The 56345-nt window shown below is 57.4% G+C and carries 55 protein-coding genes, 1 tRNA gene and 2 pseudogenes (2 of these 58 running past the window's edge); 22 read left to right on the forward strand and 36 right to left on the reverse strand.

Translation table 11 applies throughout. From position 1 onward, the window contains the following. Both AC0V6W_RS00845 and AC0V6W_RS00850 read left to right on the forward strand, forming a co-directional pair. Positions 1 to 530, forward strand: the 3' portion of a protein-coding gene (locus AC0V6W_RS00845; RefSeq protein WP_486151416.1) for a TadE/TadG family type IV pilus assembly protein. Its footprint begins 82 nt before the window's first position; the window shows 530 of its 612 coding nt (coding positions 83-612); its start codon lies off the left edge, out of view; its stop codon occupies positions 528 to 530. After that, entirely contained in the window at positions 527 to 1219 is a 693-nt protein-coding gene (locus AC0V6W_RS00850) for a TadE/TadG family type IV pilus assembly protein (protein ID WP_486146241.1), read from the forward strand. The genes AC0V6W_RS00845 and AC0V6W_RS00850 overlap by 4 nt, the downstream gene beginning before the upstream one ends. Before the next feature lie 86 nt (positions 1220 to 1305). Here AC0V6W_RS00850 and AC0V6W_RS00855 read toward each other — a convergent pair whose 3' ends face one another. From AC0V6W_RS00855 to AC0V6W_RS00865, 3 genes are all read right to left on the reverse strand, one after another. Further along, positions 1306 to 2706 (reverse strand): pyruvate dehydrogenase complex E1 component subunit beta, encoded by a 1401-nt coding sequence (locus AC0V6W_RS00855; RefSeq protein WP_486146243.1) that lies wholly within the window; start codon positions 2704 to 2706, stop codon positions 1306 to 1308. A 3-nt stretch (positions 2707 to 2709) separates the two neighbouring features. Further along, positions 2710 to 3840, reverse strand: coding sequence for a pyruvate dehydrogenase (acetyl-transferring) E1 component subunit alpha (pdhA, locus tag AC0V6W_RS00860; RefSeq protein ID WP_486146245.1), 1131 nt, complete (start codon positions 3838 to 3840; stop codon positions 2710 to 2712). Positions 3841 to 3936: 96 nt separating this feature from the next. Continuing rightward, positions 3937 to 4236 (reverse strand): FtsB family cell division protein, encoded by a 300-nt coding sequence (locus tag AC0V6W_RS00865; RefSeq protein ID WP_486146247.1) that lies wholly within the window; start codon positions 4234 to 4236, stop codon positions 3937 to 3939. A 181-nt stretch (positions 4237 to 4417) separates the two neighbouring features. On the opposite strand from AC0V6W_RS00865, the gene AC0V6W_RS00870 reads away from it, so the two are divergent. Further along, positions 4418 to 5314: a mechanosensitive ion channel family protein gene (locus AC0V6W_RS00870; protein ID WP_486146249.1), complete on the forward strand. Its 897-nt coding sequence runs from the start codon at positions 4418 to 4420 to the stop codon at positions 5312 to 5314. A 54-nt stretch (positions 5315 to 5368) separates the two neighbouring features. Then, positions 5369 to 6286, forward strand: coding sequence for a haloalkane dehalogenase (locus AC0V6W_RS00875; RefSeq protein ID WP_486146251.1), 918 nt, complete (start codon positions 5369 to 5371; stop codon positions 6284 to 6286). Between the two features lie 364 nt (positions 6287 to 6650). On the opposite strand, the gene AC0V6W_RS00880 is transcribed toward AC0V6W_RS00875, so the two are convergent. From AC0V6W_RS00880 to grxC, 4 genes are all read right to left on the reverse strand, one after another. Continuing rightward, positions 6651 to 6724, reverse strand: a tRNA-Arg gene (locus tag AC0V6W_RS00880). Positions 6725 to 6806: 82 nt separating this feature from the next. Continuing rightward, a complete protein-coding gene (locus AC0V6W_RS00885) occupies positions 6807 to 7349 on the reverse strand; it encodes a DUF1178 family protein (protein WP_486146253.1) in 543 nt (180 codons plus the stop codon). 8 nt (positions 7350 to 7357) lie between these two features. Beyond that, positions 7358 to 8194 (reverse strand): carbon-nitrogen hydrolase family protein, encoded by an 837-nt coding sequence (locus AC0V6W_RS00890; RefSeq protein ID WP_486146255.1) that lies wholly within the window; start codon positions 8192 to 8194, stop codon positions 7358 to 7360. Next, positions 8195 to 8458 (reverse strand): glutaredoxin 3, encoded by a 264-nt coding sequence (gene grxC / locus AC0V6W_RS00895; RefSeq protein ID WP_486146257.1) that lies wholly within the window; start codon positions 8456 to 8458, stop codon positions 8195 to 8197. It abuts the gene before it with no gap. Positions 8459 to 8660: 202 nt separating this feature from the next. On the opposite strand from grxC, the pseudogene AC0V6W_RS00900 reads away from it, so the two are divergent. Continuing rightward, positions 8661 to 9135: pseudogene (locus AC0V6W_RS00900) on the forward strand (Hsp20 family protein). A gap of 398 nt (positions 9136 to 9533) precedes the next feature. Here AC0V6W_RS00900 and pyrG read toward each other — a convergent pair. The 3 genes from pyrG to tpiA form a co-directional block, all read right to left on the reverse strand. Next, entirely contained in the window at positions 9534 to 11171 is a 1638-nt protein-coding gene (gene pyrG / locus AC0V6W_RS00905) for a CTP synthase (protein WP_486146259.1), read from the reverse strand. A 95-nt stretch (positions 11172 to 11266) separates the two neighbouring features. Next, positions 11267 to 11689, reverse strand: coding sequence for a preprotein translocase subunit SecG (secG, locus tag AC0V6W_RS00910; RefSeq protein WP_486146261.1), 423 nt, complete (start codon positions 11687 to 11689; stop codon positions 11267 to 11269). Between the two features lie 109 nt (positions 11690 to 11798). Then, positions 11799 to 12572, reverse strand: coding sequence for a triose-phosphate isomerase (tpiA, locus tag AC0V6W_RS00915; RefSeq protein ID WP_486146263.1), 774 nt, complete (start codon positions 12570 to 12572; stop codon positions 11799 to 11801). Positions 12573 to 12799: 227 nt separating this feature from the next. On the opposite strand from tpiA, the gene AC0V6W_RS00920 reads away from it, so the two are divergent. From AC0V6W_RS00920 to lexA, 13 genes and pseudogenes are all read left to right on the forward strand, one after another. Beyond that, positions 12800 to 14734 carry a peptidylprolyl isomerase gene (locus AC0V6W_RS00920; RefSeq protein WP_486146265.1) on the forward strand — a complete coding sequence of 645 codons (1935 nt, stop codon included), beginning with the start codon at positions 12800 to 12802 and terminating at the stop codon, positions 14732 to 14734. Positions 14735 to 14746: 12 nt separating this feature from the next. Then, entirely contained in the window at positions 14747 to 16288 is a 1542-nt protein-coding gene (gene trpE, locus AC0V6W_RS00925; protein ID WP_486146267.1) for an anthranilate synthase component I, read from the forward strand. An 8-nt stretch (positions 16289 to 16296) separates the two neighbouring features. Beyond that, complete coding sequence (locus tag AC0V6W_RS00930) at positions 16297 to 17169, forward strand: phosphodiester glycosidase family protein (RefSeq protein ID WP_486146269.1); 873 nt, start codon at positions 16297 to 16299, stop codon at positions 17167 to 17169. Next, complete coding sequence (gene pip / locus AC0V6W_RS00935; RefSeq protein ID WP_486146271.1) at positions 17166 to 18122, forward strand: prolyl aminopeptidase; 957 nt, start codon at positions 17166 to 17168, stop codon at positions 18120 to 18122. Before AC0V6W_RS00930 ends, pip begins: the two co-directional genes overlap by 4 nt. 6 nt (positions 18123 to 18128) lie before the next feature. Beyond that, positions 18129 to 18530: a ribosomal maturation YjgA family protein gene (locus AC0V6W_RS00940; RefSeq protein WP_486146273.1), complete on the forward strand. Its 402-nt coding sequence runs from the start codon at positions 18129 to 18131 to the stop codon at positions 18528 to 18530. Between the two features lie 33 nt (positions 18531 to 18563). Then, complete coding sequence (locus AC0V6W_RS00945; protein ID WP_486146275.1) at positions 18564 to 19175, forward strand: anthranilate synthase component II; 612 nt, start codon at positions 18564 to 18566, stop codon at positions 19173 to 19175. After that, complete coding sequence (trpD, locus tag AC0V6W_RS00950) at positions 19172 to 20164, forward strand: anthranilate phosphoribosyltransferase (protein WP_486146277.1); 993 nt, start codon at positions 19172 to 19174, stop codon at positions 20162 to 20164. The genes AC0V6W_RS00945 and trpD overlap by 4 nt, the downstream gene beginning before the upstream one ends. Beyond that, entirely contained in the window at positions 20161 to 20952 is a 792-nt protein-coding gene (gene trpC / locus AC0V6W_RS00955) for an indole-3-glycerol phosphate synthase TrpC (protein WP_486146279.1), read from the forward strand. The genes trpD and trpC overlap by 4 nt, the downstream gene beginning before the upstream one ends. A gap of 187 nt (positions 20953 to 21139) precedes the next feature. Then, a complete protein-coding gene (moaC, locus tag AC0V6W_RS00960; RefSeq protein WP_486146281.1) occupies positions 21140 to 21613 on the forward strand; it encodes a cyclic pyranopterin monophosphate synthase MoaC in 474 nt (157 codons plus the stop codon). A gap of 44 nt (positions 21614 to 21657) precedes the next feature. Then, positions 21658 to 22034: pseudogene (locus tag AC0V6W_RS00965) on the forward strand (molybdopterin molybdotransferase MoeA); the annotation flags it as partial. Further along, positions 22035 to 22643: a molybdopterin molybdotransferase MoeA gene (locus AC0V6W_RS00970; RefSeq protein WP_486151418.1), complete on the forward strand. Its 609-nt coding sequence runs from the start codon at positions 22035 to 22037 to the stop codon at positions 22641 to 22643. A gap of 14 nt (positions 22644 to 22657) precedes the next feature. Then, on the forward strand, positions 22658 to 22795 hold the full coding sequence (locus AC0V6W_RS00975) for a hypothetical protein (protein ID WP_486146283.1): 138 nt from the start codon (positions 22658 to 22660) through the stop codon (positions 22793 to 22795). 217 nt (positions 22796 to 23012) lie between these two features. Continuing rightward, positions 23013 to 23726 (forward strand): transcriptional repressor LexA, encoded by a 714-nt coding sequence (gene lexA, locus AC0V6W_RS00980; protein ID WP_486146285.1) that lies wholly within the window; start codon positions 23013 to 23015, stop codon positions 23724 to 23726. 83 nt (positions 23727 to 23809) lie between these two features. On the opposite strand, the gene AC0V6W_RS00985 is transcribed toward lexA, so the two are convergent. Beyond that, the gene (locus tag AC0V6W_RS00985) at positions 23810 to 26080 is read right to left on the reverse strand and encodes a ComEC/Rec2 family competence protein (RefSeq protein ID WP_486146287.1); all 2271 of its coding nucleotides are present in this window, start codon (positions 26078 to 26080) and stop codon (positions 23810 to 23812) included. A 68-nt stretch (positions 26081 to 26148) separates the two neighbouring features. Between AC0V6W_RS00985 and gltX the strand changes: the two genes are divergently transcribed. Together gltX and AC0V6W_RS00995 are read left to right on the forward strand one after the other, a co-directional pair. Further along, complete coding sequence (gene gltX / locus AC0V6W_RS00990) at positions 26149 to 27552, forward strand: glutamate--tRNA ligase (RefSeq protein ID WP_486146289.1); 1404 nt, start codon at positions 26149 to 26151, stop codon at positions 27550 to 27552. A 40-nt stretch (positions 27553 to 27592) separates the two neighbouring features. Then, positions 27593 to 28879 (forward strand): citrate synthase, encoded by a 1287-nt coding sequence (locus tag AC0V6W_RS00995; protein ID WP_486146291.1) that lies wholly within the window; start codon positions 27593 to 27595, stop codon positions 28877 to 28879. Between the two features lie 17 nt (positions 28880 to 28896). Here AC0V6W_RS00995 and AC0V6W_RS01000 read toward each other — a convergent pair whose 3' ends face one another. The 3 genes from AC0V6W_RS01000 to AC0V6W_RS01010 all read right to left on the reverse strand — a co-directional run bounded on the left by AC0V6W_RS01000 (position 28897) and on the right by AC0V6W_RS01010 (position 31716). Beyond that, on the reverse strand, positions 28897 to 30288 hold the full coding sequence (locus AC0V6W_RS01000) for a sensor histidine kinase (RefSeq protein WP_486146293.1): 1392 nt from the start codon (positions 30286 to 30288) through the stop codon (positions 28897 to 28899). 11 nt (positions 30289 to 30299) lie between these two features. Further along, on the reverse strand, positions 30300 to 31250 hold the full coding sequence (locus AC0V6W_RS01005) for a hypothetical protein (RefSeq protein ID WP_486146295.1): 951 nt from the start codon (positions 31248 to 31250) through the stop codon (positions 30300 to 30302). Positions 31251 to 31404: 154 nt separating this feature from the next. Further along, positions 31405 to 31716 carry an Hpt domain-containing protein gene (locus tag AC0V6W_RS01010; protein ID WP_486146297.1) on the reverse strand — a complete coding sequence of 104 codons (312 nt, stop codon included), beginning with the start codon at positions 31714 to 31716 and terminating at the stop codon, positions 31405 to 31407. 160 nt (positions 31717 to 31876) lie between these two features. On the opposite strand from AC0V6W_RS01010, the gene AC0V6W_RS01015 reads away from it, so the two are divergent. Further along, a complete protein-coding gene (locus AC0V6W_RS01015) occupies positions 31877 to 34390 on the forward strand; it encodes an ATPase (protein WP_486146299.1) in 2514 nt (837 codons plus the stop codon). A 2-nt stretch (positions 34391 to 34392) separates the two neighbouring features. On the opposite strand, the gene AC0V6W_RS01020 is transcribed toward AC0V6W_RS01015, so the two are convergent. The 22 genes from AC0V6W_RS01020 to AC0V6W_RS01125 all read right to left on the reverse strand — a co-directional run bounded on the left by AC0V6W_RS01020 (position 34393) and on the right by AC0V6W_RS01125 (position 55375). Further along, positions 34393 to 34683, reverse strand: a complete 291-nt coding sequence (locus AC0V6W_RS01020) for a DUF1467 family protein (protein ID WP_486146301.1) — start codon at positions 34681 to 34683, stop codon at positions 34393 to 34395. A gap of 6 nt (positions 34684 to 34689) precedes the next feature. Then, positions 34690 to 36348 (reverse strand): ribonuclease J, encoded by a 1659-nt coding sequence (locus AC0V6W_RS01025; protein ID WP_486146303.1) that lies wholly within the window; start codon positions 36346 to 36348, stop codon positions 34690 to 34692. Between the two features lie 32 nt (positions 36349 to 36380). Continuing rightward, positions 36381 to 37157 (reverse strand): type III pantothenate kinase, encoded by a 777-nt coding sequence (locus AC0V6W_RS01030; protein WP_486146305.1) that lies wholly within the window; start codon positions 37155 to 37157, stop codon positions 36381 to 36383. Next, entirely contained in the window at positions 37157 to 37900 is a 744-nt protein-coding gene (locus AC0V6W_RS01035) for a biotin--[acetyl-CoA-carboxylase] ligase (RefSeq protein ID WP_486146307.1), read from the reverse strand. The genes AC0V6W_RS01030 and AC0V6W_RS01035 overlap by 1 nt, the downstream gene beginning before the upstream one ends. Next, positions 37897 to 39378, reverse strand: coding sequence for an NADH-quinone oxidoreductase subunit NuoN (nuoN, locus tag AC0V6W_RS01040; RefSeq protein ID WP_486146309.1), 1482 nt, complete (start codon positions 39376 to 39378; stop codon positions 37897 to 37899). The genes AC0V6W_RS01035 and nuoN overlap by 4 nt, the downstream gene beginning before the upstream one ends. Next, positions 39378 to 40925 (reverse strand): NADH-quinone oxidoreductase subunit M, encoded by a 1548-nt coding sequence (locus AC0V6W_RS01045; protein WP_486146311.1) that lies wholly within the window; start codon positions 40923 to 40925, stop codon positions 39378 to 39380. Before AC0V6W_RS01045 ends, nuoN begins: the two co-directional genes overlap by 1 nt. A 16-nt stretch (positions 40926 to 40941) precedes the next feature. Continuing rightward, a complete protein-coding gene (gene nuoL, locus AC0V6W_RS01050) occupies positions 40942 to 42933 on the reverse strand; it encodes an NADH-quinone oxidoreductase subunit L (protein WP_486146313.1) in 1992 nt (663 codons plus the stop codon). Between the two features lie 5 nt (positions 42934 to 42938). After that, positions 42939 to 43253, reverse strand: a complete 315-nt coding sequence (gene nuoK, locus AC0V6W_RS01055) for an NADH-quinone oxidoreductase subunit NuoK (protein WP_486146315.1) — start codon at positions 43251 to 43253, stop codon at positions 42939 to 42941. Further along, a complete protein-coding gene (locus AC0V6W_RS01060; RefSeq protein ID WP_486151420.1) occupies positions 43250 to 43876 on the reverse strand; it encodes an NADH-quinone oxidoreductase subunit J in 627 nt (208 codons plus the stop codon). Before AC0V6W_RS01060 ends, nuoK begins: the two co-directional genes overlap by 4 nt. Before the next feature lie 146 nt (positions 43877 to 44022). Next, complete coding sequence (nuoI, locus tag AC0V6W_RS01065; protein WP_486146317.1) at positions 44023 to 44511, reverse strand: NADH-quinone oxidoreductase subunit NuoI; 489 nt, start codon at positions 44509 to 44511, stop codon at positions 44023 to 44025. Further along, positions 44508 to 44996 carry a hypothetical protein gene (locus AC0V6W_RS01070; RefSeq protein WP_486146319.1) on the reverse strand — a complete coding sequence of 163 codons (489 nt, stop codon included), beginning with the start codon at positions 44994 to 44996 and terminating at the stop codon, positions 44508 to 44510. The genes nuoI and AC0V6W_RS01070 overlap by 4 nt, the downstream gene beginning before the upstream one ends. Next, entirely contained in the window at positions 44993 to 46039 is a 1047-nt protein-coding gene (gene nuoH, locus AC0V6W_RS01075; protein WP_486146321.1) for an NADH-quinone oxidoreductase subunit NuoH, read from the reverse strand. Before nuoH ends, AC0V6W_RS01070 begins: the two co-directional genes overlap by 4 nt. 82 nt (positions 46040 to 46121) lie before the next feature. After that, positions 46122 to 48137, reverse strand: a complete 2016-nt coding sequence (gene nuoG, locus AC0V6W_RS01080; protein ID WP_486146323.1) for an NADH-quinone oxidoreductase subunit NuoG — start codon at positions 48135 to 48137, stop codon at positions 46122 to 46124. 162 nt (positions 48138 to 48299) lie between these two features. Beyond that, positions 48300 to 49595, reverse strand: coding sequence for an NADH-quinone oxidoreductase subunit NuoF (gene nuoF, locus AC0V6W_RS01085; RefSeq protein ID WP_486146325.1), 1296 nt, complete (start codon positions 49593 to 49595; stop codon positions 48300 to 48302). Further along, complete coding sequence (locus AC0V6W_RS01090; RefSeq protein ID WP_486146327.1) at positions 49582 to 49767, reverse strand: hypothetical protein; 186 nt, start codon at positions 49765 to 49767, stop codon at positions 49582 to 49584. Before AC0V6W_RS01090 ends, nuoF begins: the two co-directional genes overlap by 14 nt. Beyond that, positions 49767 to 50435, reverse strand: a complete 669-nt coding sequence (locus tag AC0V6W_RS01095) for a complex I 24 kDa subunit family protein (RefSeq protein WP_486146329.1) — start codon at positions 50433 to 50435, stop codon at positions 49767 to 49769. Before AC0V6W_RS01095 ends, AC0V6W_RS01090 begins: the two co-directional genes overlap by 1 nt. Then, positions 50435 to 50908 carry a hypothetical protein gene (locus AC0V6W_RS01100; RefSeq protein ID WP_486146331.1) on the reverse strand — a complete coding sequence of 158 codons (474 nt, stop codon included), beginning with the start codon at positions 50906 to 50908 and terminating at the stop codon, positions 50435 to 50437. Before AC0V6W_RS01100 ends, AC0V6W_RS01095 begins: the two co-directional genes overlap by 1 nt. Further along, positions 50905 to 52116 (reverse strand): NADH-quinone oxidoreductase subunit D, encoded by a 1212-nt coding sequence (locus tag AC0V6W_RS01105; protein WP_486146333.1) that lies wholly within the window; start codon positions 52114 to 52116, stop codon positions 50905 to 50907. The genes AC0V6W_RS01100 and AC0V6W_RS01105 overlap by 4 nt, the downstream gene beginning before the upstream one ends. Next, positions 52116 to 52820, reverse strand: a complete 705-nt coding sequence (locus AC0V6W_RS01110) for an NADH-quinone oxidoreductase subunit C (protein ID WP_486146335.1) — start codon at positions 52818 to 52820, stop codon at positions 52116 to 52118. Before AC0V6W_RS01110 ends, AC0V6W_RS01105 begins: the two co-directional genes overlap by 1 nt. A gap of 2 nt (positions 52821 to 52822) precedes the next feature. Then, positions 52823 to 53416: a NuoB/complex I 20 kDa subunit family protein gene (locus tag AC0V6W_RS01115; protein WP_486146337.1), complete on the reverse strand. Its 594-nt coding sequence runs from the start codon at positions 53414 to 53416 to the stop codon at positions 52823 to 52825. Then, the gene (locus AC0V6W_RS01120) at positions 53413 to 53787 is read right to left on the reverse strand and encodes an NADH-quinone oxidoreductase subunit A (RefSeq protein WP_486146339.1); all 375 of its coding nucleotides are present in this window, start codon (positions 53785 to 53787) and stop codon (positions 53413 to 53415) included. Before AC0V6W_RS01120 ends, AC0V6W_RS01115 begins: the two co-directional genes overlap by 4 nt. A gap of 157 nt (positions 53788 to 53944) precedes the next feature. Continuing rightward, on the reverse strand, positions 53945 to 55375 hold the full coding sequence (locus tag AC0V6W_RS01125; RefSeq protein ID WP_486146341.1) for a coniferyl aldehyde dehydrogenase: 1431 nt from the start codon (positions 55373 to 55375) through the stop codon (positions 53945 to 53947). Positions 55376 to 55528: 153 nt separating this feature from the next. On the opposite strand from AC0V6W_RS01125, the gene AC0V6W_RS01130 reads away from it, so the two are divergent. Further along, positions 55529 to 56345, forward strand: partial view of a thiolase family protein gene (locus AC0V6W_RS01130; protein ID WP_486146343.1) — the 5' portion only. 380 nt of this gene lie beyond the right edge of the window; only the first 817 of its 1197 coding nucleotides appear in the window; it begins with the start codon at positions 55529 to 55531; its stop codon lies beyond the right edge, outside the window.

Below are 56345 nucleotides of genomic sequence, written 5' to 3' on the forward strand. Positions count from 1 at the left end.
TGGTGGCCCCGATCCTGTGCGTCCTGATCATGGGCATCTTTGATATGGCGCACACGCAATACACCTCATCTTTGGTGAACGGTGCGATGCAGAAAGCGGGCCGGAACCTCACGCTTGAATCGGCTGGTAGCCAAGAAGGCTCAATCGACCAGGCTGTGATCGATCAGGTGAAAGCGGTTACGCCTTCGACTGCCGACGTTCAGCTTCGCAAATTGTCGCATTTTGACTTTCGCGATATTGGTGAAGCCGAAGAATTTACCGACACAAACGGCGATGGCACTTGCAATGATGGCGAGCCGTTTATCGATGCCAATGATAACGGAACCTGGGATCCAAACCGCGGTGCCGAAGGGATCGGCGGCGCGCGTGATGCTGTGCTTTACACCGCCGTGGTGACCTATCCGCGGCTGTTCCCGATGGCGGGACTGATCGGCCTTCCTGAAGATGTCGAACTGTCCGCATCCACGGTGCTGCGAAACCAGCCTTATGATGAGCAACAGCAGCGAGACTTTGTGGAGAATTGCTCATGACCACATTCGCCGCCAAAATGCGCAAAAAATTCGCCGCACGCGCGACCAATGCAAAGGCTTTGGCCAAAGACAATTCGGGCCTTGCTCTGATTGAGTTTGCCTACACCATGCCAATCATTCTTGCGCTGGGTATGTTGGGTGCTGAAACGGCCAATTACGTCGTCACGCATATGAAGATCAGCCAGGTCGCGATGCAGGTTGCCGATAGTGCATCTCGCGCTGGCGAACAGGGCGCGCTGGCTCAGCAGCAATTGTTCGAAGATGATATCAATGACGTGTTTATCGGCGCTGAAAAGCTCGGGGGGCGAATTGATATCATGGCGCAAGGGCGGATCATTCTTTCCAGCCTTCAGCAAAACTCAGACGGCGGTCAGGAAATCCGCTGGCAGCGATGCCGAGGCGCAAAGAACCACACCTCTTCCTATGGTGATGCAGGCGATGGTGCGACCGGAACGAGCTTCCCTGGAATGGGCGAATCCGGATCAGAAATCACGGCAGCGCCTGGCACAGCTGTGATGTTTGTGGAACTTTCGTACACTTACGAAGCGCTGACGCCGTTCGATTTCCTTGATGGACGCGAAATCGATTACACAGCGGCATTCAACGTGCGCAACAATCGCGATCTGACAGGGGTGTTCAACACAAACCCGCCCGAGCCAGTGGCCAATTGCGCCAATTTCACGACTTAAGCCTTTCAAACAACACCTTGCGAGCGCGCATTGCCCCCCTTTGCGCGCTCGCATTTTTCGCACGGTCCGCTGGCCCGCGGCTCAGCTTATGAATAGCAGACCTTTTTGGCTGCGCTGACAATCCGGCTTGGGTCAATCAGCGCCAGCTTTTCCAGATTGGCCGCATAAGGCAGCGGCACATCCTCATTGCACACCCGCAAAACTGGCGCGTCGAGATCGTCGAACCCTTGCTCCATGCAAACCGAGATGATCTCGCTGGCAATGGAGCATGTCGGCCAGCCTTCCTCAGCAACGATAAGACGGTTGGTTTTGGCAAGGCTGGTGAGCACCGTTTGCGTGTCAAGCGGGCGCAAAGTGCGCAGATCGATGACTTCGGCATTGATGCCCTCACCCGCTAGCTCCTCTGCCGCTTCGAGCGCCATGCCAACACCGATGGAATAGCTGACAATCGTAACGTCAGCCCCTTCGCGCATGATCCGCGCTTTACCGATGGGCAGGACATGATCGTCCAGATCAGGCACATCAAAACTGCGCCCGTAAACCAACTCGTTTTCAAGGAAGACCACCGGGTCTTCGGTGCGGATGGCCGCTTTCATAAGGCCTTTGGCATCTGCGCTATCATAAGGCGCGATAACGATCAGGCCCGGAACGCTCGCATACCACGGCCCATAGTTTTGCGAATGCTGCGCGCCCACACGGCTGGCCGCGCCATTAGGCCCGCGAAACACGATCGGGCACCGCATCTGACCGCCCGACATGTAATTGGTCTTGGCGGCTGAATTGATGATGTGGTCAATCGCCTGCATGGCAAAGTTGAACGTCATGAACTCCACAATCGGACGTAGGCCGCCCATGGCAGCCCCTGCACCAATCCCGGCAAAGCCATATTCGGTGATCGGCGTGTCGATCACGCGTTTGGGTCCAAATTCATCAAGCAGGCCCTGAGTGACCTTGTACGCACCCTGATATTCGGCCACTTCCTCACCCATCACGAAAACGCGCGGGTCGCGGCGCATTTCTTCGGCCATGCCGTCGCGCAAAGCTTCACGCACCGATGTAGACGTGAACGGGGTGCCTTCGGGAATGGCGGGATCGGCCTTTGGCGATGGTGCCTTGGGCGCTGAGATACCGCCAGGTTCCTCGCGTCCCACATCTTTGCCTTCGCCGGGTGCAGCGTCTTGCTTGGCCGGCGCGGGGGCCGGCGCGGGTGCAGGTGCGGGTTCCGAAGAAGACGATGCCTCCTCCCCTTCCCCTTCGAGCATGGCGATCACAGTGCCGACGGCCACGTTTTCCGTGCCTTCTGCGATCATGATTTTGCCCAGAACACCATCATCGATGGCTTCAAATTCCATCGTGGCTTTGTCCGTCTCAATTTCAGCAATGATATCGCCCGGCGCAATCGTGTCGCCTTCGGATTTCAGCCATTTGGCCAAAGTGCCTTCTTCCATAGTGGGGGAAAGCGCGGGCATTTTCAGTTCAATTCCCATGGCTCAATACTCCTCCACCAGGACATCGGTGTAGAGTTCGGACGGCTCCGGCTCGGGCGAGCTTTCGGCAAAATCAGCCGCTTCGGCGACGCGCGCACGGATTGCCTTATCGATGGACTTCAGGTCCGCTTCGTCATGGCCGTCTTCGATTAAAGTCTTTTTCAAACCCTCAATCGGATCATGCTGATCGCGCTGTTCCTGCACTTCGTCGCGGGTGCGGTATTTGGCCGGGTCGGACATGGAATGCCCGCGATACCGGTATGTGTTAAGCTCCATCAGGACCGGGCCTTTACCCTCACGCACATGCTTGAAAGCAACCTCGGCTGCGGCGCGCACTTCGAGAACGTCCATTCCGTTCACTTCCATGCCCGGAATGCGGAACGCCGTGCCCCGGCGGTAAAACCGGGTTTCGGCAGAGGACCGCTTGCTTGCAGTGCCCATCGCGTATTGGTTGTCCTCAACCACAAACACAATCGGCAGGTTCCATAGGGCGGCCATGTTAAAGGTTTCATAGACCTGACCCTGGTTCGCAGCACCATCGCCGAAATAGGCAAGGCACAGCCCGCCATCCTCGTTATATTGATGCGCTAGCGCCAATCCGCCGCCCAGCGCGACCTGCGCGCCGACAATGCCGTGGCCGCCGTAAAATTTGTCCTCAGTAGAGAACATATGCATCGAGCCGCCTTTGCCTTTGGAAATGCCAGCTTCGCGGCCGGTCAATTCAGCCATGATAACCTTGGGATCAATGCCATAGGCCAGCATGTGCCCGTGATCGCGGTATCCGGTGATGACGCTGTCCTTATCGCCATCCAATGCCGATTGCAGACCAATGGCGACCGCTTCCTGCCCGATATAGAGGTGGCAAAAACCGCCAATCAGGCCGAGGCCGTATAGCTGGCCCGCTTTTTCCTCAAACCGGCGGATCAGCAGCATCTGCTCGTAAAATTCGAGCTTCTGCTCTTTCGTAGCGTTGAAACGCTTGGCTTTTTCAAAATCGTTCTGGAGCGAATGCAGCACAAAATCCGGATCGTCTGCCGGAGCGGATGGCTTGGATGTGTCAGGCTGTTTTGCCAAAGGATATCCCTTTATCTTGAAATTCGCGCAGTGGGGGAGGAGATCGCGCGGTGCTCTCATCTTCGCCTATAATCGGGAAATCGCAGGTGACGCAACGGAAATTGGAGCGATCAAAGCTTAGGGTGCGCAGGATTTGAACAAGCGCGAAAAATACCCTTATTCCGGAAGCGTAATAACCACTTCGTCGGCGTGCATAACGCCCAGATCACGGCGCACCAATTCGCTGGCAAGGTCAGGATCAGCAGAACCCGGATCGAGCAGATCAACCCGGTTCTTCAGCGCATCGCGGCGTTCTTCAAGCGCTGCAATTTGCGCGTGCCGCTGCTGCAAAGCTTGGGAATTTTCGTTCCAGGCAAGCAGCCCTGTCGGACCGGCAATGGCAAAGCCAGCCAGCACCAGCAGCAATGCCAGAGCCGCGCCCTGTTTCAATTGCTCACGTGGAGGCTGCTTAATCACCTGAACCCTCATCCCTTTACCCAAACACCAAGAATCATGTTTGCCGCCAGACTGCAAGTATAAAGACGCATCCACGGGTAAAAAGCTGATACTTGCGGTTTCTACGTGGCTTGCGTCGCACAGAAAGCGCCAGTTTTGCTGCACTGCACACAATTCTTGGAACATAGCGCGCATCGGCTCATTGAGTTACAAACGAAAGGCCGCGTGTAATTTTATGCTTGAAGTGCTCGAAAACCAGATCCAGTCCATGATTGAGGCGGCGGTGCAATCTGTGCCCGCAATCGTCATCAGCACCGTTATTTTGGTGATGACCTGGATCGTGTCCAAATTTGCCACCCGGCTTTCCAAGAAACTGGTGGGCAAAACTGAAATTCGCCCTTCGCTCAGCAATCTGGTCAACACGATTGTGCGTCTGGCTGTTTGGGTCATCGGCCTGATGATCGCAGCGGTCGTGATTTTCCCTGACCTCACCCCTGCCAGCCTGATCGCCGGACTTGGCCTTGGCACGGTAGCGATTGGCTTTGCGTTTCAGGACATTTTTGAGAACTTCCTCGCCGGCGTGCTCATCATGCTGCGCGACAAGATGCGTATTGGCGATACGATCGAAGTCGATGATATCATCGGCAAAGTTGAACACATTACTTTGCGCGAAACACATGTTCGCTCTTTCAGTGGCGAATTGACGATCATCCCCAATTCAACGATTTTCAAGAACTCGGTTGAAATATGGACTGATGAGCCACTGCGCCGGTTCGAAGTGGGGGTGGGCGTTTCCTATGACACCGATCTCGATCATGCAGCCCGCATCATCCGCGCGGCGGTGGAAAGCTGCGAGCTGGTCGATCAGGAAAAGCCCATTCATGTGCTTGCCGATGGGTTTGGTGGCAGCTCGATGGATTTTGTCGTCCGCTGGTGGGCCGCATCGGGCGGACCCGACGCTGTGCTTAACCGCGACGAAGTGATCCGGGCGATAAAACGTGCGCTTGATGATGCCGATATCGAAATTCCCTTCCCCTATATCACACATACGTTCAAAGAACGTGTGCCGCTGGGGGAGAAGTTGGGCGAGGCCGCATAGCAGCCCGCTCGCGCCTCTCCTTCGACGGCGTAAACCCGATGAGGAGAGACAGTGGTGCAAGTCCTGACGACAGACCTGGCGCGTTTTGCGGATATTCCAGACTACCCTTTCGCTGAAAACTGGTGCGATATTGACCTTGGCGAGGGGCATCATGGTCGGATGCACTATGTGGACGAAGGGCCGCGCGATGGCCCTGCCCTGCTGCTTTTCCATGGCGAGCCAAGCTGGAGCTTCCTTTATCGCAAAATGATCCCGCATCTGACACAGGCCGGCTTTCGCTGTTTTGCGCCTGATCTTGTCGGGTTTGGCAAGAGCGACAAACCCGATGACATCGCGTTCTATACCTATGATCGCCATATCAGCTGGCTGAGCCAATGGCGCGATAAAGTTGTGCCGCGGCAAGCGGGGCTGTTTTGTCAGGATTGGGGCGGTTTGCTGGGCCTGCGCATGGTTGGCGAAGCACCCGAAAGCTTCACCTTTGTCGTTGCGAGCAATACGTTTTTGCCCACGGGCGGCACCCCTTCCCCGGCGTTTCTTGCATGGCGCGAATTTGCCAAAAGCTCACCGGAATTTGCCATCGGAGAATTGCTGCAAAGGGCAACCGCGACGCCGCGCACCGATCAGGAGATCGCTGCCTATGATGCTCCCTTCCCCGATGAGTCAAGCAAAGCGGGCGCGCGCGCTTTTCCGCAATTGGTGCCGGTGGAAGATGGGATGGACGGCATCGCGCAGAACCTCGCGGCGTGGAAAGGGCTCTCGGCATTTGATCGCCCGTTCCTCACATTGTTCGGCGAAGATGATCCGGTAACCAGCGGGCTGGCCAAGCCGCTGATTGAACGGATCGCGGGCGCGAAAGATATGCCGCATGCCATGCTGCCCACTTGCGGGCATTTCTGTCAGGAAGACCAACCCGAAAAGCTTGCTCGAGGCGTGATTGACACCGCAAAGCGTGCGGGCGTTTTGGGCGGATAGCCGCGATAAAACCCGTAACTGCGCGATAAATACCTAAGGGGAAATGCAGGGTTTTCTCCTGCATTTTACCTTTTATTAAGCATACTTGCCTATTGCAGGTGATGAAGACGTTACGAACCAACCGAATGATCGGCCCTGCGGCCAAGGTCACTTCTGGTTCAACCGAGTGTCTTCGATCGTATCACTGGCTTTCAAGTCGCTCACATTGGTGTCGATGACGAAGAGCTGTGAAAAGGAAAATGGCGCTTCGGCTCTTCCGACTGGTCCTTCCCCGGGGATCGCTGCGGATATGCCGAGCGCCCTTTTTTCGTTTTGGCGCAATAATTCCGGATGTTGGATACTGGGCGGAGGCGCAAATAAAACGTGTCCCCGACAGGATTTGAACCTGTGGCCTTCGGATTAGGAATCCGACGCTCTATCCAACTGAGCTACGGGGACGACGACATCCGCCTTAGCAAAGCCGCCGCCTCGTTCAATCATGTTCGCTCGTTTGGCCGAGAAGATTACGCGCGCTTGGCGCTCAATTAAGCTCATCCGGCGGCGCGACCGGAAATGGCAGCGGGGCCACTGCAACCCCTTCATCGACCAGCGATTTCGCCTCTTCCAGGCTCGCTTTGCCGTGAATGGGAGCGTTTTCGCGTTCGCCATAATGCATTTCGCGCGATTGTTCGGCGAAGCTGTCACCCACCCATGTGCTCGATTTGAGCGCTTCGGACTGGGCTTTATGCAGAGCTTTCAACGCCTTTTGCATCTCAGCGGGGATCGGTTCGTTCGATGCCGCTTGGCCGCCCGATGGCATTGCAGGTGCGGGAGCGGTACCGGCACCAGCAGCTGGCTGCGATGCGGGCGATTGCTCCTCTGCCTGCGCGGCCGGGCGCGGCGCGATATCGCGATTGCCTTTTACCGGGACGGCGGGCGCCATGGGCGCTTTCATCACCGCATCGGTGCCGCATTCCGGACATGCCAACAAACCGCGTTCGCCCTGGCTTTCAAAATCGGAGGACGATCCGAACCACCCTTCGAACCGGTGGCCATGTTCGCATTGGAGATCATAAACTATCATTGCGCGTCCTATGTGGCGATTTTGCGCGCATTGGCAAGGCTGGGCAATTGGCTGCGCACCTCGGGGATACGGTCAAGATCGATCTCGCAAAAGCCAAGGCCCGGCCCTTCCCCGCCCATATCGAGCAGCACTTCGCCCCAAGGGTCCACCACAAGACTGTGCCCATAGGTCTCGCGCCCGTCTTCATGTGTGCCGACCTGCGCTGCGGCAATAACGAAAGCGCTCGCTTCAATCGCGCGGGCACGCAGCAGGATGTGCCAATGGGCAGCGCCAGTGGGCCGCGTAAAAGCCGCAGGCACCGCAATGGCATCACAGCGCTGTTTGCCCAATGCCTCAAACAAGGCCGGAAAGCGCAGATCATAGCAAATGGTTAGGCCAAGCCGGCCAATCGGCGTGCCTTCCACCGTTACAACATCGCGCCCCGGTTCATAGGCGCTGCTTTCGCGCCATGTTTCTCCGGTGGACAGCTCCACATCAAACATATGGATTTTGTCATAGGTCTGCGGCGCAAAGTCCCTGCCCGCACCGGCATCCGCACCCGCATAGTAAAGCGAGCGATTGGCCCATTTGCCATCCCCGCGCGCAATCGGAATTGATCCGATAGCCAGCGCGGCGCCTGTCGCTGCTTGCACATCGCCAAGCCGCGCAATCATCTGCGCGGGCGCATCGCTATCAATCCACGGGCCAGAGCGCGATCGTTTGCGGTCCAGCAGCAGCGACATTTCAGGCGTGAACAGCATTGTCGCCCCCGCCTTTGCGGCATCGCGCGCCGCTTGCTCAATACAGTCAAAATTCGCCTCCGGATCAATACCCGAAGTCATCTGAAGGACAGCGATTTTGACCATTCAGCCCGCCAGCAAGGCGTCAAGCTTGCCCGCTTCTTCAAGCGCTGCGAGTTCATCCGAACCGCCCACATGCGTATCGCCGATAAATATCTGCGGCACCGTGCGTGCATCAGGCGCGCGCGCGATCATTTCATCGCGCTTTGCTCCGCCCATCGTAATGTCGATCTCGTTAAACTCAGCGCCTTTCTGAGTTAGGAGATGCTTGGCCCGTGTGCAGAACGGGCAGGCGAATTTGGTATACATATCAATCACAGGGGCGCTCATTGCGGTGGTTCCTTGGTTTGGTTTTGGGCGCAGAACAGAGCCTGCACGCGTCAATCTTGAAAGCCTGAATGCGCTTACTAACTAAGACCTGTCGCACCGTTTCGCCAGACTGGGAAGGGGATGCGGCCGGGACAAGCGCTGCATGAGGCAGGCTTGACCTGAAATTACACTCAAATTGCTCAAACAAGAGGATTTGCACATTATGTCACGTTTAGATTTTACCCCCTATCGCCGCAGCACCGTTGGTTTTGATCGTCTGTTCGATCTGCTTGAAAACCAGGCGCGCAGCAATTCCGGCGACAATTACCCCCCTTTCAACATCGCTCGCCAGGGCGAAGACAATTACCGCATCACTTTGGCGGTGGCCGGTTTTCGTCCGCAGGATATCGACATCACCGCGCAGCAAAATCTGCTGACTGTGCAAGGCAAAAAGCGCGATGAAAGCGGCGATGCTGGCGAGCTGATCCATGTCGGCATTGCAGAATCGCGGATTTGAACGCCGGTTTGAACTGGCCGACTATGTCCGCGTAGAAAACGCTGATCTTGCAGATGGTCTGTTGGTCATCGATCTGGTGCGCGAAGTGCCAGAGGCGATGAAGCCCAAAAAGATCGCTGTGAACGGCGGCGCAACCCTTACCGCCGTGCCAGATGGCGATGATGAGGCCAGCGCAGCTTAATCGGCGCAACCGATTGGACTGGATAAAATCCATCTTTTCAAATTGATAAAATTATCGGGCCAAGCTGTGTCAGCTTGGTTGGGGGCGGACCTTACAGTCCGCCCCCGCGACCGAAAGTCGCCTCTATCATTGATGGCCGTCCGGGTCGCAGAAGACGGTCAAAAACGATCAGAGCTGCAAAAGCCGCTTTGCTTCGCAAGGCGCGCGGCAAAGCGATTTCCCATGAGAAGCGGTATCCCCCTGCCCCCTTAAGAAAACCTGTAGCTTTAACCACGGGCCTATGCCTGTGTTGCACTGTGCGCAAGATTAAACTGTCGCTCTTGTAAGAACGCGACATATCGTTTCAATTGTAATAAAAATCTGCTGATCCGGCCTGTGTGACCGCTCGCTCAGCCCGGTCAAACAAGACGCGATTGTTCCAGCGCGGCGGCGATAAAGCCTGCAAACAGCGGGTGCGGATCAAACGGACGCGACTTGAGCTCGGGATGGAACTGCACGCCGACAAACCAGGGGTGATCGGGCCGTTCCACTGTTTCGGGAAGCAAGCCATCAGGCGACATGCCAGCAAACACCAGGCCGCCCTTTTCAAGCGGCTCGATATAAGCGGCATTCACCTCATATCGGTGACGATGGCGCTCTGAAATGCTGCTTACACCGCCATAAATCTGGCTGATATGGCTGCTGCCCTGAAGGACGGCCTCGTAAGCCCCCAATCGCATTGTCCCGCCCAAATCCGTGTCAGCATTGCGTTGTTGCAGGCCATCTTCACTCATCCATTCGGTGATGATACCGACAACCGGCTCTGATGTTTCGCCAAATTCTGTCGAAGATGCGGCGTCCAATCCTGCCGTGTTTCGCATTCCTTCAACGCAGGCCATTTGCATACCCAAACATATGCCGAAAAACGGAACCTTGCGTTCGCGAGCAAAGCGGACGCTTGCAATTTTGCCTTCGCTCCCACGCGATCCAAAGCCACCGGGCACCAAAATTCCATGCAACGGCTCTAGCTGAGCCGTAATATCCGCAGCGTCCTGATCAAAAAGTTCCGCGTCAATCCATCGGATGTTGACTTTGGCGCGGTTGGCAAGCCCGCCATGAACCAACGCTTCGTTCAAAGACTTATAGGCATCCGGCAATCCAACATATTTGCCCACAACACCGATGGTGACCTCGCCGTCGGGTTGGAAATAGCGATCAGTCACATCAAGCCATGATGACAGATCAGGCTCGCGCGCATCGGTGATGCCGAACCCGCGCAACACCTCTGCATCGAGGCCTTCCTTGTGATATTGCAGCGGGACCGAATAAATCGAGGGCGCATCCAGAGCCGGGATCACCGCTTCTTTGCGCACATTGCAGAAATTGGCGATTTTCTGCCGCTCGCCTTCGGGAATGGGGTGTTCAGCCCGGCACAAAAGCACGTCGGGTTTGATCCCCAGACTGGCCAGTTCGCGCACGGAATGCTGGGTGGGCTTGGTCTTAAGCTCGCCCGCCGCGGCGATGTAAGGCACCAGCGTCACATGGACGCTGAGCGTTTGGAGCGGCTCCAATTCGTTTCGGAGCTGGCGGATCGCTTCCATAAAAGGGAGCGATTCGATGTCGCCAACCGTCCCGCCAATTTCACACAGCACAAAATCAAGATCATCGCTGTCTGCCAGCGCGAACGCTTTGATCTCATCGGTCACATGCGGGATTACCTGCACAGTTGCGCCCAGATAATCGCCGCGCCGTTCACGCGCGATGATGTCGCGATAGACGCGCCCGCTGGTTATGTTGTCGCTTTGCCGGGCGGAAACGCCCGTGAACCGCTCGTAATGGCCCAGATCAAGATCGGTTTCTGCACCATCATCGGTGACATAAACCTCACCATGCTGATACGGGCTCATCGTGCCCGGATCGACATTGAGATAGGGGTCAAACTTGCGAATGCGCACCTTGTACCCGCGTGCCTGCAACAGGCTTGCAAGGGATGCTGCCATTAAACCTTTGCCGAGCGAGGAGACCACGCCGCCGGTGATGAAAATGTACCGCGCCATGGGAGAAAAGCCCTAAGCCTCGTTTGGGGTGTGGGGCAAGCAAATTGCGCCGCGATTTGCGGCCCAATCCACAGCTGCGATGATGAAATGCGGCTTTATTCAGCCAGCGGGTCAGCAGCCGGGGTTTCGCCCGCTGCCGGACCGGCGGTTTCAGCCGGTGCTGCTGCGCCATCAGCCAGCGGATCGGCGCTGCCATCTGTTTCAGGCGCGCCGCCCAGCAAATCCTCGCTTGAGGGCGCTGAGCCTGCTGCGCCGCGATCGAGAGTAGTCTCAACCGTGCTGCCGCTGCGTTCTTTCACCGCAACAGCGGCCAGTGCGATCGACAAAGTGACAAAGGCAATCGCCAGCCACTTGGTTGATTTGGTGAGAAAATCCGCCGCACCGCGCGCGCCCAGTGCGCCATTGGGATTGCCGCCAATGCCCAATCCGCCGCCTTCGCTGCGCTGCATCAGCACAACGGCGACAAGCCCGGCGGCTACCAGCGCCTGAACAACGGTAAGAAAGATAAAGACGGACATGAAAAGGGTGTTCCAATAGCAATTTGTTGGCCGCGACATAGGGATCGCAGCGCGCAGTGGCAAGCGTAGCCCGTGCGCAGCGGCGCGGCGGGATCACGCTGCGCGGGGTTTAAGCGTCTGCGGTTTCCCCGGCGGCAAGCGCAATGCCCATAAAGCTGTCCGCTGTCAGACTGGCCCCGCCGACCAGCGCGCCGCCCACTTCACCAATGCCCAGAATATCACTCGCATTGTCTGGTTTGACAGAGCCGCCATACAATATGCGGATCGCTGCGCCGTCTTCCTCGCCGTAAAGCTCGATCAACAAACCGCGGATCGCGCCGTGCATTTCGGCGATATCATCAAGGCTGGCGGTTTTGCCCGTGCCAATCGCCCAGATCGGCTCATAAGCGACGGTGATTTTCTCGAACGCCTCGCTCAGATCAGCGCCCGCCTCAGGCAGCGATGCGGTAAGTTGTTCTTTGACGAATGCGACCGCTTCGCCTTTATCGCGGGTCGCCTCATCCTCACCGCAGCACAGGATAACGCGCAGGCCTGCTTGCAATGCGGCATCGGCCTTGGCTTTGACCAAAGCGTTGCTTTCGCCGTAACCCTGACGGCGCTCGCTGTGGCCAAGGATAACGAATTTCGCCCCCGCATCGGCCAGCATGCCTGCTGCAATCTCGCCTGTATACGCGCCGCCTTCTGCCTCGTGACAGTTTTGTGCGCCAACAGCGATCTGTTCCGCCTCGCGGTGGACGGGGTGGATCAGAGTGTAAGGCGGCGCAATTGCCACTTCCACTTTCATATGACGCTGGGCCGCACGATCAATCGCGCGCGCTTCGGCAAGCATTGCGCGCGTGCCGTGCATTTTCCAATTTCCTACGATGTAGGGACGCTGAGACATTCAGGTATCCTGCCAATGGGTCGTGTGTTTCGAGATCTTCAGCCAGCATGTAGGGCCGCATCTCCCGGTCCGCTAGCCAAGGAATTTCATCCCGTCAAAACCTGCTGCCACCTGTTGCCGACAGGTCGCAGGCCGGATAAGGCGCTTACCGGATAAGGACTTGCAAAAGTGATAATACGCATTTCCTTGGTATTTGAACGCCCAAAGCACGGGACCAGACACGCAAAATGATCTCTTTTTTCCGCAATTTCTTTCAGTCCAAAATCGGCCTGCCGATCTTTATCGCGTTTTTGGTCCTGGTGGCGCTTGCTTTTGCGGCGAGCGATATCACCGGCAGCACATTTGGCGGCATTTCAGGTGGTGACCGCGCCGCGCTGGTGGGCGATGACAGCATTTCAGCGAGCGAATTGGCCAGCACAGCCAACAGCGCATTGAGCCAGGTGCGCCAGCAAGATCCAACGCTGACCATGCCCGTTTTCGTTGAACAGGGCGGATTTGATGAAGTGCTCGATCAGCTTATCAACCGCTATGCTGTGGGCGAATATGCGGAGATGTTTGGTCTTCGCGCCGGGGAAAATCTTGTAAACAGCGAGATTTTGCAGATCCCTGCTTTCCTAAATTTAACCGGCGAATTTGATAACGAGGTCTATCAGGCGGCGCTTTCGCGCCAGGGATTGACCGATGCTGTGCTGCGGCGCGATCTGGCTGATGGGCTGCTGGCGCAGCAATTGCTCGTCCCTGCCCTCGCCTCTCCCATTCTGCCTAAGAAAGCGGCCAAGCAATATGCGGCTTTGGTGCGGGAACGCCGGCGCGGGCAAATCGGACTTATCCCCAGTGAACTGTTTATGCCCGGTGGCGATCCCACGGCTGAGCAATTGGAGACGTTCTATTCAGACAATCGCACCCGGTTCATCATCCCGGAACGCCGGGTGCTGCGCTATGCCGCGTTCGGGGCGGGCTCCATCGCTTCCAGCGCGCAGCCAACCGATGCCGAGATCGCTGCCCGGTACGAGGCAAACGCCGATCAGTACAAAGCGATTGAGCGCCGCGCGGTCAGTTCTTTCGTTGTACCGACGCAGCAGGCCGCTCAGGCGCTGGCGGAGCGCATTCGCGGTGGTGTCTCGCTTGAGGCGGCTGCGCGTGAAGCTGGGTTTAACATATCTTCGGGCGAATTGAGCACGCGCGAGGAATTGGCATCTGCCACCAGTTTTGCAGCGGCTGAGAAGATCTTCGAAACATCGCGCGACGGTATTGTGGAGCCTGCGCAAAGCACGCTGGGCTGGTATGTCGCGCGCGTCGATCAGATTGAGACGACCCCTGCGCGCACCCTGGCACAAGCAAGCGATGAAATTCGCGAAGCTCTGAAAATCGAAAAAGCCGCATCGGCGCTGGCTGATATGTCCGCCAATATCGAGGAAGAAGTCGATAGCGGCACGTCCCTCACCGATGTTGCGCAGGCTTATGGGCTTGACGTGCAAACAACCCCGCAAGTGCTCGCCGATGGGCGTATTTTTGGCCAGCAGGGGCCAGGGCTTAGCCCGCAGCTCAGCCCCATTCTCGAAACGGCCTTCCAGATGGAGGAAAGCGAGCCGCAATTGGCAGCGCTGGTGCCGGGGCAGCAATTTATCGTGTTTGATGTTGAAAGCATCACCGAAAGCGCCGCGCCTCCCCTCACCGAAGTCCGTGATGAAGCAGTACAGGCGTGGAAGTTCTCCGAAGGCAGCAAAGCGGCGCGTAAAGCGGCTGACACGATCCTTGAAAAAGTGCGCGGCGGCGCGTCATTGGCCGACGCAATGTCGGCGGAAAACGCCGCACTGCCGCCCGCTGACAGGATCGATCTGGCGCGCGCCGAACTGCTTGCCCAAGGCGGGCAGAATGTGCCTCCGCCGCTGATCCTGCTGTTTTCGATGGCCGAGGGGTCCACCAAACTGTTCGAAGGCGCGCGCGATGGCGGGTGGTTCGTGGTTGACCTCGATGAGATTGTAACAACTCTGCCCGAAGATGATGATCCCCTGCTCGCGCAGACGCAGCAGCAATTTGCGCAGGCCCTCAGCGCGGAATACACGGCCCAATTGCAAGCCGCGATCCGCGACGAGGTTGGCGTTGAGCGCAATGAGGATGCGATTGAGGCAGTGCGCAGACAGCTGACCGGCGACAATTAAGGGCTGATCAAAGTGGCATTTGCGCTTCCTGAGAATGCAGACGGCGCGCAGGCCGCTTTATCCGCTGGTAAACCTGCGCTGGTGTGGCGCCGGGTCATCGCGGATTGCGACACGCCCGTCAGCGCGGCAGTGCGCCTGATAGAGCCGGGGCGCGGCGATTTTCTGCTCGAATCGGTCGAAGGCGGCGAAGTGCGCGGGCGCTACAGTCTGCTCGGCCTCAACCCCGATCTGGTCTTTCGTGCGTTGGGAAACACTGCTGAGATCAACCGCGAATGGCGCACCAATCGCGCCCGGTTCGTCCCATGCGATATGCGCGATGGCACCAATGCGCTGGGTGAACTGCGCAGCCTTGCCAAAGACTGTCTGATAGATGTGCCCGATACCCTGCCCAAGGCGCTCGCCTGTCTGGTGGGGTATTTCGGGTATGAGACAATCGGCCTTGTCGAAACGCTGCCGCGCGCGGCGCCGAGCGAGCTCGATCTGCCCGATATGCTGTTTGTGCGCCCCACGGTTCTGTTGGTGTTTGACAGCCTGTCTGATGAATTGTTCTGCATCGCGCCTGTCTGGGCCGATGCGAAATCTGCGCAAAACCCAGATGCTGCGATCACGCAGGCGGGCGATGCGATTGATGCGACCTTGGCCGCATTGGAGCAGCCGCGTGACCGATCTGCGCCGCAAGTAAGCGGTGATGATACAGAGCCGGAACTGACCCCCGTTATCGCAGGGGATGATTACAAGGCGATGGTCGCGCGCGCGAAGGATTACATCCTTGCAGGCGATATCTTTCAGGTGGTGCTGGCCCAGCGCTTTACCTGCCCGTTTGAACTGCCTCCGCTGGCGCTGTATCGCGCTTTGCGCCGGGTGAACCCGTCGCCTTTCCTCTATTTCCTCGATCTACCCGGTTTTGCGATTGTCGGGTCCAGCCCTGAAATATTGGTTCGGGTGCGCGATAACGAAGTGACCATTCGCCCGATTGCCGGCACCCGCCCGCGCGGCGCAAGCGCTGAGGAAGACGCGGCGAATGAGCAAAGCTTGCTTAACGATCCCAAGGAATTGGCCGAACATCTGATGCTGCTTGATTTGGGGCGCAATGATACGGGCCGGGTGGCGGAGCGCGGCAGCGTTAAAGTCACCGGCAGTTTCACCATCGAACGCTACAGCCATGTGATGCACATTGTCAGCAATGTGGTGGGGCAATTGGCCAAGGGGCGCGATGCGCTGGATGCGCTGTTCGCCGGATTTCCCGCAGGCACCGTCTCAGGTGCGCCAAAAATCCGGGCATGCGAGATCATTGCCGAGTTGGAAGGCGAGACGCGCGGGGCCTATGCTGGCGGCGTGGGCTATTTCTCACCCGATGGTTCGGTGGATTCGTGCATTGTCCTCAGAACTGCGGTGGTAAAGGACAAGGTTATGCATGTGCAGGCAGGCGCGGGGATCGTCGCAGATAGCGATCCGGATTACGAACTGGCGGAATGCCGCGCAAAAGCGGGCGCGCTGATCGCAGCTGCGCGCGAAGCGGTCCGCATTTCCAACAGCTTGAGGTTTGGGCAATGAGCCGATCAATGATGTCATCTTCCCGGTTGGGCCTAATCTGCGCGGCGGGGCTCGCGCTGGCGTTATCGGCGTGCGAACAGCAGCCCGGCGGCGAACCTGTGGTGCGCACATCGCTTGATGGAAGCCCGCCCAAAGACGGCGAAGTGGTGGCCGCAGCTACGCCCGAAGAGACGCCTTCACCCGAAGCCACCGAGACCCCCGAAGCGGCGGCCTCTGCTTGCAAGAAAGCGGAATTTGAGGCGGCCACTCTCACCCATTGCATCGCCGATCCGGCCAAGCACCGGATTTTCACCGTGCTCAGCCCCGGTTCCGGACGGCAGCCGTTCGGATCGCTGTCTGCCTATGCGGCGACAGCAGACAAGACCAAAGTCGCCTTTGCAATGAATGCCGGCGCGTTTGGCGATGATTTGCGCGCGCTTGGATATTACGTGGAAAAAGGCGAGCGATTGAAACTGCTCAACCGAGAGAGCGGCAGCGGCAATTTCTTCCTCAAGCCCAATGGCGTGTTTTATGGCACGGGCGGGCAGTGGCGCATGCGCACCGCCGACAGTTTCTTGCGCAATGTCTCAGACAGGCCAAATTTCGGCACGCAATCCGGCCCTATGCTGGTGATCGATGGAAAGCTTCACCCCGAAATCCAGACCGATGGCCCATCGCGCGCGGTGCGCAATGGCGTGGGGCTTGGCGCGGATGGGACAGCGCATTTCGTGATCGCGGATGATCCAGTCAGCTTTGGCAAGATCGCCCGGTTCTTCAAAGATCGCCTTGGCACGCCCAATGCGCTGCTGCTGGATAGCAATGTGTCGGCCCTATGGGATCCGGCAACCGGCAGGCTGGATACAAAGCGCGCCGGGCCAATCGTGGTTGTCACCAAGAAATGAGCGCCTCGCGCCGCACGCTTTATCCCGCGATAGAGCCGTATGAGACAGGCATGCTCGATGTCGGCGAAGGGCATTCGCTTTATTACGAACGTGTCGGCACGCCCGGCGCGCGGCCTGCGGTGTTTTTGCATGGCGGCCCCGGCGGCGGCATGGCCCCTTCGCACCGCCAGCAATGGAACCCTGCCCATTATGACGTGCTGCTGTTTGACCAGCGCGGCTGCGGCCAATCGCTCCCTTTTGCGCAAATAGAGCACAACGACACATGGCGCATTGTCGCCGATATGGAGCGGCTGCGAGAACATTGCGGGTTCGATGCCTGGCAGGTCTTTGGCGGCAGCTGGGGCTCCACCTTGGCGCTTGCATATGCGCAAAAGCATCCCGAACGCGTGACGCAGCTGATCCTGCGCGGTGTTTTCCTTGCCCGCCAGCGCGAAAAAACGTGGCTGTATAAATACGGCGCAAGCGAGATCATGGCCGAACAATGGGACGCCTTTACCGGCCTAATCCCCGAAGAGGAACGCGGTGATCTGGTAAAAGCGTATTACGCCCGCCTCACCAGCGAGGATGAGGCTGTACGGCTTGAAGCGGCCAAGCAATGGTCTTTGTGGGAGGGAACGGTCGCAACCCTGCTGCCCAATCCCGGCCTGCTCGAAGACTTTGCCGATCCTGCCAAAGCTGTCCCGTTTGCCCGAATATGCGCGCGGTTTTTCCTTGAGGACTTTTTCCTCGAAGAAAGCCAATTGCTACGCGATGCGGCGCGCATGGCGGATATTCCCGGCATTATCGTGCAGGGGCGGCATGATATCTGCACCCCGCCGGGCGCTGCCTGGGCGCTCAAAAAAGCATGGCCCAAGGCAGATTTGTGGATTGTCGATGATGCAGGCCATTCCGCCAGCGAGCCGGGCATTGTCGATGGATTGGTGCGCGCAACCGATCACTTTGCCGGCCTTTGATCTGAGATGACCCGTATTGTGAGGTTTCACCGCGGCTATGCCCTTGCCGCTGCGGCATTGTTTGCGGCCGAAGTCTATATCGCCTTGTTCGTGCGCGACGCATTTGTGCGGCCCATATTGGGCGATGTGCTGGCGGTGATGTTAGTCTATTGCGGGCTGCTTAGCGTCCTGAAATTTCGCATGGTGACAGCCGCGCTCATCGCCTTTGGCATCGCGGTTGTGATTGAGATTATGCAATATCTGGACGTTCTCACGATGCTGGGGCTGGAGGATAACCGGGCGGCGCGCATTGTCCTTGGCACGACATTCACCTGGAGCGATATCCTCGCCTACGCGGTAGGAGCGATTGGCGCGACTATGATTGATAAGGGGCTAAGCGCCCTGCGAACCCCGCACACCCAATCTTGAACCCCCGCCCCATTTGCGCGAAGGCTCTCTTCCATGATTCTCATCATCGACAATTACGACAGCTTTACCTTCAACCTTGTCCATTATCTGATGGAATTGGGGGCAGAAGTGGAAGTCGTTCGCAATGATGCAATCACGGCGGCCCAAGCGATGGAGCGAGGGGCAAAGGGGTATCTCATTTCCCCGGGCCCCTGCACTCCGAATGAAGCAGGCATCAGCCTTGATCTGGTTGCGGCCTGCGCGGATGCGGGCGCGCCTTTGCTGGGCGTGTGTCTTGGCCATCAAAGCATTGGCCAGCATTTTGGCGGCACTGTGGTGCGCGGCGGATTGATGCATGGCAAAACCTCGCCTGTCACTCACGATGGCAGCGGCGTTTTCAAAGACCTGCCTTCCCCCTTCACCGCGACGCGCTATCACAGCCTTGAAGTGGTCGATATGCCGAGCGAGCTTATCGCCAATGCCCATGCCGACACACCCGGCAGTGATCACCCCAGCATTATGGGATTTCATCATAAGACCCTGCCCATTCACGGCGTGCAATTTCACCCTGAAAGCATCGCGACCCAGCATGGTCACGCGCTCCTCGCCAATTTCCTGAACCTGTGCGGCATGGATGCGCGCCTGCCTGATAGAGAGCCCGCATGACCGCCCTACCCGATATCGACACGCCGCTCACGGAAACGCAGGCGGAAACCGCCTTTGGCGCGCTGCTCGATGGCGCGCCGGATGAAGCTGAGATTGAACGCTTTCTTGTCGCGCTGTCGCAGCGGGGCGAAACCTCAAACGAAATCGCTGGCGCTGCGCGGGCATTGCGCGCGCGGCTTATCCCCATTGATGCGCCCGGCAATGCCATTGATGTGTGCGGCACGGGAGGAGACGGGCATCACACGCTCAATGTTTCCACCGCCGTCAGCCTTGTGGTTGCCGCATGCGGCGTGCCGGTCGCCAAACACGGCAACCGCGCGGCCTCTTCCAAAGCGGGCGCGGCTGATACGCTGGAAGCGCTGGGTCTGGATATGGATGCAGCAGGCGAAACGGCCGAAAAGACATTGGGCGAAATTGGCATCTGTTTTCTGTTTGCCAAAAACCACCACCCCGCCATGGGCCGCATTCAACCGATCCGCAAAAAGATTGGCAAACGCACCATTTTCAATCTGATGGGCCCGCTGTCCAACCCCGCCGGGGTCACCGCGCAATTGATTGGGATTGCCCGGCCGGCCTATGTGCCGATTTACGCGGGCGCTTTAGCAAAGCTTGGCACGGGGCGTTCGATGATTGTGTCAGGCGATGAGGGGCTTGATGAATTGAGCCTTGCCGGAGGAAACGAGGCAGCCTGGGTCAGCGGCAATGCGTTTGAAATGCGCAGGGTCGATCCGGGCATGGCCGGCCTTGCCAATGCCCCTGTCGAGGCTATTCGCGGCGATGATGCGGTTCACAACGCGGCTGCATTGAAAGCGTTGCTGCAAGGAACGCCGGGACCATACCGCGATGCCGTGGTGTTCAATGCAGCGGGCGCGTTGATGGTGGCGGGCAAAGGTGATGATTGGCAGGACTGCGCCAGCCAGGCGGCAGAAGCGATTGATGCTGGCCGCGCAGAAGAGTTGCTAAAGCGTTGGATTGCGCTGGCAGTATGAACAAGCTGGAGGAAATTTGCGCCCATAAGGCAGGCGAAGTGTCCGCGCGCAAAACGGCCACATCCGATTTTCAGCTGGAAACGCTCGCTTCTAAGCAATCACCACCGCGCGGGTTTGAGCGCAAGCTGCGTGAAACCGCCAAATCCCGCTTTGCACTGATCGCAGAAGTCAAGAAAGCTTCGCCTTCCAAAGGATTGATAAGAGAGGAGTTTAATCCCGCCCAGCACGCCCGCGATTATGCCGCTGGCGGGGCGGCGTGCCTGTCCGTCCTTACCGATGCGCCGTATTTTCAAGGGCATGAAGATTACCTCATCGCTGCGCGCGCGGCCTGCGATCTGCCGGTTTTGCGCAAGGATTTTATGATCGATCCATGGCAATGCGCAGAAGCGCGCGCAATCGGAGCCGATGCGATTCTGATTATCGTCGCGGCGCTCGGCAATGCGCAAATGGCAGAGATTGAACAGGCCGCGCGCGAACATGCCATGGATGTGCTGGTCGAAGTGCATGATGAGAAAGAGCTGGAACGCGCGCTCACTCACCTTCAATCCAAGCTGATCGGAGTGAACAATCGCGATCTTAAAACCTTCACAACCTCGCTATCCGTGACAGAGCGGCTGTCCGCGCTTGTGCCTGATGATGTCTTGTTGGTCGGCGAAAGCGGGATCAACGCGCATGCAGACCTTGTGCGGCTTGAAGCGTCAGGCGTTCGGACATTTCTGGTCGGCGAAAGCCTGATGCGCGAAACAGACGTCGCCGCTGCAACGCAGCGTCTGCTTAACGGACAGTAGCGGCGCTGTCCTACATCGCGCATTTGTGGCAATCAGGGCCAATGGCTTATGTGATTGGCAATTCCTCCCCGAAACACGCAGATTTGTTCGCATTGACAGGCAAAGCAGCGCTGTGTGCGGCGGGGCAGGTTTTTAGTGTCAGGACCGTGTAACATGCGGTCCATGCTTCAGGTTAAGGGCGCGTAGTATGAACAGACTAACCCATCTCGGCGATGACGGCGCGGCGCGCATGGTGGATGTGGGGGGCAAGGCGCAAAGCGAGCGGACCGCAATCGCCTCGGGCCTTATCACCATGTCGTCAGACGCGCTCACCGCGATCCGCGAAGGCGACGCGCCCAAAGGCGATGTGCTTGGCACTGCGCGCATTGCAGGCATCATGGCGGCCAAACGGACAGGCGAGCTGATCCCGCTCTGCCATCCGCTGGGGCTGGAAGCGGTGGGGATTGAGTTCACCTTTGAGGATACCGGCGTGCGCGCGCTTGCCACTTGCTCGCTCACCGGCAAGACGGGCGTGGAAATGGAAGCGATGGTCGCTGTCTCCACGGCGCTCCTGACGATCTACGATATGACCAAAGCGATCGATAAAGGCATGGTGATCGGCGAAGTGCGGCTCATCGAGAAGCGCGGCGGCAAATCGGGCACGTGGAAAGCGAGCCAGTGAGCGGGCTTCTGCCTTTGGTCGAAGCGCAGGAGCGGCTCCTCGCCATGGCCGTGCGAGGCCCGGTGGAGCAGCTTGGCGCTAGCGCAGCGCGGGGACGCTATTTGGCTGCCGATGTGACAGCGAAGCGAACTCAGCCGCCCGCGGACCTGTCAGCGATGGATGGCTATGCAATTGCAGGTGCAGGCCCGTGGCAGCGTGTGGGCGAGGCGCGCGCAGGCCAGCCCTATGACGGAGCGCTGACAGGCGGCGAATGCACTCGCATCTCGACAGGGGCGCACATGCCGCAAGGCGCAGACAGAGTGCTGATCCAGGAGAACGCAGTCATTGATGGCGTTTCTGTGGTCTTGGGCGAGGGAGAGGAGATGCCCTCCCCCAGCGCCATGTGCGCGCGCGCGGCTTCGACTTTGCGCAAGGCGACCGCGTGCTGAGCGCTGGCACGCGGATAGGCCCTGCACAGATCGCGCTCGCGCTGTCGGCTGGATGCGGTGAGCTACCCGTGCGCGGGCCGCCCAGCATCGCGATCCTTGATAGCGGGGACGAACTGGCAAGCGACCCTGCCGAGTGCGGTCCGGGCCAGATCCCTGCCAGCAATGGCGCGATGATCGCAGCCATGGTCGAAGCGCTGGGCTGCACCACCATGCGGCTTGGCCCGGTGGCCGATGACATGCAGGCGCTGGCAGAGGCCTTGGCCCAGGCGGAAAGCGCAGACATCCTCATCACATCTGGCGGTGCATCGGTGGGCGATCATGACCTCATCCAGCGCGCTTTGGCGGATTGGGGCGCGGATCTCGCGTTCTGGAAAGTGGCGATCAAGCCGGGCAAGCCGCTCATGGTGGCACAGCGCAAAGGCCAGGTGGTGCTGGGCCTGCCCGGCAATCCGGTCTCAAGCTATGTGACCGCGTTCCTGTTCGCTCTCCCGCTCGTGCGTGCAAGCCTTGGCGACAAAGCGCCCTTGCCGGCTGAGGAGACCCGGATCGCGTCCACGGCCGTGCCCGCAACCGGCCCGCGGCGCGAGTTCGTTAGGGGGTGAGCGATGGGCGGCATGTGAGCCCCGCATCTTCACAGGATTCCAGTGCCTTGCGCGCGCTTGCTGAGGCCAATTGCCTGATCGTGCGTCCCGAAAACAGCTGTGCGGTGGCGCAAGGCGAAGAAGTGGCTGTGTATAACCTCCGAAATGGCTGAATTGCAGCGGTTTGCGGGCTAACAGGGTGTTGACTTGTTCCGATTGGTTGCCTACTTGTTCCTCATTCGTTCACCTTATCGGTGATCGGGCAGCGTTCCAACCGCACTTTGCCCTTGGGTCACACCCTTTTGGCGCTGTGCCTCTTTGAACGCGTGAGTTCTGCACTGCGGGGGCTTTGTTGCCTCGCTCGAAAGTGCGTCAAAAGGAGTTTGCCTGATGCTGACGGCAAAGCAACACGAACTGATCCGCTTCATACAAGAGCGGCTTGAAGCAACAGGCATTTCGCCCAGCTTCGAAGAGATGAAAGAAGCGCTCGATCTCAAAAGCAAATCGGGCGTTCATCGTCTGATTTCGGCGTTGGAAGAACGCGGCTTCATCCGCCGTCTACCCAACAGGGCGCGCGCACTCGAAGTCATCAAAATGCCCGAAGATGCAACACCTGCTCCGCGTAAAGCATCGGGTGAAACGGCGGCGGATGATACAGTCGTCGATCTGGCGGCAGCGCGCACAGCAGCTGCGGCTCGCTCGCAGCCCGAACCTGCCAATGATGTCATCAGCATTCCGCTGCATGGCCGGATTGCAGCAGGCGCACCGATCGAAGCGCTTGAAGGACAAAGCGCGCTTCCCGTGCCAGCGGCACTGCTTGGCCCCGGAGAGCACTATGCGCTCGAAGTGTCAGGCGATTCCATGCTCGAAGCAGGCATCTTCGATGGCGATTTCGCCCTGATCAAACGGACAGACACTGCGCGCGATGGCGAGATTGTGGTTGCGCTGGTCCGCGGTGAAGAGGCGACCTTGAAGTATCTGCACAAGGATAAAGGCATGGTGCGGCTTGATCCGGCCAATGCAGCCTATGATCCGCAGGTCTATGGATCGGGTGAGGTGCAGGTGCAGGGCAAACTTGCAGGATTGCTGCGCCGCTATCACTAATTGTGTCGCGGGGGTGGGTGCGTTCCGTTCCGGCGTAAGCCTATCGGCACCCCTCCCCGCTGCGCGTCATAAGCGGGCTTGGGTCAGTCCTCAAACCCCTTCCACCAACCGTGCTCGCCTTGGCTGGCAGCAACCGTGGTGACCGTCTCTCTGCTAAGGTCAATCGCAAGACCGCCGTTCTGGCCAAGATAGCCGCGATCCGCTTTGAGCCAGCGCGGTTTGCACGAGCGCGGCAAAAAGCGATCAGCGACCACGATATCGGCCTGATCGCATGCAGCAGCCAAAGCGCGCTCTTCGATCAGATTGCGGTTGCGCGCGAGGAGAAGCACCCAGTCCCTGCCGCCTCGCTCAAGAGTGATAAGGCAGAACTCGGCAGAACACCGCGCACCAGGCCATTCGCTAAGCGGGATAGGATCGCTGGTCACGCTAGACAGTTCAAGCAGGTTATCGCGCGAATAGGAGGAACGGCTGTCTCGCAGCGAAAGCAGCGCTCTCGACCCATCAGGCTGAATGGTGGTGATCCCGACATGGCGCCCTTCCCGCCCAACCAGAATGTCGGGTATGGGGGTGGCCAGCAAAGCCGCTATCCCTGCTGCAACAGGAGCAAAACCAAACAGCCTCGCTCTGCCCGACCACAGCGCCAGCCACAGCCCTCCTGCGACAAACAGGGCAATCGTAACGCCGCCCATTTGCGGCATCAGCTTGACCGCGCCGGGTTGAGCGGAAGTGAAATGCGCAATGGCAAGCAAAGCTTCAAGCGCGCGTTCGGCGATCCACCATACAGGCGCGCCTGCACCCACCAGATCGAGAGCCAGGCCGAGCGCGATCATCGGCATCGCGATGAACGTCACCAAAGGAATGGCGATGACATTGGCCAGCGCTCCATACAGTCCAGCGCGGTGAAAATGGAACATGACAATCGGCATCAGGGCAAGCTCAATGACCAGGCCCGTCAGGAAAAGCATGGCCGTGTTGCGTCCAAATCGCTGCCACCAGGGTTCTTCGCGCGCAGCCAGAAAGGCTCTCACCGGGCCAGACGAATGCAAAGCAACAATGGCAAGGACGGCGGAAAAACTCATCTGAAAGCTGGGACCGATCACCGTCTCGGGCCACACCACCATCACGAACATCGCAGCGACCGCGACCATGCGGAACGACAGCGCATCACGCCCCAGCGCCAGAGCGCCCAGGACCAGAATGGCGGCAACGCAGGCCCTGACGGTGGGCACCTGCGCGCCTGTGAGTAAGGTGTAGGCGATACCGGCCATTGCTCCGGCTACCGCAGCCGCAACCGGCAATCGCACCCGCAAAGCCAAAGCGGGGAACAGCGCCAATAGCTTAATCACTACAAAATAAGCTGCGGCAATCACCGCGCTCACATGCAGCCCGCTGATAGCAAGCAAATGCGTAAGGCCCGCATCGCGCATCGCTTCCTCATCAGCTTGCGGGATGGCTCCTCGGTCACCGCTCGCAAAGGCTGCAGCAATCGTGCCCGCCGATCCATCAACATTGGCGCGAACGTGATTGGCAAGGCTGCGCTGGATGCCCTTTAAACCGCTCTTGGTTTGAGGAGCCTCGATAACCTCAATCTCCCCGACAAGGCTGCCCGTCGCAGCATAGCCCTTGAACCACGCGGCGCGCGCAAAATCATAGGCTCCCGGCAGCATGGGGCTCGCAGGAGGCATCAGGCGCACACGCATCCGCAGAACTGCGCCTTCACTCATGGCGGAATTCCCATTGGTATTCACATCCACCCGGTCCACCTCTGCCAAAGGGACATTGATTCGGATCTTGCGGCTCTCACCGGTTTCGGGATCGCGGATAGCCAAGGTAAGCCGGATGCGTTCATCGGCGGGTTGATCCTGGCGTTCGAGCACATATCCTTGCACGCGCTCGACCACTGGTCTCTCAATCGGCTCCGCCCCCACCATTTCGGACCGGGCCCAGATCACAGCAAGGCCAGCGGCAAAGACCAATCCGATCGCAATGCTCGCCCGGCGGCAATGCTCGCGTTCATCCACCCCGCGCCATGCCGCCATCGCCGCCAGCGCAAGCAGCAGTCCAGCCCCAATTGCGCTGGCCCACTGCCACGGACTTGTGAGTGCGAACCATGCGAAGATCCCGCACGCGAAGCAAACCGCAATCCAGGGTGCGCGGTCAAAGCCTGCCCTCGCAAGAAATTGCTCGATCCTATCGAAGATTGCCACCGCGATGCTGGACATTCCCGCGCCCGTTTGCCAAGTGCGCGTGGGATTTCGGCTGGCTTTGTCAAAAGTCGCATCAGAAACGGTAACGCCAGCAGCCGCGCTGCCAGCGTCATCATCTCCCATTGGAACAGTTGGTAGATCAGCCATTTGCCATAGTCCCTTCTGGGGTGCGGCCGGTCGGCTCAGCGCATGATATGAATAGGAACTGGACGCTTATGGCAAGCGAGATTGTTACCCGATTTGCCCCCTCACCCACTGGGTTTCTGCATATCGGCGGGGCACGAACAGCGTTGTTCAATTGGCTTTATGCCCGTCACTATGGCGGCAAAGCGCTGCTCAGGATCGAGGATACCGATACCAAACGTTCAACCCAGGCAGCAATCGATGCGATCATTGATGGCCTGGATTGGATGGGTCTTGATTACGATGAACCACCCGTGTTTCAGTCTGATCGCGCAGGGCGCCATGCGCAAATTGCGCACCAATTGCTTGATGCTGGTCACGCTTACAAATGCTTTGCTACCCCTGAGGAACTCGAGGCGATGCGAGCCGAGCAAAAGGCGAACAAGCAGCCCATGCGTTATGACGGGCGCTGGCGCGACCGTGACCCGTCAGAAGCGCCCCAAAATGCGCCTTTCACTGTCAGGATTAAAACTCCGCAACAGGGGGAGACGGCCATTGTTGACGAGGTTCAAGGCTCGGTTTCGGTAAGCAATGCGGAACTCGATGATTTCATCATCCTACGCGCCGATGGGACACCCACTTACATGCTCGCGGTGGTAGTGGATGACCATGATATGGGCGTCACGCATGTGATCCGGGGCGATGATCACCTCAACAATGCGTTCCGCCAGCTTCCCATTTATCATGCGATGGAGGCAATCGAGGGCGGCTGGAACGAACCGGTCTATGCCCATGTACCGCTGATCCACGGGCCTGATGGCGCGAAGCTATCGAAACGGCATGGTGCCTTGGGGATTGAGGCCTATCGCGATGACATGGGTATTCTGCCTGATGCCTTGTGCAATTATCTCTTGCGGCTGGGGTGGGCCCATGGCGATAAAGAGGAAATTACCCGCGAAGAGGCGATTGAGCTGTTCACCCTGTCAGGTGTGGGCAAAAGCCCGTCACGATTTGACCTGAAAAAGCTCGAAAACCTCAACGGGCACTATCTGCGCGAGGCTGATGATGCGCAATTGGCCAAATTGGTGGCGGAACGGATGGGTGATGGCGCGGATCATGCGCTTTTGGAAAAGGCAATGCCCGCTCTAAAAATGCGTGCGAAGACTGTCGATGAACTGGTTGATGGTGCAGGATTTCTTTTTGCAACCACACCGCTTAAAATGACCGAGAAAGCGGCGAAGGCGCTCGATGATGAGGCGCGAGCAAGATTAGCGCAAATTTCTGCACGATTGGGCAGTGAAAATGACTGGACAATCGACGCTCTCGAAGCCACTACGAAAGCCTTAGCTGAGGACATGGGATTGGGTTTTGGCAAGCTTGCGCAGCCGATGCGCGCTGCCTTGACCGGAACGATGACTTCGCCCGGCATTTTTGACGTTCTCGTCCTTTTGGGACGGGATGAATCGCTGGCCCGGCTCGACGCCGAAGCGTCTTAGCCGCGTCTTTTTGCGGTAAAAATTGGACAGGAGATACAGTGTGGCAGACAAAATGGCGAAACTCGAATTGGGCGGGCAGACCCACGAATTTCCTGTATTAGAAGGCAGCACTGGGCCCGATGTGGTCGATATCCGTAAGCTATACGGGTCAACCGGTGCGTTCACTTTCGATCCGGGCTACAAATCGACGGCAAGCTGCGAAAGCGCGCTCACCTATATCGATGGCAATGAAGGCGTTCTGCTCCATCGCGGTTATCCTATTGGGCAATTGGCGGAACAATCCAGCTTTATGGAAGTCAGCTATCTGCTGCTGAACGGTGAATTGCCCAATAGCGAAGAGCTTGACGATTTCACGTACACGATCACTCGCCACACAATGCTGCACGATCAGCTGCGACAGTTTGTCCAGGGCTTTCGCCGCGATGCGCACCCGATGGCGATCATGTGCGGCGTTGTGGGGGCGCTTTCGGCGTTTTACCATGACAGCACAGACATTTCCGATCCGGAGCATCGCAAGATTTCATCGCACCGCCTGATCGCAAAGATGCCAACCATCGCGGCGATGGCATACAAATATGCTGTGGGTCAGCCCATGATGCAGCCCAAGAACGATCTGAGCTACACGGGCAATTTCCTGCGGATGACATTTGGCGTTCCGGCCGAGGAATATGAGGTGCATCCGGCGATTGAGAAGGCAATGGACCGGATCTTTATCCTCCATGCCGATCATGAACAAAACGCATCAACATCAACCGTGCGTTTGGCTGGTTCCTCTGGCGCAAACCCGTTTGCGTGTATCGCTGCTGGCATTGCCTGCCTCTGGGGCCCGGCGCATGGCGGCGCGAATGAGGCGGCGCTGAACATGCTGCAAGAAATCGGCACGCCGGACCGGATCCCGCACTATATCGAGCGTGCGAAGGATAAGAACGATCCCTTCCGGCTGATGGGCTTTGGTCACCGGGTTTACAAAAACTACGATCCGCGCGCGACGGTGATGCAGCAGACGCTTCGCGAAGTGTTTGAAGCACTCAAAACAACTGATCCTGTGTTCGAAGTGGCGTTGCAGCTTGAAGAGCTTGCGCTCAACGATGATTATTTTAAGGAAAAGAAGCTGTTCCCCAATGTTGACTTCTATTCCGGCATCATCCTGTCCTCAATCGGGTTCCCGACAACGATGTTCACCGCGTTGTTTGCTCTGGCGCGCACCGTGGGCTGGGTCGCTCAGTGGAACGAGATGATCTCTGATCCAGGCCAGGTTATTGGCCGCCCTCGCCAGCTTTATACGGGACCGACAGCGCGCGATTACGTGCCGCTGGCCAACCGGTAAGGTTTAAGGCCAGCGTTTTAGCTGTGTTTTGGTAATGTCAGTCGGAAGAGCGCGCCCTGATCGGCGCGTTCTTGCGGCTCGGCGAGAGCCAATTCGCCCTGCATCGCGTCTGCGAGCTTTTTCGAGATATAAAGGCCAAGGCCAGAGCCGCCGTCATTATCGCGCCCAAGCCGTTCAAACTTTTCGAAAATATGCTCGGCTTGTTCGGCGCTGATACCGGGACCTTCATCTTCCACCGTCAGGAATACGGCCTCGGAAGCTTCATCTTCGCCAATCGCCACGGTGACAGTGCTGTCTTCCGGCGAATAGGAAATGGCGTTCCCGATCAGATTGATGAGAATTTGCAGCACGCGCCTAAATTCTGCGTTTGCGGGCGCATGCTCGTCCTGCGCCGGAAGGTTGAGAATGATGTTTCGGGCTTGTGCTCTTACGCCCAATATTCCGCCTGCACGCCGTGCTGCATCGCTTAAATCAACCCGTTCCTGAAGCGTGCTGAAACCGGGCGCTTCGACCACTTCGAGGTCGGCAAGATCATCAAGCATCCCCGAAAGGTGCTGGCCAGCGGCAGCAATATTGCCTGCATATTCGCTATATTCGCCGCGCAGTGGCCCCGCCAATCGCGCGCGAATGGTTTCCGCATTGGCAATTATGCTGGCAATAGGTTGGCGCAGTACCGGGGTTAGCGCGCTGCCAATCAGGCGAGTTTGCGAACGGTCATCGGCGGTGCCGGCATCGGCGGCTGCAACAAGTGGCTCTTCGGCGACCAGCAGCAACTCAAACCCGCGCGGCGTGCCTGTCCCCGGTCCCGTCGGGATAATCCGAACTCTCCAGGAACGCATCGATCCCGCAAAGGTGCAAGACGCCCCATCCAGCAAACGCCAATGCAGAGGCTGCTGATGCGCAACGCCTTGCAAGCTGACATAGTCCGTCCAGAGCTTTCCGGGCTGAGATTTGGAAATCGCCACCAGTTCAGCGGTATCCGGCGCCAAACCGCTTAGCAATTGCAAGTGCTGGCGGTTATCTAACCGCGCGTTTACTTCTGCCGACGCGCGGTCAATGGCATCGATCTGCTCTGCCAGTTCGCGAGAGGTCAATTGCGGCTCTTGTGCGCGCTGCCAATTGTCGATTAGCAGCTCGCACCCGCCGCCGTCCGTTTCATCAAGGGGATGAACGCGGGCAAACCCGCTCACCACTTCCTCGCCATCAAAACAAGTAAACTCGCGCGCGATCCGAAGCCCCATGGCCCTACCCTGCTGCACCAGATCGAGCAGTTCCGGGATTGCCAAAGTTCCCGGCAGTGCTCCGCCGCATTTCTCATGCAAATCCGCAAGCGCTTCATCGGCTGTGACCAGGCGGTCAAGCTTGTCTGTCACACCGCGCGCGGCAAGAAGGGAACTGCGTTGATCCATCGCCCGCGCTCTTATCCCGCTTTCCATGCAGCCGATTGCCCAAGCAAATCAGCTGCTTTTCCAGGGGCGATCTCATCCATATGGCTGGGCAGACGTTCCGCAGGTTCAAGCAGCAGAAACTGGCGCTCAATCGCGGATTGATCGAGACCAGCAGCGCGGAGGCCCAATGCAAGGCGCGCCGCTTGACGTTCGTGACAGGCAAGGATTGCAAGGTCGCGCGGCTGCCCGGTCAGCGCGGCCAAAGCCGTGACGAACAGCGCTAATCCTGCATGATCAAGGTCTAGCGCTGCAACTGCGCCTGCCCGCATGGAGCGCGCAAGGCGCGTCAGCAATGCCAGACGGGTTGCCCCCTCATCATACTCCAAGCGCAATCGCTGGATGCCCGTTTCCAATTCGGCATCTGCGCATACCGCAGCTGACTCCGGCCATGCCTCGAAGGCCTCAAGAACCCCGTGATAGAGGCGCGCAGGCAATTCACCCAATGGCATGGACATACGGCGCTGGGCCTGAACAAACCGAGATTGCGCGGCGAGCGCGTGCATCCCAAGTTCGGCCACCTCAGCTTGTTCAGACGCGATCAGCTCTTGCAATAACGGGCACAGCACAGGGTCCAATGACGATCGCTGCTCCAACCGATAAGCTAAATGACCTTCCATCGCGAGCGAGTAGAAATGGCTCAGGATCGGGCCATCGCCGGCCAAATGATCGGACAAGGCATCAACCGCGATTTCCTCAGGATCTTGCGCCCCCGCAGCGACGATCAATTGACGGGCAGCATCGTTCATCATGCCGCGCAGCCGGGCGACGATGTCCTCGTTTACGAGCGCATGGCCCGAACTTGCCAAAAGATGCGACAGAACCGGGGCAACGCCGCTGAGCGCACGATCACCACGCGCCAATTCAGCGCGCAGCATCAGCTCGACATGCGGTGTCGCAGGCTGGTCCATGACGATCTTGCCCATACCTTGCCTATACAGGTGCTATAGTTAAGCCCGCGTTAGCCGATTTAATCGCAAGACACAGCAGCAATTGCGGATAGGTTTATGGCAACGAAGCGTGAGTGTTTCGCAGTGCATAGCACCCATCGCCGGCCTTGTGAGCCGTAGCTTGCCGGGTCTAGTTTGGTGAAACACCCGAATATTGGCGCAAAACCGTCTCGATATCGCGGATCGCCGTTGGTTCACCCGGGGCAGAAACAAGCGCATTTTCGGCAGCCAGCAGCAATTCATCAGAATGGAAGCTGGCCGCCAAACCCTTGAGCCGCATCGCCGCAACATTCCAATTGCCATCACAGCGAGAACGCTTCAGCAAATCGAGCTGCTTCTCAGCGCTTTCAACAAACGCGGCGCGCAATTCCCGCAGCAATGCAGGATCATCACCTGCCGCCGCTGCCAGAGTTGCATCAAGGGCTCCATTTTCAAATGCCATAAAGGCAACACTAGGCGACTAAGGGTTAATGGAGGGTTTATCCACAGGCTCCATGTGGTATCAGAAGGGCATGTCAAAAAGACAGCATATCCGGGCGGTTCGCCAAGAAGAGAAGCGCAAAGCTTCATCCAGCTCACCTGCAAAAGCGGACGATGGCGATATGCCTGATGCCGAAAATGCCCAGACCGGTAGCGCGGCCGATGACAATTTGGACATCCTCGACCTATCCGAGATGGACGAAGATACGGGGTATTTCGAAGAGATGATCGAGACACCTTCAGCGCGCTTTACCTGGGTTATCCCCGCTCTGGCGATCACCGTAATCCTTAGCTGGACGGCCCTTTATGGCTGGGCGATGCGCGGGGAATTGATGAACGCGGCCGCTGTGGCGCCTGCGCAATGGGTTCGCTGGATCATTGATTGGTCGGTGCCCGTGCTGCTGGTTTGCGTGATCTGGCTGCTCGCCATGCGCAATTCGCGGGTTGAGGCCAATCGCTTTGCTACCACGGCATCGCTGCTTAGTCAGGAAAGCGCACAGCTTGAAACCCGGCTGACCGTGGTCAATCGCGAGCTGAGCCTTGCGCGGGAGTTTCTCGCTTCTCAATCGCGCGATCTGGAATCGCTTGGCCGTGTGGCGAGCGAGCGCATTGGCGAACATGCCGCGTCTTTGCAGGATTTGATCAAAAAGAACGATAAGCAAGTGCAATCCATCGGCACCGCAAGTGATACAGCCCTCGCCAACATGGTGCGGTTGCGCGACGATTTACCCGTGATCGCGAATTCGGCGCGCGATGTGTCCAATCAGATCGGCAATGCTGGCGACACGGCCAAGCAGAGCCTTGAAAGCATGACGGGCGAATTTGAGAAAATCCAAGCGCTTGGCACGTCAAGCGAAGAGCAAATCAGCGGTATGGGCGACCGGGTTCGCGCCACACTGAGCGATTTTGATGCCGAGATCACCCGTTTGGAAGAAACCGTAGGCGCTCGGTTCAATTTGTTGCAAAACAAGGCCGCAGAATATCGCAGCGAAATGGACCAGACAGAGGCGCAAGCCTTTGCTTCGCTGAGTGGTCGATTTGCTGGATTGCAGGGCGAAACCGACACGCTGATCGCGAAATTGCATGATGCTGAAAAATTGGCGGGCGACAGGCAGAAAGCCGCGCTTGAGAAAATTCAGGCCAATGTAACCGATTTGTTCGAACAGGTTGACACGCTGGATCGCAATTCCATCGAAGCATCCAAAGCCCGCGTGCAAAGCCTGCACAAAGAGGCCGCGGAATTCGACACTTTACTTGGCCAACGCGATATCCGGTTCCTCGACGAAATGACAAACCGTCAAACGCAATTCGAACAGCGCGAGGCGCGCGGCGCTGAAATTCTGGCTGAGCGCCTCACGAAACTCGATGCCGCCATGGCCGAGCAGCGCGATCTGCATGCGCAGGAAACGGAAAAGCTGTCTGCACAAAGCGCTGCGCTGAGCGAACAGTTTGGCGAGATGGGTGCGCTTATCAAACGGATCGGCGAACAAGGCGATATGTCGCGGCGCAGCCTGAAAGAAGGCCTTGGCGATCTGGGCAAGACCTTGTCTGACAAACGCTTGGCGCTTGGCCAAACCGCCGAAGCGCTTAAAGAAATAAACAACGCAGCTCTCAAAGTGCTCGAAAACATCGAATTGGGCGTTCACCACACGCGCGAAGAGCTCCCGCAGGCGATCCAGTCAGCAGCGAGCGAACTGGGTCATGTGGAACAGCGCGCGGGCGCGCTCCAAGGCGTGATCCTGGAAACAGCGCAGCGCGGCGAAGATTTGAGTGGTTATCTAACGAAAGCTCACGGCGAGATTGAACGGGCTGACAATTCGATTGAAGAGATCACGGCGCGCTTTTCCGAGCAGACGGATGACGCGCTGGCAAAACTGCACGGATTGCGCGGCGGGCTGGCGCAGATCACCTCGGAAAGCGAAGAGTTTGCAGGGGCCACGCAAGAGAAACTGCGCGAGGCTATCACATCGCTCGAAACCGCCACGCAGTCGGCTTTTGCCTCGCTTGAAAATGGCGCCAAAGAGAAGGTTGAGGCGCTTGCCGCACAGATCAGCACGGAAGCGGTTGAGCAGCTATCGCAATCTTTGCGCGACGAAAGCGCCTCTGCCATCGCGCAAATTGAGGACGCGACATCCAAAGCATCCGGCGCTGGGCGTGAGGCGACCACGCAATTGCGCGATCAATTGGCCAAAGTGAATGAGCTTACCGGCAATCTGGAACAGCGCATCACTCGCGCGCGGGAACTGGCAGAAGAACAGGTCAATAACGATTTCGCCCGCCGCATGGCGCTCATCACCGACAGCCTTAATTCCGGTGCAATCGATATCGCGTCCGCATTCTCGAGCGAAGTGCCAGACACGGAATGGAACGCCTATCTGAAAGGCGATCGCGGAATATTCACTCGCCGTGCGGTGCGACTGATCGACAATTCTCAGGCCAAGGAAATCTCCGAGCTTTACCAGTCGGACAGCGAATTTCACGCCAATGTGAACCGCTACATCCACGACTTCGAAGCGATGCTGCGTTCAATGCTGTCAACGCGCGATGGCAATGCACTGGGCGTGACCGTGCTGGGTTCGGATATGGGCAAACTTTACGTTGCGCTTGCGCAGGGCATTGAGCGGCTGCGCAACTAGGCTCAATCGTCAGCAGAGAGCTTTGTTGGCGGTTCGGGGAAGATGTTCAGATCATCGGCGCTGATCCAGCCATACTCAAAATTGAGCACAAACAACGTCGTGAGCAAAGCCGCGATCAATGTCGCGCGGATGACGATCTTCCCGGGCCGAAAATTGACGGGCGCGCTTTCTGCATGCCCGGGTGCAGTTTTGTCGCCAACCTCGTCCGCCGTCTTCACGCCAAAAGGCAAGAGGACAAACGCGCTCATCACCCAGATGAGGAAATAGATCGCGATGATAGACGTCCATTGCATGGCGGGTTAGCTCGGCACCAGACCCGGCATCAGGACACGCACTTGCGGGTTTTTACCCGACCATCGCCGCGCCGCACGGCGGGCGGCAAGGCGTGCTGCTTCGTGAACGGCAGCGGGGTCTTGCGCGTCTTTGCCTTTTAGCTTGCGCAGGGCTGACAGAATATCGCTTTGGGTCTCGGCGATAAATTCAGGCATGTCTTCATCCAGAGGCAAACCGATGCAATCGATCACCGGATTGCTGCCTTTGACCAATGCCACCGTCATCAATCCCTCATGCGCAATGCGGCGGCGCATACTGATCGCCTCGCCGTCAGCCGGAGCGATGATATCGCCATCAAGCACAAGCCGCCCATTGCGGACCTGCGCCAAAGTCGCAGGCTTACCGGGCGCAAGTTTGACGATATCGCCGTTGGATTGGACAACATTATGCGCGATGCCGCTGGCTTTTCCAACGCGGGCCTGTTCCTGCATGTGACGCATTTCGCCATGCACCGGCACCAGAATTTCTGGCCGCAGCCAGCCATACAGCGCCTCCAGTTCGGGCCTGCCGGGGTGACCGGACACATGGATAAAGCTCTGCCTGTCAGTCACCATCGTGATCCCGCGCGCGGCAAGCTGATTCTGCATCTTGCCGATGGAAATTTCATTGCCGGGGATCTGACGCGAGGAAAACAGCACCACATCGCCGCGCGCCAGTTCAATAGGATGATTATCATCTGCCATCCGGGCCAGTGCAGCGCGCGGTTCGCCCTGCCCGCCTGTGGCAAGGATCAACACCTCCCCGCGCGGCAACCGCATGGCGGTGTCAAAATCAATCGGATCAGGAAAATTGGTAAGGTAGCCATTGGCCTGACTCACTTCCAATATCCGGTCGAGCGAGCGGCCCGCAATGCACACTTGCCGTCCTGTTTCGCGGGCCACTTCGCCCAAGGTTTGCAAGCGTGCAACATTGCTGGCGAAGGTTGTCACAACAACCCGCTTGCCTTCATGCTTGGCGACTTCCTCCATCAATCCGCGATGCACTGCGCCTTCAGAACCTGACGGGTTGGGATTGAAGACATTGGTGCTGTCACACACCAGCGCGAGCACACCGTCATCCCCGATCTCAGTTAGCTCTTCCTGCGTGGTCGGTTCACCAATGATGGGTTCTTCATCCAGCTTCCAATCGCCTGTATGAAAAACTTGTCCATAGGGCGTTTCAATCAACAGCGCGTTGCCCTCTGCAATAGAATGGGCCAGCGGTAGATAGGTGACCGTGAACGGGCCCAGCGCAATTTCGCCGTGGTCGTCAGGGATGATGTTGAGTTCGACCTGACTTTGCAGCCCGGCCTCTTCCAGTTTGCGCGCAACCAAATCCGCCGTGAACGGCGTCGCGTAAAGCGGCACGCCCAATTCGCCGGCAAAATACGGCACCGCTCCAATATGGTCTTCATGCGCGTGAGTTAGAACAATACCAAGCAGGTCTTTGGTGCGATCTTCGATGAATTCCAGATCAGCAAAGACCAGATCAACGCCGGGATATTCGCCGCCGGAAAAAGTCATGCCCAGATCGACCATCAGCCACTTACCATCGCAGCCATACAGATTGACATTCATGCCAATCTCGCCGGAGCCCCCCAACGCCAGGAACAGCAATTCGTTTTCGGGCTTGAAGTTCTTTTTCACAGTAGAGGAATTACTCGTTAAATTAGAGGAAATTACGCCTTGGCCTGTTCAGCCAGAATGGCAAGCCCCTGAATGGTAAGGTCGGCATCGACGTGATCGAAAATGTCGGTCGCCTCATCAAACAATATGGCGAGCCCGCCGGTCGCTACAACCTTTGCCGGGCGGCCAATTTCGCTTTTCATGCGCTCGACTATGCCTTCCATCATGGCGACATAGCCCCAGAAAACGCCAATCAGCATCTGGTCTTCGGTGTTCCGGCCAATTACGCTTTTGCTTGCCGGAGCGCGAACCGCGATGCGGGGCAGCTTGGCTGTTTTTCCGACCAGCGCGTCGAGCGAAAGGTTGATACCCGGCGCAATAGAACCGCCTTTATACGCACCGGTGAAATCGATCGCTTCAAATTTGGTCGCGGTGCCAAAATCAATCGCGATAATGTCGCCGCCATACTTAGTATGCGCGGCAAGAATGTTGAGCGCGCGGTCTGCGCCTAGAGAGCTGGGTTGGTCGACATCAATGGCAAAGCGCCAGGCGGCATCCCCCTCGCCCGCTTTCAGCGGTGTTATGCCGAAATATTTTTGGCACAAAACGGTCAGATTGTGATCAGCACGCGGGACAACTGAGGCGAAAATGATCTGCGTGATCTGTTCGCGCTCTACCCCTTCGATGCTAAGCAATTGGAGCAGCCACACCGCATATTCATCGCCTGTGCGGCGCGGATCGGTGGCAATTCGCCAGCGTGCTTTTACCTCGCGTCCTTCGAACAGCGCGAACACCACATTGGTGTTTCCAACATCGGCAGCCAGCAGCATCAGGTTTCCTCTTGCGCAATCAACGAAACGTCGCCGGCATGGATAGTGCGGATCGCTCCATCCGCCAAGCTCAAGAGCAAAGCGCCATCATCATCGAGTCCGGCAAAAGTGCCTGCGACAGCCGCTTCACCCGTGCCCGTTTTAAGCGGAGTGCCAATTGGATGCGCTGCATCGGTCCAAGCGGCCAGTGTCTCATTCAACGGCTTGGAGCGCCAAAGGGCAAGCCGTTTGGCAAATTCTTCAGCAAGGATCGACAAGACCAGATCGCACCCACCGCCATGTTTGCCGTTCTCGCTCAGGATACTCGTGGTCCGGCGGCCCTCTACTTCGGGGGCGTAGCAAACGTTCACGCCAATCCCCACCACCACGCTGTTTGCTCGGCGTTCGAGCAGGATGCCGGCAATTTTGGCGCCATTGATCAACGCGTCATTGGGCCATTTCAATTCGATATTGGTTTTGGGAAGCAGCGAACGCCTCAGCGTATTTGCCAATGCCAGGCCTGCGACAAAAGACAATGTGTGCGCAGCATGAGGCTCTGCGTGCAGATTAACCAAAGTGCTGCAAAACAGATTGCCCACCGGGCTTTCCCATTTGCGTCCTAGCCGCCCTCGCCCGCCATTCTGACGTTTTGCACGCAGCCAATACCCCTCATCGATATGCTCGCCAGAGCCAAGACGCGTCAGCAGGTCGGCATTGGTCGAGCCGGTTTCCTCCACCACTTCAATGGTTACAGGTGGATTCAAACCGCCATGAACAGCGCTGCTGCCGCCTTGTCGGCCAGATCGGTTAGCGAGCCTGTCATCAGATAGCCAAGCGGAGATATGATCGCAGTAGTAATCGCCAACAAAGCCCAATGCGCAGCGCCGCTTTTGCCAGTTGCGACGCCTGCGGGTTCATCAAAGCAAATGACTTTCACCACCTTGATGTAATAGAATGCACCGATAACGCTCGCTGCGATGGCAATGGCGGCAAATGCAATGAGATTGGCGTCTACCACAGCCTTGAACACGACGAACTTGCTGTAAAACCCGAACAAGGGCGGAATGCCGGCAAGGCTGAACATCATCACTGAAAGGCACAGGGCAATCGCCGGGCGTGTGACTGCAAGTCCTGCAACATCGCTCAGATTTTCGTAAAGATTGCCGCTGCTATCGCGCAGCATCAGCAATGCGGTAAAACTGCCCAGGCTCATCGCGACATAGATAAACAGATAAACCAGCATCGCGCTTGCGCCCGATTGGTTCGCCACGGCGAGACCCAACAGGATAAACCCGATATTGTTAATCGAGGAATAAGCGAGCAGCCGTTTAAGGTTCTCTTGCCCGATCGCGCCCAATGCGCCGAACACGATTGAGGCAAGCGCTGTGAACATCACGATCTGCTGCCAAGCGGTGACCTGCGCACCAAACACATCGAAAACCACGCGCGCAGTCAAAGCGACAGCGGCCACTTTCGGAGCGGTGGCAAAGAATGCGGTGACCGGAGTTGGAGCGCCCTCGTATACATCGGGTGTCCACATGTGGAAAGGAACAGCCGCGATCTTGAACGCAAGGCCAGCCATCACAAAAATAAGCCCAAACAGCGGCCCATAAGCCAAATCGCCTTCAAGCCCCGCGCGCACGGTCGCGAAATCAGTGCCGCCGGTGAAACCATAAAGCAGGCTCATCCCGTAAAGCAGAATGCCCGATGCTAGCGCGCCAAGAACGAAGTATTTAAGACCTGCCTCTGCCGAACGGTTGTCATTGCGCAATATGGCAGCGAGGACATAGGCCGCGAGCGAGTTTAGCTCCAGCCCCATATAAAGCGTCATGAAATCGCTGGCCGAAACCATAACGCTCATGCCGACTGCCGCAAACAGCATCAGCACCGGGTATTCGGCCCGCATGCCGCGTTCTGAACCTGCGGCGGGGCTCGCAAAAAACTGCGGGGCAACCACAAGGCAGCCAATCGCGGCAAGGTAAATCAGCGCCTTGGCAAACAGCGCAAAACTGTCGACCCGCATCAATCCGCCAAACGCGATGGTTTCCGGCCCGTCCGTTCCAAAATGCAGATCGGGCACAAGCGCAATGCCAGCACCGAACAAAGCAGTCGCTGCAAGGATTGCGATTGTCCGAGCCGCTTTGTCTCCGCCCCATGCAGCAATCAGCAGCAGCAGCAGGCCCGCGCCCGTCAGGATCAGCTCAGGAATGATCAGCCCAAAGGATTGCGTGAAATCGAGCATCAGTGCGCCCCTTCTGCATCATGCGCTACAGGAGCGGGCACTTCATTCGCCGCCTTGCCGGATGGCGGAAGGACTTCGAGCCGGCTGTCGCTTTGCGGAGCATACAGGATCAGACGCGCATCAAGCGCTTTGATGTCTTCACGCATCGGCGCAAGGAAACTTTCTGGGTAAACCCCCATCCACATCACAACCGCAGCGATGGGGGCGAGCATCGCCCATTCGCGCACAGTGATATCGCCCATAGCGGCCGCGTCCTCGTTCTTCTGAACGCCAAAGGCGACCCGGCGATAGAGGTAAAGCATATACCCCGCACCAAGAATGATCCCAGTGGTGCAAACCAGAGCGACCCAGGTGGACACTTGATAGATACCCGCTAGCGATAGGAATTCGCCGACGAAACCGCTGGTTCCGGGAAGGCCGATGCTCGCCATGGTGAACAGCAGGAAGAAGACCGCATAATACGGCATATTGATCGATAAGCCGCCATATCGCTCAATCTCGCGGGTGTGGAGGCGGTCGTAAATCACACCTACGCACAGGAACAGCGCGCCCGATACAAGGCCGTGGCTCAGCATGATGATGATCGCGCCTTCAATGCCTTGCACGTTGAAAGCAAACAGACCGACCGTCACAATCGCCATATGCGCGACGCTGGAATAGGCGATCAGCTTTTTCATATCGGCCTGCACCAAGGCGACGAGCGAAGTATAAACCACCGCAACCATCGACAATGCAAAGACGAGCCAGGCGAAATCCGCGCTCGCAGCAGGGAACATCGGCAAGCTGAACCGGATAAAGCCATATCCGCCCAGTTTCAGCAGCACCCCCGCCAGGATCACAGAACCTGCCGTGGGGGCCTGAACGTGCGCATCGGGCAGCCAAGTGTGGAACGGCCACATCGGCACTTTCACCGCGAAACTCGCAAAGAATGCCAGCCACAGCCAGGTCTGAGCCGCCGGGGGGAAATCGGTTTGCATCAAGGTCGGGATGTCCGAAGTGCCAGCGGTCGCCACCATCCAGAACATCGCGATCAGCATCAGAACAGAACCGATCAGTGTGTAGAGGAAGAATTTGTAGCTCGCATAGATCCGGTTATCGCCGCCCCAAACGCCGATGATCAGATACATCGGGATCAGGCCTGCTTCGAACATGATATAGAACAGGAAGATATCCTGAGCTGCAAAAGTGCCGATCATCAGCACTTCCATGAACAAAAACGCGGCCATGTATTCACCAACGCGTTTTTGAATTGCTTCCCAGCTGGCCAGAATACAAATCGGCATCAGGAACACGCTCAGCATGATCAGCATCAGCGCGATGCCATCAATCCCCAACGCATAATTGAAACCTGCAACCAATTCATAGCGTTCGGTGAACTGCCACTGCGCCCCGCCAATATCGTAATTGGCCCAAAGCATTACGCCCAGGCAAAATGTGACCAGCGTCGCCAGCAAAGCGATCAGGCGTGAGCCCTGCCCTGCGAACAAGCACGCAATTGCCCCCGCAAGGGGCACCAGCATCATCACGGTGAGGATGGGAAAGTCCATTGCTCTTATATCGCCTCTAGAGCAGCACGTAAGTGACAGCGGCGATCAGACCCAAGAGCATGATCAGCGCATAAGTGTAGAGATAGCCAGACTGGATTGACTTCGCCGCGACCGATCCGCGCTGAACAACGGCAGCCACACCGTTCGGGCCAAACCGGTCAATCGTACCGATATCACCCAGTTTCCAAAACTGACGGCCAAACCAGAAGGCAGGCTTTACAAAGATCCGATCGTATAGCTCGTCAAAATACCATTTGCGGAACACAAAATTATGCAGCCAGCCAAAAGTACCGACGAATTTGGCCGGGATATCGGGCTTGGCGATGTACGCAAGATATGCGCCTGCAAAACCAAGCACCATGACGATCAGCGCAGAATACTTCACCCAGTAAGGCACCGCATGCATCGCGTGGATCAGGTTTTCATTGTAGAAGATCGACCCGGCCCAAAAAGCTGCATCATCAAGGAAACTCGGCGCAAACACTTGGCCCGCGGCCACGGCACCCACGCTCAACAATCCCAGCGGGATTAGCATGGTTAGCGGGCTTTCATGCGGGTGGTATCCGCCGGTTTTGTCCTCACCCGCTTCTTCGGGGGTTTTATGGACACAGTGCTGGATATGCTCGCTTTCGATCCAGCGCGGCTTGCCCCAGAAAGTGAGGAACATCAGCCGCCAGCTGTAAAAACTGGTAAGCAAAGCCGCGGTCACACCCAGCCAGAAAGCCATTGTCCCCGTGCCCGTGCCGCGCGCAAACGCAACCTCAAGAATGGCATCTTTTGACCAGAACCCGGCAAAGCCCACGCCAAGGTGATACACGCCAAGTCCCGTGATCGCGAGTGTTCCCAAAAGCATCGCGGTGAATGTCAGCGGTATCGCTTTGCGCAGGCCGCCATAATACCGCATATCCTGTTCATGATGCATCGCATGGATGACCGAGCCTGCACCCAAAAACAGCAGCGCTTTAAAGAAGGCATGCGTGAACAGGTGGAACATCGCCACACCGTAGGCGCCCACGCCAGCGGCAAAGAACATATAACCCAGCTGCGAACACGTTGAGTATGCGATCACGCGCTTGATATCCCACTGGGTGGTCCCAATGGTCGCGGCAAAGAAACAGGTCGCCCCGCCGATTACCGTTACCACCATAAGCGCAACAGGAGCAGCCTCAAACATGGGCGACAAGCGGCACAGCATAAACACGCCCGCTGTCACCATGGTGGCCGCATGGATCAGAGCGGAGACCGGTGTGGGCCCCTCCATCGCATCGGGCAGCCATGTGTGAAGCCCCAATTGCGCTGATTTGCCCATCGCGCCGACAAACAAAAGGATGCACAGCACATCCATCGTCTGCGCGCGCATGCCAAGGAAAGAGATTTGCGCTCCGCTCATCGCGGGTGCAGCGTCAAGAATGGCCGGAATTGATGTGGTCTGGAACACCAGGAACGTGCCGAATATTCCCAGCATGAAGCCAAGATCGCCGACGCGGTTCACCACAAAAGCCTTAATCGCAGCGGCGCCTGCGGTTGGCTTGCGGAACCAGAAACCGATCAACAGATACGAGGCCAGCCCCACTCCTTCCCAGCCAAAGAACATTTGCACGAGGTTATCAGCCGTCACCAGCATCAGCATCGCGAAAGTGAACAGCGAAAGGTAGGCGAAGAAGCGCGGCTGATCCGGGTCTTCCTCCATATATCCCCAGCTGTACAGATGAACGAGCGCCGACACGCTGTTGATCACAACCAGCATCACAGCGGTCAGAGCATCCACGCGCAACGACCAGTCAAAGCTCATATCACCCGACTGAACCCATTTGAGAACCGGCACCACCTCTGCAATGGCATCGCCTGTGATAAAGGCGATGAAGATCGGCCAGCTGAGGATCGCTGAGAGGAACAGAGCGCCGGTCGTGACAACCTTTGCGCCTGTATTGCCCAGTGCGCGATTGCCAAAACCGGCAATGATCGACGCGATCAATGGTGCGAACACGATGATGAGAATGGGGCTCATATCCGTTACCCTCTCATCTGATTGACATCATCGACCGCGATCGTGCCGCGACCGCGATAATAGATGACGAGAATGGCAAGTCCGATAGCAGCCTCTGCCGCCGCGACAGTCAACACCATCATAGCGAAAATCTGCCCGGTCAGATCATTCATAAACGCGCTGAATGCGACCAGATTGATGTTCACGCTGAGCAGGATCAGTTCAACCGACATCAGGATCACGATGACGTTCTTGCGATTGATAAAGATACCCAGCACGCCCAGCACAAACAGGATCGCGCCGACCACCAGATAATGTTCAATGCCGATGGGTGACGTCATAGCTCAATCCCCTCACCAACGGCCGGTTGCTTCATCACATTGGCATCCTGCGGGCGGCGGCTGATCTGTTTGCCGATATCCTGACGGCCCCGCGCACCCGGCTTGGCTTCACGGTGCGTGAGCACAATGGCCCCGATCATGGCAACCAGTAGAATGATCCCGGCGATCTCAAACAGCAGAATGTATTTGCCGTAAAGCAGCCGCCCAATCGCCTCGATATTGCTTTCGCCGACCAATTGCGCGCCGCCACTGGCAGCCGCATCGCCCAGCACCAACCCGCCAGCGCCGTAGACACCCAGTGCAAGCCCGAGTTCCGCGAGCAGAATAATCGCCATCGCAATGCCGAGCGGAAAATTCTTGATCAGCCCGGCCCGCATTTCCGCAAAGTCGATATCGAGCATCATCACGACAAACAGGAACAACACAGCGACCGCACCGACATAGACGATCACCAGCAGCATCGCGATGAACTCAGCGCCCACAATGACCATCAAACCCGCTGCATTGAAGAAGGCAAGGATAAGCCACAGCACAGAATGCACCGGGTTGCGCGACAGGATTACCATCACCGCTGAAGCGATGACGATGCCTGCAAAAAGGTAGAAGGCGAGTGCCTGTATCATGATGAGCTTGGCCAAATCGTCACCCCGGCGAAAGGCCGAGGTCCAGAAAGCGGCAATGTGATCCCTTTGTTATCCCTCGAAACCGGCCATTTAGCGAATGCTGATGGTCCGGAATCGTTTATCCCTGTTGTGTTTCGTGCACGCCCCTAACGATAGGGAGCGTCCGCTTCAAGATTGGCCGCAATGGCCCGCTCCCATTTGTCACCGTTTGCGAGCAATTTTGCCTTGTCATAGAGCAATTCTTCGCGCGTTTCAGTGGCGTATTCAAAGTTTGGTCCCTCAACCACGGCATCCACCGGGCATGCCTCTTGGCAGAAACCGCAATAGATGCACTTGGTCATGTCGATGTCATAGCGCGTCGTGCGGCGGCTGCCGTCTTCGCGCGGTTCGGATTCGATCGTGATCGCTTGCGCAGGGCACACGGCCTCGCACAATTTGCACGCAATGCAGCGTTCTTCGCCATTGGGATAGCGGCGCAAAGCGTGCTCGCCGCGAAAGCGCGGGGAGAGCGGCGATTTTTCAAACGGATAGTTGATCGTCACCTTAGGCTTGAAGAAATACTTCAAGGTCAGCGCGTGGGCCTTGACGAATTCGTAGAGGGTGAAACTCTTAGCGAGCTGGGTGATGGAGGTCATTGGCTAAGCACCTTTTCGCCAATTTCTTTAAATCTCGGACTGCACGCACCGGTCGCAAAGGCTGCTATACGCCCGTGGTCAGAGTCGGTTGGTGGAGTGTATCGACTGATTGTAGCCAGGCTAAGTTGGTCGCATACGAACTGGAAGTTCGCAATATACTCCATTCCGTCGGGCCCAAGTGCGGAGAAGGAATATCGACGAATATTTGCTTTGGGCGAGTTCGCTATCTCGAACTTCTGCTTACCCAACAAAAACTCTGGAGCGAGACCTTCGACATTGACCTCTAAGCGGTCATAATGATCCCAACCCACCGGAACTTCCGGGATTTGCCCGTTGAGTACAATTGTACCGCCCTCCGTATCGGAAAAGTTGCAGCTCCATACGACCGCAGGCATCGGCGCTGTCGAAGGAGGAGTAGGAACCACCTTCATCGGGACCGGTTCCTGAAATGAGAGTGAAGCCAACGAAAAAAGAAGCCAGCTCATGCCCAATGCCCCGTCGCCATCAAATACCCGCTAATCAGCGCCACAAAGATCAAGCTCATCGGCAGGAACACTTTCCAGCCAAGCCGCATCAGCTGGTCATAGCGGTAACGCGGTACGGTTGCCCAGATCCAACTGAAGAAGAGGAAGAAGCAAAAGGTCTTGAGCAGGAACCAGATAAAGCCTGGCACCACATATAGCGGCGCCCAATCCACAGGCGGCAGCCATCCGCCCACGAACAGGATCGTGCACAGCGAGCACATCAGCAAGATGTTCGCATACTCTCCGAGCCAGAACAGCGCGAAGCTCATGCTTGAATATTCGGTTTGATAGCCTGCAACGAGCTCTGATTCCGCCTCGGTCAGGTCAAACGGAGCGCGCGCGGTTTCTGCCAAAGCGCAGATGAAGAACACCACGAAGATCGGGAAAAGCAGCGGGTTAAAAAAGAACCCGTTTACGATCCCCAGACCATGTCCCTTTTGCGCCATCACGATATCGGTCATGTTGAACGACTTGGTCCACAGCACCACGCATACGAGGATAAAGCCGATCGAGACCTCGTAAGAGATCATCTGCGCGGCCGCGCGCATGGCCGAGAAGAACGGATATTTGGAGTTTGATGCCCAACCGCTCATCACCACGCCGTAAACCCCGAGCGAGCTGATCGCGAGGATGTAAAGCAGGCCGAGATCGATGTCGGACAGCACCAGCCCCTCGCCGAACGGGATTACCGCCCATGCAGCCAGCGCCACGGTAAAGGTGATGATGGGGGCGAGGAGGAAAATGCCCTTGTTGGCCGCGCTCGGAATGATGGTTTCTTGCAAGAAGACCTTGAGGCCATCTGCAAAGGACTGGAGCAGACCAAACGGCCCCACCACATTAGGCCCGCGCCGCAGCATAACCGCGCCGAGAACCTTGCGGTCGACATAAATGACCATTGCAACCGCGAGCATAAGCGGCAGCGCGATCAGCAGGATGCCCGCGATGGTCGCGATGGTCCATGCGGCTTCGTAGGGAAGGCCGAGGGAAACGAAGAAATCTGTCATAATGCGAGCCCCAGCGCAGGCTGGGACCTCCATCGAATTTGCGGGAGACCCCAGCCTTCGCTGGGGATCACTTCAAAGGAAATCACTCCGCAGCCTCCTTCATCTCATCCCCGTGCAGCAATTCCGCAGAACATTGCTGCATCACCGCACTTGCACGCGCGATCGGGTTTGTGAGGTAAAAATCCGCAATCGGATAAGCGCTGATTTCGCCTTCTGCCTTCGCGGAAGCGTCAGCCTTGGGAAGCGCGCCGTAATCGGCCAGCCCCTCTTCACCCAAGGCAGGCACTTCGCGGGTCATCGCCGCCTGCAATTCGCCAAAACTGTCAAAGCCGACATTCACACCCAGCACATCGGCAAGCGCGCGCAGGATCGTCCAATCTTCGCGCGCATCGCCGGGGGCAAACACCGCTTTCTCCGCAAACTGCACGCGGCCTTCGGTGTTGACGTAGGTTCCGTCTTTCTCGGCATAAGAAGCCGCTGGCAGGATCACATCGGCCGCATGCGCGCCTTTGTCGCCGTGGTGGCCGATATAGACCTTCAACGCATCCGCAAACGAAGAGTGGTCCATTTCATCCGCGCCAAGGCTGAGCAGCACTTTCGGCTTCGCGCCCGCCACCTCTGCCATGCCGCCCGGTACAGTGAAATCGAGCATCAGCGAACCCATGCGCGCCGCGCTCATATGCAGGACGTTGAATCCGTTCCAACCATCACGCACCAGCTTGAACTTGTCGACCAGCTTCAACGCAGCGCCAAGTGCGCCTTTCGCCAGAGCCGCACCGCCTAAAATGACCGCAGGGCGCTCCGCTGCCTTCATCGCGTCGCCCAAAGCTTTGGGAACGCGGTTGAGAACTTTGAGGTCTTCGCCAAGGAAGTCGGCCGGGTATGTCGTCTCCCATTCAGGACCAACAACAAACACTTTTGCACCCGCTTTAACAGCCTTGCGAATGCGCGCATTCACCAGCGCTGCTTCCCAGCGGATGTGCGAACCGACGATCAGAATGCAATCGGCAGTCTCGATCCCGGCAAAGGTGGAGTTGAAATTCACCGCCGCCATATTCGACACGTCATACGTCATGCCGGTCTGGCGCGCCTCGAGAAGCGAAGAACCGCTGGCTTTGAGCAAAGCTTTAGCCGCAAACATAGTCTCGCAATCGACCATGTCGCCAGCAACCGCTGCGATCGAGGATTTGTCCGAACCCAAAGCATCCTTGATGACGCCGAACGCTTCGTTCCAGTCCGCCGCCACAAGCTTGCCATCATGGCGTACAAACACTTTATCCAGGCGGCGCTTTGTCAGGCCATCGACCTGATAGCGCCCCTTATCCGACAGCCATTCCTCATTCACATCATCATTTACGCGGGGCAGCGCGCGCATGACTTCGCGGCCTTTGGAGTGAAGCGAGATATTGGCGCCCACCGCATCCGACACATCAATGCTCAGTGTCCGCTTCAATTCCCACGGGCGCGCCTCAAACGCATAAGGCCGAGAGGTGAGAGCGCCGACCGGGCACAAATCAATCACATTGGCCGACAATTCATGCGCCGCGGCCTGTTCCAGATAGGTCGTGATCTGCATGTCTTCGCCGCGATACAGCGCGCCGATTTCATCAACGCCTGCAATCTCTTCGGAGAAACGGACACAGCGCGTGCAGTGAATGCATCGGGTCATCACTGTCTTGATCAGCGGACCCATATATTTCTCAGTCACCGCGCGCTTGTTTGCAGTGTACCGCGAGGCGCCTTTGCCATAGGTCATGGACTGGTCTTGCAGATCGCATTCGCCGCCCTGATCGCAAATCGGACAATCGAGCGGGTGATTGATTAGGAGAAATTCCATCACCCCTTCGCGTGCCTTTTTGACCATCGGCGTATCGGTGCGGATTTCCTGACCATCGCCAGCAGGAAGCGCGCAAGAGGCCTGAGGCTTAGGCGGCCCCGGCTTCACTTCGACCAGACACATGCGGCAATTGCCCGCAATCGACAGGCGTTCGTGATAGCAGAAACGCGGGATTTCCTTGCCTGCAAGCTCGCAAGCCTGAAGGACAGTCGCCCCCGCCGGAACTTCGATTTCTTCGCCGTCTACCGTGACTTTAGGCATCAGATGACCCCACCGAAATGGAGCGCGCAAACGGCAACAAATAAAACAGCGGCAAAGACCATTGCAAACTTGCGCGTCCTGGTATCGCTTTCAGAAGCATGAGATCCGTTGCCTGAAGTCCCGCCAAGAAAGCTGAGTAAAAGTTCAAAGATATTGCCCACCTCACTCCGCAGCCTCCGCAAACTGAGAGTTATGTTCTTCGATCCGCCGCTCCAGCTCTGGGCGGAAATGACGGATGAGGCCCTGAATCGGCCACGCTGCTGCATCACCCAGAGCGCAGATTGTGTGGCCTTCGACCTGCTTTGTGACCTCTTGCAGCATGTCGATTTCTTCGATCGCCGCATCCCCTGTGCGCAGACGTTCCATCATGCGCCACATCCAGCCTGTACCTTCGCGGCAGGGCGTGCATTGGCCGCAGCTTTCGTGCTTATAGAAATAGCTGAGACGCGAGATCGCACGCACGATGTCGGTGGATTTGTCCATCACAATCACGGCGGCGGTGCCAAGGCCGGAGCCAAGCTCTTTCAGCCCGTCGAAATCCATCGGTGCGCTACGAATTTGTTCAGCAGGCACAAGCGGCACCGAAGAACCGCCGGGAATAACCGCCAGCAGATTATCCCAACCGCCCGTGATGCCGCCGCAGTGTTTTTCGATCAGCTCTTCGAATGGGATCCCCATTTCCTCTTCGACGACGCACGGCTTTTCGACATGGCCGCTGATCTGGAATAGCTTCGTCCCGTGATTGCCCTCACGTCCAAAACTTGCAAACCATGAACCACCCCGCCGCAGGATCGTCGGCACGACAGCGATGCTTTCGACGTTATTGACCGTAGTCGGGCAGCCATAAAGCCCAGCGCCTGCCGGGAATGGCGGTTTCAAGCGCGGTTGGCCTTTTTTGCCCTCAAGACTTTCGATCATCGCGGTTTCTTCGCCGCAGATATACGCGCCTGCACCCCGGTGCATGAACACGTCAAAATCATAGCCTGATCCGCTGGCATTCTTGCCGATCAAGCCGGCCGCGTTCGCTTCGTCGATGGCTTTTTGCAGCGCTTCGGCTTCGCGAATATATTCGCCGCGTATATAGATATAGGCCGCGCGCGCACGCATCGCAAAGCCAGCCACCAGCGCGCCTTCGATCAGCTTGTGCGGATCGTGACGCAGGATCTCGCGGTCCTTGCACGAACCCGGTTCGGATTCGTCCGCATTGATAACCAGGAAGCTGGGCCGCCCATCAGCAGACGATTTCGGCATGAATGACCATTTGAGCCCGGTGGGAAAGCCCGCCCCGCCCCGCCCGCGCAATCCGCTGGCCTTGATCTCTTCGATGATCGCTTCTTGGCCGCGCTCAATCAGAGCCTTGGTGCCATCCCAATCGCCGCGCTTTTGCGCCGCTTTGAGGCCCGCGTCCTGAAAGCCATAAACATTGGTGAAGATGCGATCCTTATCAGCCAGCATCATTCGATCCCTTACTCTTTGCAATTCTAAGCTGGCGCAAAGTCAGCACCTGAAACAGCAAACCCATGCCCATGAGAACAATACCTGTTGATCGTTCATCAGTGGCGGCGAGATACGCGCCAACACCGAAGCAGGCAAAGCCCGCGATCATCATGGCAAGAACGCCGCCATTCATCACCAGTCACTCCGGTAATCGTGATTGGCACCAACCATTTCCTTGAGCGTTGTCGGGCCGCCCGAAGGCTCCGAGGTGTGCCGACCAGGCTCCTGCGTTCCCGCCTTGGGCGTTTCGCCCTTGGCCAGCGCATCAAGCACTGCGTCGAGCCGATCAACCGTCAAATCTTCGAAATTGTCATCGTTGATCTGGACCATGGGAGCAGTGGCGCAATTGCCCATGCATTCCACCTCGGTCAGCGTCCAAAGGCCGTCTTCGGAGACTTTGCCCTTCTCCATCCCGCGTTTTTTGCACGCGCTAATGATTTCATCAGAACCACGAAGCATACACGGCGTAGTGCCGCACACCTGCACGTGGTATTTCCCGACAGGCTTCATGTTGTACATGAAATAGAATGTCGCAACTTCGAGCACGCGGATGGTGGGCATTTCGAGATAGTCGGCGATGTATTCGATGACCGGCATGGGCAGCCAACCCTGCGTATCAGTCTCTTCACCAACCTGTCGCTGACCCAGATCGAGCAGCGCCATCACCGCAGATTTCTGACGGCCATCGGGGTATTTGGCGATGTGGTAATCGGCCTTTTTCTTGTTCTCAGGCGTCCACGCGAAAGAGCCCCAACGCGCGCGCAGTTCGGGTGTGTCGGGTGCGGGTGTACGGTCAGCCATTAATTTTGCTCCGGTGGCAAGACTGCTACCGGGGGCGGTTTATCTCCAACCCAATAACGGTGAGCGGCGACAATCAAACCGCCTTCGATTTTGATCTCTACATTAATCTGAAAAGGACTTGTGTCCGCGAATTTGAAGCTAGCTCCATGCGCAAACTTCCGCCGTGCCTCGATGTCTTCGGGAACCGAAATTTTGTGATAGCCACGTACCAGTTTCTTCCCGAACAGGTTTCCCGCAAACAAATAGGCTTTATCTTCTTTCATTCGCCCTTCACTGAACGCACTAAGCACGTATTCGTCAGCTAGATAACGATTCACAGCGTTAACGTCCTTGTTAGCAAGTCCCTCAAAAAAGGTATTTGCTATGACCTCATCTGTTAGCTGATCGACAGGCTCGTCAGCCTGTGCGGATACAACCTCAGCTGGTAGCATCAGAATGAGTGAAGCTAGAACAATGCTAAAAAGGGTTTTCACCGATCACACTCCCCAAACACCACATCAATCGCGCCCAGAATAGCCGTAGCATCAGGCAGCATGTGGCCTTTGCTCATGAATTCCATCGCTTGAAGATGCGAGAAAGCGGTCGGGCGGATTTTGCAGCGATAGGGTTTGTTGGTGCCATCACTCACCAGATACACGCCGAACTCGCCCTTGGGGCTTTCGGTCGCGACGTACACTTCGCCTTCGGGCACGTGGAAGCCTTCGGTGTAGAGTTTGAAGTGGTGGATCAGGCTTTCCATCGATTGCTTCATCTCGCCGCGCTTGGGAGGCGAAACTTTGCCGTCAGTGCTGGCGACCGGGCCCGTGGGCATATCGCGCAGGCACTGCTTGATAATCTTGGCGCTTTCGTAAACCTCGTTCACGCGCACCATGAAACGGTCATAGCAATCGGAATTGGTGCCGACAGGAATGTCAAACTCCATCCGGTCATACACATCATAAGGCTGCGACTTGCGCAGATCCCATGGGATGCCAGCAGCGCGGATCATCGGACCGGAAAAGCCCCATGCAATCGCATCATCACGGCCCACAACCGCGATATCGACATTGCGCTGTTTGAAAATGCGGTTGTCGGTCACTAGGCTCATCGCATCGCCGAAAATCTCCGGCAGGCGCGTGTCGATCCAATTGCCGATATCAACCAGCAGTTTCTCCGGCACATCCTGATGAACACCGCCGGGGCGGTACCAGGCAGAGTGCATACGCGCGCCGCTCGCCCGTTCAAAGAAGTTGAGGCAATCCTCGCGGATTTCGAACACCCACAAGTTAGGCGTCATCGCGCCAACATCCATCACATGCGCGCCGATATTGAGCATGTGATTGCATATGCGCGTTAGCTCAGCGAACAGAACCCGCAAATATTGCGCACGCTCTGGCACTTCGATGTTGAGCAGCTTCTCAATCGCCAGAACGTAGGAATATTCTTGCGCCAAAGGCGAGCAGTAATCGAGCCGGTCAAAATACGGCAGCGCTTGAAGATAGGTCTTTGTTTCGATGAGCTTTTCAGTGCCGCGATGGAGCAGGCCGACATGCGGATCGACGCGCTCGATCACTTCGCCATCCAGCTCCATCACCATGCGCAAAACGCCGTGCGCGGCCGGATGCTGAGGACCGAAATTGATCGTGTAATTCTGGATGACATCGCCTTCAGTGGTGAGCGATTCTTCGACTTGCATGCCCATTATTCGCCCTCCTCGATATCAAATTCGACGCCGTCTTTCGGCGGCTCTTCGCTTTCAGCTTCAGGAGCGTCCGGTTCAGGCGCGGGCGTTTCAGCCTTTTCATCGCCTGGCAGCACATAGTCTGAACCTTCCCATGGGCTCAGGAAATCAAACGTGCGCATGTCCTGAGCCAGCTCAACCGGCTCATAGACGACCCGCTTTTCGTCTTCGGAATAACGCAGCTCGGTATAGCCCGTCATCGGGAAATCCTTGCGGAAGGGATGCCCTTCGAACCCGTAATCGGTCAGAATGCGGCGCAAGTCGGGATTGCCATCAAATACGACACCGTACATGTCGAACACTTCGCGTTCTAACCAACCAGCATTGGGCCACAGATGCGTGATCGTGGGCACTGGTGTAGTCTCGTTGGTGGAACACTTCACCATCACCCGGTGGTTCTTGGTTAGCGAAAGCAGCATGTAGACGACTTCGAAACGCTCAGCGCGATCCGGATAGTCCGCGCCCGCAATCTCAACCATTTGCTGATATTGATGATCGTCGCGCAAAATTTTCAGGACATTGGCGATCTGGTCGCGTTTGGCCGTGAGAATGATCTCACCATGCTCTTCGCGCGAGGCGTCAAGCCAAACACTCAGGCTCTCGCAAAGCGTATCCAGCACGCCTTCATTTGAAGCGAATTTGGGGGCGGAGTGAACGATACCCATAATTAACGCTCAATCGTCCCTGTGCGGCGGATTTTGCGCTGCAATTGCATCACGCCGTAAAGCAAAGCTTCAGCTGTCGGAGGGCAGCCGGGGACATAGATATCGACCGGTACAATCCGGTCACATCCGCGCACCACACTGTAGGAATAGTGGTAATAGCCGCCGCCATTCGCGCAGCTTCCCATACTGATCACATATTTGGGATCAGACATCTGGTCATAAACTTTGCGCAAAGCAGGCGCCATTTTGTTGCACAGCGTGCCAGCGACGATCATCACGTCAGATTGACGCGGGGATGCGCGCGGGGTCACGCCGAAACGCTCCATATCATAGCGCGGCATGTTGACGTGGATCATCTCAACCGCGCAGCAGGCAAGGCCGAAAGTCATCCACCACAGCGAGCCGGTTCGCGCCCAGTTGAACAAGTCTTCGGTCGAGGTAACAAGGAAGCCTTTGTCATTCACTTCGGTTTGCAGCGCGTTGAAATAATCCGCATCCGGCGTTTTGACATCGCCGGGTTGGGCAGTTGGCAAACCAGCCTGCGAACCTGTGGGCGCAATGGGAAGCGCATTGGGAGGCGTGATAATATTGCTCATTCCCAGTCCAGAGCTCCCTTCTTCCACTCATAGGCAAGGCCGATGGCCAGAATTCCCAGGAATGTCATCATTCCGGCCCAGCCAATCCAGCCTGTCTCACCCAGGCTTACCGCCCATGGGAACAGGAACGCTGCCTCAAGATCGAAAATAATAAAGCTGATCGCGACGAGGTAAAAGCGCACGTCGAACTGGCTGCGGGCATCTTCAAACGCGGGGAAACCACATTCATATTCAGACAGCTTTTCCGCATCGGGATTGTGCGCTCCGGTTAAGCGCGAAACGCCCATCGGCAGAAACACAAACAGGCACGATATCGCAAGAGCGATAACGATGAAGATCAGTATCGGCAGATACTGGCTTAAATCTAACACGGCATTGTCCAAGCTGATTTGTCCCAAGAGCGCCCTAAGCCCGTCTTTTCAAATGCGCAAGCACGGGAACGCACGGAATTACCAGCAAATGCGGGCATATCTGTTGCGTAAAAGCGAACAGGCGGCCCAATAGCGCCCCTGCCCGCATTTTCCAATGCTATTTCATCATCTGCGCCACGGCTTTCTCTGTGCCCTTACCATAAGGCGGCTTGAACCCGCCCAGCCCCGCAATATCAATCTTGGGTTGATGATAAACCGCGCGCGCATGGCTGAATTCACGGAAGCCCTCAATCGCGTGGTAACTGCCCATGCCCGATGGGCCAACGCCGCCAAAGGGTAGGTCTTCCATTGAGACATGGAAGATCACATCATTGGTGGTGACCCCGCCCGAAATGGTGCGGGACAGAACGCGTTCTTGCTCTGACTTATCCTCGCCAAAGTAATAGAGGCCCAGCGGGCGATCATGCTCGTTCACATAATCAACCGCTTGATCGACCGAATTGTATGTCATCACCGGCAGGATCGGCCCGAAAATCTCTTCCTGCATCACGTTCATTTCGTCGGTGACATTTTTAAGGATATTGAGCGGCATCTTGCGCTGATTGGCAGAGCCGAAATCTTCACCCGCCGGATTGACTTCGATCACTTCAGCGCCCTTGTCGCGCGCATCTTCGACCAAGCCCTGTAGCCGCTCAAAATGCCGATCCGACACGATCGAGGCATAGTCGTCATTTTCGAGCAGGGTAGGATACATCGATGCGGTCGCGTTGGTCACCCCTGCGACCGCTGCGTCCTGTTTGTCCTCGGGCACATACATATAATCAGGCGCGAGGCAGATTTGCCCGGCATTCATCATTTTGCCCAAAGCGATCCGTTCACCCGCTTTTTCAAAATTGGCGCTGCGGCCCATGATAACAGGAGATTTTCCGCCCAGTTCGAGCGTAACCGGCACAAGGTTTTTGGCCGCCGCCTGCATAACGAGCCGCCCGGTGGGGGTTGAGCCAGTGAATACTAGATGATCAAACGGCATTTCGGAAAACGCAGCCGCCACTTCCGGACCGCCCGTCATAATGGCAACTTCATCCTCTGCGAAAAACTCCGCCGTCAACTCCGCCATCAAAGCCGACGTGCTTTCGGTAAATTCGCTAGGCTTGATCATGGCGCGATTGCCAGCGGCCAATACCTGCATCAGCGGACCAAAAGCCAGTTGCAGCGGGAAATTCCATGGCGACAAAATGCCGATCACGCCTTTGGGTTCATAGCGAACCTCGGCTTTCGCACCGAGCAGCCCGAGCGGAAATTGCACCGGGCGCTTTTCAGGCTTGGACCATTTGTCGATGTGTTTGAGCGCATGCTTACCCGCTCCCACCGTCGCAGCGACATCGGTGAGCATGCTTTGGTGCACCGAACGGCTGCCGAAATCATCAGCCATGGCCTTGGCAAACGCCTCGCCGTTCTCCTTAACCAAAGCCATCGCGCGCTTAATCCGGTCTTTGCGGATGCCAATCCCTTCCGGGCGCGACGCTGTGAAAGCTGCGCGCTGGCGGTCCAACAGAGCATCAAGTTCTGCTTTGCGATTATCGGCCAATTGGTCTCTCCCCGAAGCTGGTCAGTTGTTATTTGCCATGCTTCTTGCGCAAATGCAGCGATTGAGCAAGCGGATCGTCATCGTTTGCCAACGCGCTCGCACAATCCTACATGACGCACTGCACCATTTAATCACACAAGGATTCTTCCTGCTATGGCTCATTTTTCTGCCCAAGATCCCATTGTCATCCTGTCTTATGCACGCACTCCAATGGGCGGCATGCAAGGCGCTTTGGCGGATGTGGCCGCAACCGATCTGGGCGCGGCGGCGGTAAAGGCGGCAGTGGAGCGCGCAGGCGTAGCGGGCGAAGATGTGGACCGTGCGTATATGGGATGCGTATTGCCCGCAGGCTTGGGCCAGGCCCCTGCCCGCCAGGCGGCAGTGAAAGCGGGCCTGCCCCTTTCCGTCGAAGCGACCACCGTGAACAAAGTCTGCGGCAGCGGCATGCAAACGGTGATTATGGGATCAGAAGCGCTTGCCTCTGGCACTATCGACATGGTGGTTGCAGGCGGTATGGAAAGCATGACCAATGCGCCATATCTGCTCAAAAAGCACCGTTCAGGCGCGCGTTTGGGCCATGATACGACGTATGATCATATGTTCCTTGATGGGCTGGAAGATGCCTATGAGGAAGGACGCGCGATGGGGACATTTGCGCAGGCGACCGCGGACGAATACCAGATGACGCGCGAAGACATGGACCAGTATTCGATCAGCTCGCTCGAACGCGCCAATGCAGCCATTTCCAGCGGGGCATTTGATGACGAGGTCGTCCCCGTGACATTCAAAACGCGCAAAGGCGATGTCACGGTTGAAACCGATGAGCAGCCGGGCAAAGGCCGTCCTGACAAAATCCCTCAGCTGCGCCCTGCATTTGCCAAAGACGGCACGATCACAGCAGCAACCTCCAGCTCCATCTCGGACGGCGCGGCAGCTTTGGTTCTGACGCGCGAAAGCGTCGCCAAGGAAA

It is taken from the genome of Erythrobacter sp. JB1-7, assembly GCF_057365015.1.

What these genes read in the sequence shown, in the direction of transcription:
- AC0V6W_RS00850 (WP_486146241.1), top strand. Translation starts at nt 527, where the DNA reads ATGACCACATTCGCCGCCAAAATGCGCAAAAAATTCGCCGCACGCGCG.
- AC0V6W_RS00855 (WP_486146243.1), bottom strand. Translation starts at nt 2,706, where the DNA reads ATGGGAATTGAACTGAAAATGCCCGCGCTTTCCCCCACTATGGAAGAA.
- pdhA (WP_486146245.1), bottom strand. Translation starts at nt 3,840, where the DNA reads ATGAGAGCACCGCGCGATCTCCTCCCCCACTGCGCGAATTTCAAGATA.
- AC0V6W_RS00885 (WP_486146253.1), bottom strand. Translation starts at nt 7,349, where the DNA reads ATGATAGTTTATGATCTCCAATGCGAACATGGCCACCGGTTCGAAGGG.
- AC0V6W_RS00890 (WP_486146255.1), bottom strand. Translation starts at nt 8,194, where the DNA reads ATGGTCAAAATCGCTGTCCTTCAGATGACTTCGGGTATTGATCCGGAG.
- grxC (WP_486146257.1), bottom strand. Translation starts at nt 8,458, where the DNA reads ATGAGCGCCCCTGTGATTGATATGTATACCAAATTCGCCTGCCCGTTC.
- pyrG (WP_486146259.1), bottom strand. Translation starts at nt 11,171, where the DNA reads ATGGCGCGGTACATTTTCATCACCGGCGGCGTGGTCTCCTCGCTCGGC.
- secG (WP_486146261.1), bottom strand. Translation starts at nt 11,689, where the DNA reads ATGTCCGTCTTTATCTTTCTTACCGTTGTTCAGGCGCTGGTAGCCGCC.
- tpiA (WP_486146263.1), bottom strand. Translation starts at nt 12,572, where the DNA reads ATGTCTCAGCGTCCCTACATCGTAGGAAATTGGAAAATGCACGGCACG.
- AC0V6W_RS00920 (WP_486146265.1), top strand. Translation starts at nt 12,800, where the DNA reads ATGATCTCTTTTTTCCGCAATTTCTTTCAGTCCAAAATCGGCCTGCCG.
- AC0V6W_RS00930 (WP_486146269.1), top strand. Translation starts at nt 16,297, where the DNA reads ATGATGTCATCTTCCCGGTTGGGCCTAATCTGCGCGGCGGGGCTCGCG.
- pip (WP_486146271.1), top strand. Translation starts at nt 17,166, where the DNA reads ATGAGCGCCTCGCGCCGCACGCTTTATCCCGCGATAGAGCCGTATGAG.
- AC0V6W_RS00940 (WP_486146273.1), top strand. Translation starts at nt 18,129, where the DNA reads ATGACCCGTATTGTGAGGTTTCACCGCGGCTATGCCCTTGCCGCTGCG.
- AC0V6W_RS00945 (WP_486146275.1), top strand. Translation starts at nt 18,564, where the DNA reads ATGATTCTCATCATCGACAATTACGACAGCTTTACCTTCAACCTTGTC.
- trpD (WP_486146277.1), top strand. Translation starts at nt 19,172, where the DNA reads ATGACCGCCCTACCCGATATCGACACGCCGCTCACGGAAACGCAGGCG.
- trpC (WP_486146279.1), top strand. Translation starts at nt 20,161, where the DNA reads ATGAACAAGCTGGAGGAAATTTGCGCCCATAAGGCAGGCGAAGTGTCC.
- moaC (WP_486146281.1), top strand. Translation starts at nt 21,140, where the DNA reads ATGAACAGACTAACCCATCTCGGCGATGACGGCGCGGCGCGCATGGTG.
- lexA (WP_486146285.1), top strand. Translation starts at nt 23,013, where the DNA reads ATGCTGACGGCAAAGCAACACGAACTGATCCGCTTCATACAAGAGCGG.
- AC0V6W_RS00985 (WP_486146287.1), bottom strand. Translation starts at nt 26,080, where the DNA reads ATGGCTGATCTACCAACTGTTCCAATGGGAGATGATGACGCTGGCAGC.
- gltX (WP_486146289.1), top strand. Translation starts at nt 26,149, where the DNA reads ATGGCAAGCGAGATTGTTACCCGATTTGCCCCCTCACCCACTGGGTTT.
- AC0V6W_RS01000 (WP_486146293.1), bottom strand. Translation starts at nt 30,288, where the DNA reads ATGGATCAACGCAGTTCCCTTCTTGCCGCGCGCGGTGTGACAGACAAG.
- AC0V6W_RS01005 (WP_486146295.1), bottom strand. Translation starts at nt 31,250, where the DNA reads ATGGGCAAGATCGTCATGGACCAGCCTGCGACACCGCATGTCGAGCTG.
- AC0V6W_RS01010 (WP_486146297.1), bottom strand. Translation starts at nt 31,716, where the DNA reads ATGGCATTTGAAAATGGAGCCCTTGATGCAACTCTGGCAGCGGCGGCA.
- AC0V6W_RS01015 (WP_486146299.1), top strand. Translation starts at nt 31,877, where the DNA reads ATGCCTGATGCCGAAAATGCCCAGACCGGTAGCGCGGCCGATGACAAT.
- AC0V6W_RS01020 (WP_486146301.1), bottom strand. Translation starts at nt 34,683, where the DNA reads ATGCAATGGACGTCTATCATCGCGATCTATTTCCTCATCTGGGTGATG.
- AC0V6W_RS01030 (WP_486146305.1), bottom strand. Translation starts at nt 37,157, where the DNA reads ATGCTGCTGGCTGCCGATGTTGGAAACACCAATGTGGTGTTCGCGCTG.
- nuoN (WP_486146309.1), bottom strand. Translation starts at nt 39,378, where the DNA reads ATGCTCGATTTCACGCAATCCTTTGGGCTGATCATTCCTGAGCTGATC.
- AC0V6W_RS01045 (WP_486146311.1), bottom strand. Translation starts at nt 40,925, where the DNA reads ATGGACTTTCCCATCCTCACCGTGATGATGCTGGTGCCCCTTGCGGGG.
- nuoL (WP_486146313.1), bottom strand. Translation starts at nt 42,933, where the DNA reads ATGAGCCCCATTCTCATCATCGTGTTCGCACCATTGATCGCGTCGATC.
- nuoK (WP_486146315.1), bottom strand. Translation starts at nt 43,253, where the DNA reads ATGACGTCACCCATCGGCATTGAACATTATCTGGTGGTCGGCGCGATC.
- AC0V6W_RS01060 (WP_486151420.1), bottom strand. Translation starts at nt 43,876, where the DNA reads ATGATACAGGCACTCGCCTTCTACCTTTTTGCAGGCATCGTCATCGCT.
- nuoI (WP_486146317.1), bottom strand. Translation starts at nt 44,511, where the DNA reads ATGACCTCCATCACCCAGCTCGCTAAGAGTTTCACCCTCTACGAATTC.
- AC0V6W_RS01070 (WP_486146319.1), bottom strand. Translation starts at nt 44,996, where the DNA reads ATGAGCTGGCTTCTTTTTTCGTTGGCTTCACTCTCATTTCAGGAACCG.
- nuoH (WP_486146321.1), bottom strand. Translation starts at nt 46,039, where the DNA reads ATGACAGATTTCTTCGTTTCCCTCGGCCTTCCCTACGAAGCCGCATGG.
- nuoG (WP_486146323.1), bottom strand. Translation starts at nt 48,137, where the DNA reads ATGCCTAAAGTCACGGTAGACGGCGAAGAAATCGAAGTTCCGGCGGGG.
- nuoF (WP_486146325.1), bottom strand. Translation starts at nt 49,595, where the DNA reads ATGATGCTGGCTGATAAGGATCGCATCTTCACCAATGTTTATGGCTTT.
- AC0V6W_RS01090 (WP_486146327.1), bottom strand. Translation starts at nt 49,767, where the DNA reads ATGAATGGCGGCGTTCTTGCCATGATGATCGCGGGCTTTGCCTGCTTC.
- AC0V6W_RS01095 (WP_486146329.1), bottom strand. Translation starts at nt 50,435, where the DNA reads ATGGCTGACCGTACACCCGCACCCGACACACCCGAACTGCGCGCGCGT.
- AC0V6W_RS01105 (WP_486146333.1), bottom strand. Translation starts at nt 52,116, where the DNA reads ATGGGCATGCAAGTCGAAGAATCGCTCACCACTGAAGGCGATGTCATC.
- AC0V6W_RS01110 (WP_486146335.1), bottom strand. Translation starts at nt 52,820, where the DNA reads ATGGGTATCGTTCACTCCGCCCCCAAATTCGCTTCAAATGAAGGCGTG.
- AC0V6W_RS01115 (WP_486146337.1), bottom strand. Translation starts at nt 53,416, where the DNA reads ATGAGCAATATTATCACGCCTCCCAATGCGCTTCCCATTGCGCCCACA.